Annotated in this window: 56 protein-coding genes and 3 pseudogenes (2 of these 59 cut by a window edge); 35 read left to right on the top strand and 24 right to left on the bottom strand. The window is 71.5% G+C overall.

Annotated elements, in window-relative coordinates; genetic code table 11:
* A pseudogene (locus ABIE45_RS00860) lies at positions 1-2692 on the top strand (DNA translocase FtsK); it begins 528 nt to the left of the window's first position.
* 135 nt (positions 2693-2827) lie between these two features.
* A complete protein-coding gene (locus ABIE45_RS00855) occupies positions 2828-3718 on the top strand; it encodes an outer-membrane lipoprotein carrier protein LolA (protein ID WP_192709838.1) in 891 nt (296 codons plus the stop codon).
* Between the two features lie 6 nt (positions 3719-3724).
* Here ABIE45_RS00855 and ABIE45_RS00850 read toward each other — a convergent pair whose 3' ends face one another.
* Positions 3725-4456 (bottom strand): lysophospholipid acyltransferase family protein, encoded by a 732-nt coding sequence (locus ABIE45_RS00850; protein ID WP_192709839.1) that lies wholly within the window; start codon positions 4454-4456, stop codon positions 3725-3727.
* 160 nt (positions 4457-4616) lie between these two features.
* On the opposite strand from ABIE45_RS00850, the gene xth reads away from it, so the two are divergent.
* Positions 4617-5426: an exodeoxyribonuclease III gene (gene xth, locus ABIE45_RS00845; RefSeq protein ID WP_192709840.1), complete on the top strand. Its 810-nt coding sequence runs from the start codon at positions 4617-4619 to the stop codon at positions 5424-5426.
* Between the two features lie 373 nt (positions 5427-5799).
* On the opposite strand, the gene ABIE45_RS00840 is transcribed toward xth, so the two are convergent.
* The 4 genes from ABIE45_RS00840 to ABIE45_RS00825 form a co-directional block, all read right to left on the bottom strand.
* On the bottom strand, positions 5800-6117 hold the full coding sequence (locus ABIE45_RS00840; protein WP_373622052.1) for a hypothetical protein: 318 nt from the start codon (positions 6115-6117) through the stop codon (positions 5800-5802).
* 82 nt (positions 6118-6199) lie between these two features.
* Positions 6200-6706: a peptide deformylase gene (locus ABIE45_RS00835; protein ID WP_192709842.1), complete on the bottom strand. Its 507-nt coding sequence runs from the start codon at positions 6704-6706 to the stop codon at positions 6200-6202.
* Between the two features lie 201 nt (positions 6707-6907).
* A complete protein-coding gene (locus tag ABIE45_RS00830) occupies positions 6908-7078 on the bottom strand; it encodes a hypothetical protein (protein WP_192709843.1) in 171 nt (56 codons plus the stop codon).
* 306 nt (positions 7079-7384) lie between these two features.
* A complete protein-coding gene (locus tag ABIE45_RS00825) occupies positions 7385-7717 on the bottom strand; it encodes a hypothetical protein (protein ID WP_192709844.1) in 333 nt (110 codons plus the stop codon).
* 63 nt (positions 7718-7780) lie between these two features.
* Here ABIE45_RS00825 and ABIE45_RS00820 point away from each other — a divergent pair, with 63 nt between their 5' ends.
* The gene (locus tag ABIE45_RS00820; RefSeq protein WP_192709845.1) at positions 7781-8161 is read left to right on the top strand and encodes a hypothetical protein; all 381 of its coding nucleotides are present in this window, start codon (positions 7781-7783) and stop codon (positions 8159-8161) included.
* Here the strand turns inward: ABIE45_RS00820 and ABIE45_RS00815 are convergent.
* Positions 8146-8454: a GCG_CRPN prefix-to-repeats domain-containing protein gene (locus tag ABIE45_RS00815; protein WP_192709846.1), complete on the bottom strand. Its 309-nt coding sequence runs from the start codon at positions 8452-8454 to the stop codon at positions 8146-8148. The genes ABIE45_RS00820 and ABIE45_RS00815 overlap by 16 nt on opposite strands.
* 271 nt (positions 8455-8725) lie before the next feature.
* On the opposite strand from ABIE45_RS00815, the gene ABIE45_RS00810 reads away from it, so the two are divergent.
* On the top strand, positions 8726-9001 hold the full coding sequence (locus tag ABIE45_RS00810) for a GNAT family N-acetyltransferase (RefSeq protein WP_192709847.1): 276 nt from the start codon (positions 8726-8728) through the stop codon (positions 8999-9001).
* 759 nt (positions 9002-9760) lie between these two features.
* Entirely contained in the window at positions 9761-10630 is an 870-nt protein-coding gene (locus ABIE45_RS00805; RefSeq protein WP_192709848.1) for a hypothetical protein, read from the top strand.
* 251 nt (positions 10631-10881) lie between these two features.
* Here the strand turns inward: ABIE45_RS00805 and atzF are convergent, their stop codons facing one another.
* The 5 genes from atzF to ABIE45_RS00780 are packed head-to-tail and all read right to left on the bottom strand — an operon-like array spanning position 10882 to position 16202.
* Positions 10882-12687 carry an allophanate hydrolase gene (gene atzF, locus ABIE45_RS00800; RefSeq protein WP_373622051.1) on the bottom strand — a complete coding sequence of 602 codons (1806 nt, stop codon included), beginning with the start codon at positions 12685-12687 and terminating at the stop codon, positions 10882-10884.
* A 21-nt stretch (positions 12688-12708) separates the two neighbouring features.
* Complete coding sequence (locus ABIE45_RS00795; RefSeq protein WP_192709955.1) at positions 12709-13623, bottom strand: polysaccharide deacetylase family protein; 915 nt, start codon at positions 13621-13623, stop codon at positions 12709-12711.
* Positions 13623-14405 (bottom strand): ABC transporter ATP-binding protein, encoded by a 783-nt coding sequence (locus tag ABIE45_RS00790; RefSeq protein ID WP_192709850.1) that lies wholly within the window; start codon positions 14403-14405, stop codon positions 13623-13625. The genes ABIE45_RS00795 and ABIE45_RS00790 overlap by 1 nt, the downstream gene beginning before the upstream one ends.
* Entirely contained in the window at positions 14398-15228 is an 831-nt protein-coding gene (locus ABIE45_RS00785) for an ABC transporter permease (protein WP_210331918.1), read from the bottom strand. The genes ABIE45_RS00790 and ABIE45_RS00785 overlap by 8 nt, the downstream gene beginning before the upstream one ends.
* A gap of 23 nt (positions 15229-15251) precedes the next feature.
* A complete protein-coding gene (locus tag ABIE45_RS00780) occupies positions 15252-16202 on the bottom strand; it encodes an NrtA/SsuA/CpmA family ABC transporter substrate-binding protein (protein ID WP_192709852.1) in 951 nt (316 codons plus the stop codon).
* Positions 16203-16320: 118 nt separating this feature from the next.
* Here ABIE45_RS00780 and ABIE45_RS00775 point away from each other — a divergent pair, with 118 nt between their 5' ends.
* A complete protein-coding gene (locus ABIE45_RS00775) occupies positions 16321-17217 on the top strand; it encodes a LysR family transcriptional regulator (protein WP_192709853.1) in 897 nt (298 codons plus the stop codon).
* A gap of 113 nt (positions 17218-17330) precedes the next feature.
* Here ABIE45_RS00775 and ABIE45_RS00770 read toward each other — a convergent pair whose 3' ends face one another.
* Together ABIE45_RS00770 and ABIE45_RS00765 are read right to left on the bottom strand one after the other, a co-directional pair.
* Positions 17331-18008: a Fe2+-dependent dioxygenase gene (locus ABIE45_RS00770; protein WP_192709854.1), complete on the bottom strand. Its 678-nt coding sequence runs from the start codon at positions 18006-18008 to the stop codon at positions 17331-17333.
* Positions 18009-18026: 18 nt separating this feature from the next.
* Positions 18027-19247, bottom strand: a complete 1221-nt coding sequence (locus tag ABIE45_RS00765; protein ID WP_192709855.1) for a PepSY-associated TM helix domain-containing protein — start codon at positions 19245-19247, stop codon at positions 18027-18029.
* A 221-nt stretch (positions 19248-19468) separates the two neighbouring features.
* On the opposite strand from ABIE45_RS00765, the gene ABIE45_RS00760 reads away from it, so the two are divergent.
* The 4 genes from ABIE45_RS00760 (at position 19469) to ABIE45_RS00745 (ending at position 24930) form a co-directional block, all read left to right on the top strand.
* Positions 19469-21817, top strand: coding sequence for a TonB-dependent siderophore receptor (locus tag ABIE45_RS00760; protein ID WP_192709856.1), 2349 nt, complete (start codon positions 19469-19471; stop codon positions 21815-21817).
* Between the two features lie 306 nt (positions 21818-22123).
* The gene (locus ABIE45_RS00755; protein WP_373622049.1) at positions 22124-22873 is read left to right on the top strand and encodes a YfdX family protein; all 750 of its coding nucleotides are present in this window, start codon (positions 22124-22126) and stop codon (positions 22871-22873) included.
* A gap of 142 nt (positions 22874-23015) precedes the next feature.
* The gene (locus ABIE45_RS00750) at positions 23016-23657 is read left to right on the top strand and encodes a helix-turn-helix domain-containing protein (protein ID WP_192709858.1); all 642 of its coding nucleotides are present in this window, start codon (positions 23016-23018) and stop codon (positions 23655-23657) included.
* Positions 23623-24930 (top strand): terminase large subunit domain-containing protein, encoded by a 1308-nt coding sequence (locus ABIE45_RS00745; protein ID WP_192709859.1) that lies wholly within the window; start codon positions 23623-23625, stop codon positions 24928-24930. Before ABIE45_RS00750 ends, ABIE45_RS00745 begins: the two co-directional genes overlap by 35 nt.
* Positions 24931-25598: 668 nt before the next feature.
* On the opposite strand, the gene ABIE45_RS00740 is transcribed toward ABIE45_RS00745, so the two are convergent.
* Complete coding sequence (locus tag ABIE45_RS00740) at positions 25599-26489, bottom strand: hypothetical protein (RefSeq protein WP_192709860.1); 891 nt, start codon at positions 26487-26489, stop codon at positions 25599-25601.
* Positions 26490-26519: 30 nt separating this feature from the next.
* Here ABIE45_RS00740 and ABIE45_RS00735 point away from each other — a divergent pair, with 30 nt between their 5' ends.
* Entirely contained in the window at positions 26520-27716 is a 1197-nt protein-coding gene (locus tag ABIE45_RS00735; protein ID WP_192709861.1) for a phage portal protein, read from the top strand.
* Positions 27717-27901: 185 nt separating this feature from the next.
* Here ABIE45_RS00735 and ABIE45_RS00730 read toward each other — a convergent pair whose 3' ends face one another.
* Entirely contained in the window at positions 27902-28201 is a 300-nt protein-coding gene (locus ABIE45_RS00730; RefSeq protein ID WP_192709862.1) for a GIY-YIG nuclease family protein, read from the bottom strand.
* Between the two features lie 165 nt (positions 28202-28366).
* On the opposite strand from ABIE45_RS00730, the gene ABIE45_RS00725 reads away from it, so the two are divergent.
* The gene (locus ABIE45_RS00725) at positions 28367-28873 is read left to right on the top strand and encodes an HK97 family phage prohead protease (RefSeq protein WP_192709863.1); all 507 of its coding nucleotides are present in this window, start codon (positions 28367-28369) and stop codon (positions 28871-28873) included.
* A gap of 15 nt (positions 28874-28888) precedes the next feature.
* On the top strand, positions 28889-30181 hold the full coding sequence (locus ABIE45_RS00720; protein WP_192709864.1) for a phage major capsid protein: 1293 nt from the start codon (positions 28889-28891) through the stop codon (positions 30179-30181).
* Positions 30182-30248: 67 nt separating this feature from the next.
* Here the strand turns inward: ABIE45_RS00720 and ABIE45_RS00715 are convergent, their stop codons facing one another.
* Positions 30249-30998 (bottom strand): hypothetical protein, encoded by a 750-nt coding sequence (locus tag ABIE45_RS00715; protein ID WP_192709865.1) that lies wholly within the window; start codon positions 30996-30998, stop codon positions 30249-30251.
* A gap of 693 nt (positions 30999-31691) precedes the next feature.
* On the opposite strand from ABIE45_RS00715, the gene ABIE45_RS00710 reads away from it, so the two are divergent.
* A complete protein-coding gene (locus ABIE45_RS00710; protein WP_192709866.1) occupies positions 31692-33326 on the top strand; it encodes a porin in 1635 nt (544 codons plus the stop codon).
* Between the two features lie 141 nt (positions 33327-33467).
* On the opposite strand, the gene dps is transcribed toward ABIE45_RS00710, so the two are convergent.
* The 3 genes from dps to ABIE45_RS00695 all read right to left on the bottom strand — a co-directional run bounded on the left by dps (position 33468) and on the right by ABIE45_RS00695 (position 36096).
* Positions 33468-34013: a DNA starvation/stationary phase protection protein Dps gene (dps, locus tag ABIE45_RS00705; protein WP_091775184.1), complete on the bottom strand. Its 546-nt coding sequence runs from the start codon at positions 34011-34013 to the stop codon at positions 33468-33470.
* 271 nt (positions 34014-34284) lie between these two features.
* Entirely contained in the window at positions 34285-35208 is a 924-nt protein-coding gene (locus tag ABIE45_RS00700) for a trypsin-like serine protease (protein ID WP_192709867.1), read from the bottom strand.
* Positions 35209-35325: 117 nt separating this feature from the next.
* On the bottom strand, positions 35326-36096 hold the full coding sequence (locus ABIE45_RS00695; RefSeq protein WP_192709868.1) for a trypsin-like serine protease: 771 nt from the start codon (positions 36094-36096) through the stop codon (positions 35326-35328).
* Positions 36097-36122: 26 nt separating this feature from the next.
* Between ABIE45_RS00695 and ABIE45_RS00690 the strand changes: the two genes are divergently transcribed.
* The 7 genes and pseudogenes from ABIE45_RS00690 to ABIE45_RS00660 all read left to right on the top strand — a co-directional run bounded on the left by ABIE45_RS00690 (position 36123) and on the right by ABIE45_RS00660 (position 39251).
* On the top strand, positions 36123-36683 hold the full coding sequence (locus tag ABIE45_RS00690; protein WP_192709869.1) for a hypothetical protein: 561 nt from the start codon (positions 36123-36125) through the stop codon (positions 36681-36683).
* Between the two features lie 23 nt (positions 36684-36706).
* Positions 36707-37054, top strand: coding sequence for a head-tail adaptor protein (locus ABIE45_RS00685; RefSeq protein WP_192709870.1), 348 nt, complete (start codon positions 36707-36709; stop codon positions 37052-37054).
* Positions 37051-37467 carry a DUF3168 domain-containing protein gene (locus ABIE45_RS00680; protein WP_192709871.1) on the top strand — a complete coding sequence of 139 codons (417 nt, stop codon included), beginning with the start codon at positions 37051-37053 and terminating at the stop codon, positions 37465-37467. Before ABIE45_RS00685 ends, ABIE45_RS00680 begins: the two co-directional genes overlap by 4 nt.
* Positions 37468-37479: 12 nt before the next feature.
* A pseudogene (locus tag ABIE45_RS00675) lies at positions 37480-37890 on the top strand (phage major tail protein, TP901-1 family).
* Between the two features lie 15 nt (positions 37891-37905).
* A complete protein-coding gene (locus tag ABIE45_RS00670) occupies positions 37906-38250 on the top strand; it encodes a gene transfer agent family protein (protein WP_192709872.1) in 345 nt (114 codons plus the stop codon).
* Positions 38247-38477: a rcc01693 family protein gene (locus ABIE45_RS00665; protein ID WP_192709873.1), complete on the top strand. Its 231-nt coding sequence runs from the start codon at positions 38247-38249 to the stop codon at positions 38475-38477. Before ABIE45_RS00670 ends, ABIE45_RS00665 begins: the two co-directional genes overlap by 4 nt.
* 200 nt (positions 38478-38677) lie before the next feature.
* Positions 38678-39251: pseudogene (locus ABIE45_RS00660) on the top strand (phage tail tape measure protein).
* Between the two features lie 3 nt (positions 39252-39254).
* Here ABIE45_RS00660 and ABIE45_RS00655 read toward each other — a convergent pair.
* Together ABIE45_RS00655 and ABIE45_RS00650 are read right to left on the bottom strand one after the other, a co-directional pair.
* The gene (locus ABIE45_RS00655) at positions 39255-40166 is read right to left on the bottom strand and encodes a TauD/TfdA family dioxygenase (RefSeq protein ID WP_192709875.1); all 912 of its coding nucleotides are present in this window, start codon (positions 40164-40166) and stop codon (positions 39255-39257) included.
* Between the two features lie 76 nt (positions 40167-40242).
* Positions 40243-40581, bottom strand: a complete 339-nt coding sequence (locus ABIE45_RS00650; RefSeq protein ID WP_192709876.1) for a hypothetical protein — start codon at positions 40579-40581, stop codon at positions 40243-40245.
* Between ABIE45_RS00650 and ABIE45_RS00645 the strand changes: the two genes are divergently transcribed.
* From ABIE45_RS00645 to ABIE45_RS00635, 3 genes are all read left to right on the top strand, one after another.
* Positions 40564-41205, top strand: a complete 642-nt coding sequence (locus tag ABIE45_RS00645) for a DUF2460 domain-containing protein (RefSeq protein WP_192709877.1) — start codon at positions 40564-40566, stop codon at positions 41203-41205. The two genes, ABIE45_RS00650 and ABIE45_RS00645, sit on opposite strands and share 18 nt — an antisense overlap.
* 285 nt (positions 41206-41490) lie before the next feature.
* The gene (locus ABIE45_RS00640) at positions 41491-42366 is read left to right on the top strand and encodes a DUF2163 domain-containing protein (RefSeq protein ID WP_192709878.1); all 876 of its coding nucleotides are present in this window, start codon (positions 41491-41493) and stop codon (positions 42364-42366) included.
* On the top strand, positions 42363-42899 hold the full coding sequence (locus tag ABIE45_RS00635; protein ID WP_192709879.1) for an NlpC/P60 family protein: 537 nt from the start codon (positions 42363-42365) through the stop codon (positions 42897-42899). Before ABIE45_RS00640 ends, ABIE45_RS00635 begins: the two co-directional genes overlap by 4 nt.
* Here ABIE45_RS00635 and ABIE45_RS00630 read toward each other — a convergent pair.
* Positions 42830-43114, bottom strand: coding sequence for an addiction module antidote protein (locus ABIE45_RS00630; RefSeq protein WP_192709880.1), 285 nt, complete (start codon positions 43112-43114; stop codon positions 42830-42832). The two genes, ABIE45_RS00635 and ABIE45_RS00630, sit on opposite strands and share 70 nt — an antisense overlap.
* Positions 43114-43416 (bottom strand): type II toxin-antitoxin system RelE/ParE family toxin, encoded by a 303-nt coding sequence (locus ABIE45_RS00625; protein WP_192709881.1) that lies wholly within the window; start codon positions 43414-43416, stop codon positions 43114-43116. The genes ABIE45_RS00630 and ABIE45_RS00625 overlap by 1 nt, the downstream gene beginning before the upstream one ends.
* A 75-nt stretch (positions 43417-43491) precedes the next feature.
* Here ABIE45_RS00625 and ABIE45_RS00620 point away from each other — a divergent pair, with 75 nt between their 5' ends.
* A complete protein-coding gene (locus ABIE45_RS00620; RefSeq protein ID WP_192709882.1) occupies positions 43492-47385 on the top strand; it encodes a glycoside hydrolase/phage tail family protein in 3894 nt (1297 codons plus the stop codon).
* 17 nt (positions 47386-47402) lie between these two features.
* A complete protein-coding gene (locus ABIE45_RS00615; protein ID WP_192709883.1) occupies positions 47403-48383 on the top strand; it encodes a DUF2793 domain-containing protein in 981 nt (326 codons plus the stop codon).
* A 138-nt stretch (positions 48384-48521) separates the two neighbouring features.
* Here ABIE45_RS00615 and ABIE45_RS00610 read toward each other — a convergent pair whose 3' ends face one another.
* Positions 48522-49076 (bottom strand): GDSL-type esterase/lipase family protein, encoded by a 555-nt coding sequence (locus ABIE45_RS00610; RefSeq protein ID WP_373622045.1) that lies wholly within the window; start codon positions 49074-49076, stop codon positions 48522-48524.
* A gap of 78 nt (positions 49077-49154) precedes the next feature.
* On the opposite strand from ABIE45_RS00610, the gene ABIE45_RS00605 reads away from it, so the two are divergent.
* From ABIE45_RS00605 to ABIE45_RS00570, 8 genes are all read left to right on the top strand, one after another.
* Positions 49155-49670 carry a phage tail tip lysozyme gene (locus ABIE45_RS00605; protein ID WP_192709884.1) on the top strand — a complete coding sequence of 172 codons (516 nt, stop codon included), beginning with the start codon at positions 49155-49157 and terminating at the stop codon, positions 49668-49670.
* Between the two features lie 60 nt (positions 49671-49730).
* Positions 49731-50276 (top strand): hypothetical protein, encoded by a 546-nt coding sequence (locus ABIE45_RS00600; protein WP_192709885.1) that lies wholly within the window; start codon positions 49731-49733, stop codon positions 50274-50276.
* Between the two features lie 74 nt (positions 50277-50350).
* Positions 50351-50734 carry a hypothetical protein gene (locus ABIE45_RS00595; protein ID WP_192709886.1) on the top strand — a complete coding sequence of 128 codons (384 nt, stop codon included), beginning with the start codon at positions 50351-50353 and terminating at the stop codon, positions 50732-50734.
* A 1-nt stretch (position 50735) separates the two neighbouring features.
* The gene (locus tag ABIE45_RS00590; RefSeq protein ID WP_192709887.1) at positions 50736-51026 is read left to right on the top strand and encodes a hypothetical protein; all 291 of its coding nucleotides are present in this window, start codon (positions 50736-50738) and stop codon (positions 51024-51026) included.
* Positions 51027-51159: 133 nt separating this feature from the next.
* Complete coding sequence (locus tag ABIE45_RS00585) at positions 51160-51531, top strand: PepSY domain-containing protein (protein ID WP_192709957.1); 372 nt, start codon at positions 51160-51162, stop codon at positions 51529-51531.
* Between the two features lie 35 nt (positions 51532-51566).
* Complete coding sequence (locus ABIE45_RS00580) at positions 51567-52244, top strand: response regulator transcription factor (protein WP_192709888.1); 678 nt, start codon at positions 51567-51569, stop codon at positions 52242-52244.
* Between the two features lie 5 nt (positions 52245-52249).
* Positions 52250-53401, top strand: coding sequence for a 2-methylaconitate cis-trans isomerase PrpF family protein (locus tag ABIE45_RS00575; RefSeq protein WP_373622833.1), 1152 nt, complete (start codon positions 52250-52252; stop codon positions 53399-53401).
* Between the two features lie 15 nt (positions 53402-53416).
* On the top strand, positions 53417-54831 hold the 5' portion of the coding sequence (locus ABIE45_RS00570) for a sensor histidine kinase (protein WP_192709889.1). The gene runs 4 nt beyond the window's last position; 1415 of the gene's 1419 nt are visible here — the first part of the coding sequence; it begins with the start codon at positions 53417-53419; its stop codon lies beyond the right edge, outside the window.

Raw genomic sequence — 54831 nt, 5'->3', positions numbered from 1 at the left:
CACATCGAGCGCGCACGACTTGCCGCCGAGGAGGCCGAGCGCCTGTCCGCCGCACCGGCCCTGCCCGAAGCCGCCGCGCTGGACGCGGAGGCGGTGCCCCTGTGGCGCCAGCCTTTCGTCGCGCCGCCGGGCGTCCGCTTCTTCCGCACGCCGGACCGCCGCCCGGTCCGGCCCGCTGTCGAGCTCGCCGCGTCGACGGCGGTGATCGCCCCCGTGACGGCCGCGCCGGTCGTCGCGGCGGCGATCGAGGAGGTCGTCCCGGCCCGCGACTGGTCCGACCTTCCGGACTGGTCCGAAGTTCAGCCCTGGTTCGAGGGCGGCGACTGGTCGTCCGTGGACGCCTGGTCGGCCCTGGAGGCGCCGCCCGCCGCAACCGTGCCGGCGTCCGAGGGCGTCGTCGCGCCGGCGGCGTCCGACGAGCGCTTCGTGTCGATGCCCCTCGACGTCTCGCACCTGCGTTCCCTGCCGCCGCGGCCGGTCTACGTGCTCGACCGGCTCGTGCGGTTCGACCAGCCGCCGCGGCCCGCCGACGGGCAGGATAACGGCGTCGAATCCGGCCAGCGGACCGACGAGGCCGCGGCGATCCGGAGCGCCTTCCTGCCGTCCGCCGCCCCGGCGGCGTCCGGTCTGTCGCTGGTCTTCGGCCCCGGCATCGCGGCCGAGCCGGAGGCCCCGCGCCGCGCCCCGGTCCTGAGCGCCATGGCGGCTCGGGCGGCGATCCGCGCGGCCGGCCAGCCGAGCCCGCTCCCGCCGGCGCCCCCGGCCCAGCCCGAAGCCGTCCCGGCGCCGACGGCGGCCGCCTCGGTCACCGAGCGTGCCGAAGCCGAGCGCGTGGTGATCCCGATGACTCCGCGCCCGGTCCTGCTCCGGGGCAAGCTGGCGCCGCAGCCCGAGCCGGTTCCGGCCGAGGCTGAGGTCGAGGCCGAGCCCGTCGCGGTCGAGCCCGTCGCGGTCGAGCCGGTCGCTGCCCTGCCGGTCCCAGCGCCGGTCGCGGTGCCGATGGTGGCGCCCCGGGCACACCTGATCCCGGCCGGCCGCCATCTCGAGATCGCCCCGATCGAGAACGCCGACTACGAGCTGCCGTCCCTCGACCTGCTCGCCCTGCCAGCGCCGGGCGGCAGCGAGGAGGTCGATGCCGACGTGCTGGAGCAGAACGCCCTCAACCTGCAGCAGACGGTCCAGGATTTCGGCGTGCGCGGCGACATCCTGGCGGTGCGGCCCGGTCCGGTCGTCACCCTCTACGAGCTCGAGCCCGCGCCGGGCACCAAGTCCAGCCGCGTGATCGGCCTGTCGGATGACATCGCCCGCTCCATGTCGGCGGTCTCGGCCCGCGTCGCGGTCGTCCCCGGCCGCAACGTCATCGGCATCGAATTGCCGAACGAGACCCGCGAGACGGTGTACCTGCGCGAGCTGCTTTCGTCGGCCGATTTCGCCGAGAGCAAGCACAAGCTGGCTCTGTGTCTGGGCAAGAACATCGGCGGCGAGCCGATCATCGCCGACCTCGCGCGCATGCCGCACCTCTTGGTCGCCGGCACCACCGGCTCGGGCAAGTCGGTGGCGATCAACACCATGATCCTCAGCCTGCTCTACCGGCTCAAGCCGGAAGAGTGCCGCCTGATCATGGTCGATCCCAAGATGCTGGAGCTGTCGGTCTACGACGGCATCCCGCACCTGCTCTCCCCCGTCGTCATCGACCCGAAGAAGGCTGTGATCGCCCTCAAATGGGCCGTGCGCGAGATGGAGGAGCGCTACAAGAAGATGTCGAAGATCGCGGTCCGCAACATCGACGGCTACAACGCCCGCATGAAGGAGGCCCGCGAGAAGGGCGAGACCATCACGCGCACGATCCAGACCGGCTTCGACCGCCACACCGGCGAGGCGGTCTACGAGGACGAGGCGATGGACCTGGCGCCGCTGCCGTACATCGTGATCGTGGTCGACGAGATGGCCGACCTGATGATGGTGGCCGGCAAGGACATCGAGGGCGCGATCCAGCGGCTGGCGCAGATGGCGCGCGCGGCCGGCATCCACCTGATCATGGCCACCCAGCGCCCGTCGGTGGACGTGATCACCGGCACGATCAAGGCGAACTTCCCGACCCGGATCAGCTTCCAGGTGACCAGCAAGATCGATAGCCGCACGATCCTGGGCGAGATGGGCGCCGAGCAGCTTCTGGGCCAGGGCGACATGCTGTTCATGGCCGGCGGCGGGCGCACGACGCGCGTGCACGGGCCGTTCTGCTCGGACAGCGAGGTCGAGAGCGTGGTCGCCCACCTCAAGCGCCAGGGCCGGCCCAGCTACCTCGACGCCGTCACCGCCGACGATTCGCCCGAGGAGCCCGCCAAGGAGGGCGGCCGGGGCCGCGGGCAAGGCGGCCGCGGCCGACAAGGCCGAACGCTCCGACGAGCCCGAGGAGGAGGCGCCCGTCTTCGACATCGGCGCCTTCGCGGCGGCGGCCGGCGGCGACTCGGACGATCTCTACAAGCAGGCGATCGAGGTAGTTCTGCGCGACCAGAAGGCCTCGACCAGCTACATCCAGCGCCGGCTGCAGATCGGCTACAACCGCGCCGCCTCGATCATGGAGCGGATGGAGATCGAGGGGATCGTCGGCCCGGCCAACCATGCCGGCAAGCGCGAAATCCTGGTCGCCGGCGCGCCGCACATGTCGAGCGGGATGTACGACGACGAGTGAGACGCTGTCCGGGCCGCCTCCCACGGGGGGCGGCCCGGACGTCGCATCTTCGCCACAGGGCGGGTTTCTAAGCCCTGTGTCCCGCCCCTTGTTCGCCGCCGGAGCCCGCCTTTGGGCCCCCAGGAGACTCTGCCGATGATCGGCCGCCGCATCCGCACAGCCGGCACCCTGATCGCCGCCGCGCTGTGGCTCGCGACCGCCAGCCCGGCCGACGCGCAGGTCGGCGCCTTCATCGACAGCCTGTTCGGCCACAAGGAGGAGCCCGCACCGCAGCCGGAGGCCGCCCCGGCGGCGCCCGCGCCGGCCAAGAAGCCCGCGCCCAAGGCCAAGGAAGCGAGCAAGGAATCGAAGCCCGTCAAGTCGGGCAAGGGCGGCGACAAAGCCGACCATAAGGCGCCCGAGCCCAAGGTCGCGGCGGTCGGCGCGCCGAGCGCGATCGTCACCGGCGACTCGGCGGATCCCGCCACGCTGCTGGCCCAGGCCAACGCCTATTTCAACGGCATCAACACCCTCACGGGCAACTTCATGCAGATCGGCGCCGACGGGCGGCGGATCGGCGGCAAGCTGACGCTGGCCAAGCCCGGCCGCCTGCGCTTCGACTACGATCAGCCCTCGCCCCTGGAGGTCGTCGCCGACGGCACCTCGGTGGCGGTCCGTGACCGCAAGCTCAACACCCAGGACCTCTACTTCATCACTCAGACGCCGCTGAAATTCCTGCTGCGCGAAAAGATCGATCTCGCCCGCGACCTCACCGTCACCGACGTGGCCAACGATCCGGGCGGCGTGCGCATCAGCCTGGAGGACCGTGCGACCCTCGGCGGCACCTCGAAGATCCAGCTGTTCTTCGACGCCGACGTGAAGACCCTGTCGCAGTGGCGGATCACCGATCCGCAGGGCTACCTCACCACGGTGACGCTCTCGAACCTGCAGAAGGGCAAGAGCGTCGACGGAAGCCTGTTCTTCATCAATTACGGCCGCGCCGAGGACAAGGCGATGCAGCAGCAGATCCAGCAGACGCAGCCGTGACGGGCATCAAGCGCCGGTCGCGCTGAGCCCGGTCTCCCGCCACCGGTCCAGCTCCCGGTCGATGGCTTCCTCGGTGCCGCGCAGGAACTCTGCGGCCGGCAGGCCCGGGGCGACGGCGGCGAGGTAGCTCACCACCACCGTGCCGGACCGGGTCGCCGTCCCGCCGGGCCAGAACAGGCCGGAATTGAGCGCTACCGGCACCACCGGCAGCCCCAGCCGGCCGTAGAGCAACTCGACGCCGCGCTTGAAGCGCAGGGGCGCGCCGATCCCGCCGCGGGTGCCCTCTGGGAAGATCAGCACCGAGCGCCCGGCCGCGACCGCCGCCCGGCCGCCATCGATCATGGTGCGCAGCGCCTGGGTACCGTTGGTGCGGTCGATGACGATCATCGGCGAGCGCCGCAGGAACCAGCCGACCACCGGGATCGCCAGAAGCTCCTGCTTGGCGACGATCGCCACGTCCGGCACCAGGACCAGGAAGGCCAGCGTCTCCCAGGTTGACTGGTGGTTGGCGACGATCAGGCAGGGCTCGGCCGGCAGGTGCTGGCGGCCTTCCTCGACGTAGCGCAGCCCGACGATCCGCCGCAGCCCGCCCAGGATCCCGCGCGCCCAGAGCCGCGTCGCCCGCCGGATCGGCCGCTGCGGCGAGCCGGACAGGAGGAAGATCGCCAGCGGTGCGAGGAACAGGGTCGTCCACGCCGCCCAGTAGACGGCAAACAGGAGCGAGCGGGCATGTGCCATGGCAGGGCCTCGACGAGGGGCCCGGGTCAGGGCAGGGCCCGGGCATAGCGCCTGCCGGCCCGGCACGCACGGCCTTTTGCCTCACAGACGGTGAACGGACTGTCGCGGGCCGCGAAATCGGCTATCGGAGCGCAACGCCGTCCGAACCCCAGCGCCGCCCGTGCAACTCACCGTCACCACCTGGAACATCAACTCGGTGCGCCTGCGCATCGACCTGGTGCTGCGCTTCCTCGCCGAGCACAAGCCGGACGTGCTCTGCCTGCAGGAGACCAAGTGCCCGGACGACGCCTTCCCGCTGAAGGCCCTGCGCGGCTCCGGCTACGAGCACGTGATGTTCGCCGGCCAGAAGGGCTACAACGGCGTCGCGATCCTCTCGCGCTTCCCCCTGCACACCCGCAGCGTGATGGGCTTCTGCGAGCGGGCGGACGCCCGCCACATCTCGGCGGTGCTCGGGCCGGAGGCGGGGGCGGCCTCGGGTATCGTGCTGCACGATTTCTACGTGCCGGCCGGCGGCGACGTGCCGGACCGCGACCTCAATCCGAAATTCGCCCACAAGCTCGACTTCCTGACCGAACTGCGCGCCTGGGGCGGCAAGCGCGTCTCCGGACCGGCGATCCTGATGGGCGACCTCAACGTCGCGCCGCTGGAGCACGATGTCTGGTCGCACAAGCAGCTCCTCGACGTGGTGAGCCACACGCCGGCAGAGACCGAGGCGCTCGAGGTCCTGCGCGGGGAGGCGGGCTGGATCGACACGGCGCGCCACCTCACGCCGGAGCCGGAGAAGATCTACACGTGGTGGAGCTACCGCTCCCCCGACTGGGCGGCCGCCAACAAGGGGCGGCGCCTCGACCATCTCTGGGTTTCGCCGGACTTGGCCGGGACGGTCCGCAAGGTTGAGGTGCTGCGCGAGGCCCGCGCCTGGGAGCGCCCGTCCGACCACGCGCCGGTGACCCTGACGCTGGATCTCTGATCCTGCGCCGCACGCGGAACCGCGCTGCATCCGGAGCATTGCCCGCTCACGAACCCGCGACGCGAGCCAGCCCCGATGCGCAAGATCCTGATCGCCTTCCTTCTGCCGAAGGTCGTGTCCTACCTGCGCCGCCGCTACGGCAACCCGCACCCGGCGCGCAACCGCGCCTTCTGAGCGGGCAGCCCAGCAGAGCGTCAAGCGCGGCCGGGGCCCGGGTCCCGGCCGCGCCGTGCGGACGATCGGTGCCCCAGCTGGATGTTGGTCCGCCGGGAAGTCGCCAGCGCCCGCCCGACAGTCTGGGCCAGGTTGTCGTACCGGCAGGTCGGCCCGCAAACGCAGCCCGCTTCTCCCGCATCCGCGCCCCGTGGCCCGCTCAGACCGCCGGGCCGGTCTCGGCTTCGGGAAACTGCAGTGCTTTCGGAACGGGATTGATCGCGATGTCGGTCTCACTGAAAGGCGGCGCCCGCCCCAAATCGACATGGTCGCCGAGGACCCGGCGCGCCGACAGGATCTTCTGAAACGCCTGCCGGTCGGCGCCCGCGTTGCGCGCCAGATCTTCCAGCCGGCGGAGCTTCTCGATCGTCAGGGCCGTCGCCGCTTCGGCCGAGGCAGGCCCGTTGACGGCCAAGTGCTGGACGAGCCAAGCCGTATGATCATCGAGGTCGATGATATCTGTGCCCATGGCGGCCATCCCATCCAACGTCATCATCGTTCCGGGCGTATGCCGAGACTGAGCATCGATCATTAACCTACCGAAGCAATCGGCCTGGATTTCAGGGCGACGCCGCGGATTTCAGCTTCCCGAACCGTTTGAGGAGACGCTCCCGCTTCAGCCGCGACAGGCGATCAATCCAGAACACGCCGTCGAGCTGATCGATCTCGTGCTGGATGACCGCGGCCAGGAAGCCGTCCGCTTCCTCCTCGTGGTCCGCTCCGTCGAGGTCTTTGTAGCCGAACCGGATGCGCGCGGGCCGGGTGATCCGCTCGCGGACGCCCGGCATGCTGACGCTGCCCTCCTCGTAGGTCGCCATGTCGGCGGATGCCCAGGCGAGGGCGGGGTTGACGTAGACATGCGGAGCTTGCTCCGGCGACATCCGGATCACCATGACCCGCGCGGACACGCCGATATGCGGGGCCGTCAAGCCGATGGCGCTCGCGTTCACGAGCGCGTCCCGGACATCGTCGGCCAGAACCTTCAGGCCCGGCCCGAACTCATCGACCGGGGTGGCCGGACTCGAGAGACGTGGATCCGGAAACAGGACCAGCGCGCGCGCCGACATGACGGGTCCCACTCCTGCGAGGCTCAAGAATCTGCGAGGCTCAAGAATCTCACCACCCTCTATCGAAGCCTGGCGGCGTGGTGAACAGGGCTGTCCACGCATCCAGTGGCGCTGAGTCCGACGTGCTGGTCGGCCAGGGCGGGCTCCTGGCGATACGGAGGCGGCAGGCTAGGGCAGCCGACGGACGGTCAGGCCGGTCCGTCAGAGGCCGTCCCCGGTCGCGCGACGGCTCTCATCCCGGCATCGGCTTGGCGTGACGGAGACTTCGGAGGCCATCGGCTCAGCAAGCGGGCCGAAGCTCAGGAAGACCTCGTAGGCCATCTCGGCCAAGGCGTGGCCGATCCACGCCGTCGTATCCCAGATCTCGTTCATGGCGCGGTGTCCTCAGCGGGCTCGAACCCGTGACGCCCGGAAGGCCGTGGCAACACGGTCTCCCGGACGCGCGGCGTCAGGCGAAATGCGCGGGCAGGCTCAGGGCCTGCGCATAGGTCATCAGCGCGATCGCGCCGCCGATCAGCGTGGCAGCAAGGGTGATGCGGTTCGTCCAAGTCATCGTAGGCTCCATCGGGTTCGCGACTGTGTTCGCGTGATGAACCCGATGTATGCCTAAGCTTTCAGGCCCGACGTGTTCTGGGACACCCACGACACGACGGGACATCCGGACGGGCCGGCCGGTCGCTAGATCGTCTCGTAGGCGAACAGAATCGCGATGACCGACAGGCTGATCAGCCCAAGGACGAAGCCGATGTCGGCGCAGCGCTCCAGGCGGATCGCGAGGCCGCTCTCGGCAGCCAGGCGGATCGACAGGTAGGAGGAGATCGCGCTGGCCAGAAACAGGATGGCCGTCAGGGCGGCCGCCTCGTCGACGTGGCTCGGACCGATGCGGCCCTCGACGATCTTCACCAATCCGATCAACGTGGTGCAGACGCCGACCATGGTCCCGGCATTGGGCAGGATGTGGCGCGACAGGCCTTCCTCGCCGGAACGCTGTCTCCCTGGGTTCCTGGTCATGCGCCCCCGCGGCTGTCCACCGGCCGGTTATCGGCTCATCTTGGCCGCCTGAGGAGTCCTGCCATGAAGCGCCCGCTGACCACCGGTTTCGTCGCGCCGCCGCCAAGCGGGTCGCGGCCAACCGCGCCCGAAGACCCGCCCGTGCCGACCTGGCGGGAGGTTGCACCGATCGTGGCGGCTCTGGTCGCTGTCCTGGAGGCGATCGAGACCGGCCCGAAGGCCGGCCCGGCGATGAAGGCCCATCGCTCCGCCATGCGCCGCCAGGGCGAGGCCGCCGCAGCTCTGGGCGGTCCCGAGGCGATAGCAGCGGTGCTGCAGCAGGTCGCCGCCACCGATCCCCAACGCGCCGAACGCCGCCTCGCGTTCATCCGCGAGGCCTGGACGGGGCTGTCAGGCTGGCCGCCTGACGCCCCGCCCGACGGCCATGATCACCAACCCCCGTAGAAGCGGCGCGGGCCGTCGTAGCCGCCGGGGCCACGCTCGTAGCCACCGTATCCGTAGCCCGGCCGGCCACCATAGGGGCCACGCGGCCCGCCGTAGCCCCAGCCGCGATCGTTCGGCCGGCAATGGCCCCACGGGTTCTGGTGGAAGCCGGGACCGCAGCCGCCGGCCACGCGTTCGATGAGACCGCCGCCGTCCGGTGGGCCGTATCCGAACGGCGCCGCCTGTGCCGCCGTGGCTGTGGCGAACCCCGCCGCCAGCACCGCGGCCATCCCGAGCAACCTGGAGCGCTTCATGACACGATCTCCTGAGAACCCTGACCCCGGACTTGCCGGGCCGGATGACAGGAAGATGCCGCCGCGACCGTGAACCGGGTCCGGTCGGGCTGTTCATCATTCCGACGGGGCGGCGCGGCGCCCGACATGCGGGCCGCGGCGCGGAGTGGGGAGCGGCATCAAGAGGGCGCGGCCAAGGGACTTCGGGCCGCGGCTCGACGTTCCCGTGCCGAGGCGCGTTGAAAGGATCGTCCCGGTGGCGTCAGGACCGGGGCCGGATCGGGAGATGCGGATGACGGATGCGGTGCACGACAACGGCGACCGGAGCCGCTTCGAGCTGGCGGTCGGCGGCGAGGTCGTCTTCGCCACGTATCGCCGCGAGGCCGGGCAACTCGTCATCAGCTACGTTTACGCACCGCCCGCCCTGCGCGGCACCGGGGCGGCCGACCGGCTCATGGCGGGCGTCGCGGCGCGCGCCCGGGCCGGCGGCGAACGGATCGTGCCCCTCTGCGGCTACGCGCGGGCGTGGCTGCGCCGGCACCCCGCGGATCACGATCTGCTCGCGTGAGGAGCGGTCGGGATCGGCTTCCGATCCCGATCGGAGCCGAGGACGGGTGCCGCCGTCTTTGCGAGCGGAGCGAAGCAGTCCAGTCGGCGTCGCGCTTCGGGGCGTCGCGCTGCCCTCGGGCGCTTCATCTCTGCGCGTGATGACGGAGCGGGCTGGATCCCCGCAAGGCTTCAACATCGCACCTGATCAGATGCGGTCGCGTGCCCCGGGTAAATCCGACGCTTGTTACCCGCTCACGAGGTCGGCTCGGGGTGGATTTCTCCCTGCCCGCTTCCGAGCGGCAAAGGCATGAGAGCGAACGTCGTCGCTCACCCGCTTGCAACCCTACCCGGGCCCTGGCTGCGTCCGCTTCTAGCAGGTCCGGAGGGGTCTGAAGTCTCGCCGGATCGCTCCGCATAGGTATGCCGTTCTGTGATGGAAGGGCCCGGCGCGGGCTTACGCAATCTAGACCCGCGTCCGCGGAGCCGCGAAGGTCTCACAAGACGAGACTGCCGAGGCCGTCCGATATTTCGCGCACAAGACAAGGGCCGCCGTATCTTGCGATTCTTGGCTATCCGGAGAACGACAGGATCGCCCCAGAGCTGGCATTGTCGGTTCGGGTCCTTACTTGACAGCGTGCGGTTTTGTTCAATACAAGGAGGCGAATCTGTGTGGTGTCTTTGTTGTTTTTCGGTATTGACCTGAAATGGCTGAATGTCAGCTCAAATAAAAAAGTCTCAGCGGCTTGAGCCGTATTGTGATGTTTTGGGGTGAGGCAGAATGGTTGAGCCGACAGAGAGATCAATTAGCGTCGGACGGCCCGAAATAGACAGATCGGGCTTGTCATCTCTCATTTTAGACTCGGCGATACGATTTATTTCATTTCGGCTAGAGGCCCTGCCCGAGGACTGCGAAGCTTGGCTCTCCCAGTTCTGGGAAGAGGCAAACGAGTCCAGGCTGAAAATACCGGCTTATTTAGCCCTGCATCCGCGATTAACCTTGATGGCCGCAAGGTGTACTGCGCGTTTGCCGCGCTTGAGTGCCCGGTTGAGCGATGGAGCCGAAGGTAAGCTCATTGAAAATGCATTGAATACCGTTTGTTTGGCAAAGGTTTTCAAATTATCGGATCTTGGAGCCTGCGTTCTAGAAATTCCTGCTCGGCCGCAGGATTACAGTCTCGGGTCATCCAAGCAGACCCTCAGGCGCAAAGTTAAGGCCGCAGAGAAGCTGGGCATTTATTGTCGGCCGGTGCATGATAAAGATGAGCAAATCGCCCTGATCGCGACGCTCGATCGCGCGATTGCCGTCAAATCCAATCCGCTCTATCGGGAGCATGACAGCGATCATTCGTACTTGATCGGCAACGGATTATGGACCGTCGCTTTTGCACAGGACGGCGAGCCGCTTGTGATCGCCGTCACGCCGCGGGACGGAGAATGGGCCCTTCTTCAGGCCTTCGTCTCGCTCGGTGAAACCCAGCATCGTTCCGATGCGCGCTATCTCCTCACCAAAGTGGTCGTCGAGCGACTGGCCGTCGAGGGTGTCCGGCACCTGGTTGACACCCGTAGTCCTTCTCAACTGCCCAATGGGCTGCGCCATTTCCAGCGCATGCTCGGATTCCGCATCAAGCGTATACGTATGCGACAGTAGATCTGACGTGCATCTCTTTTCATGGCTGCGCACGTCGCTCGGGATCGGATCCGCGAGCTCGTCTACGCACCAAGAGGTTTGGCTGCAGAGGACCACGTTCCCGCGTCAACGCGAAGACGGCTCACCACTCTGAGCGGACCTTGAGCGACGGCCGACTTACGGCCGCTTCGGGCAGTCCTGGCGACCGTGCCTCTGCCCGTCCTTGGTCGCAGGCAGCCCCTCGCCGCGGGACCAAGCGTCAGATTTGACCCCTAGGCCGCCGCACGGCTGGCCGTATAGCCGCGCCAGCCGCCGAAGCGTGTGATGTCGGCCGCATCGACGATGCCGGCGGCCTCGACCAAGAATCCCTTGGGCGCCGTCCCGTCGGCGAGCCGCAGGGTGCCGATGCCGAGCGGCGCCGGGATCCCGGCTACGAAGGCCCCGAAGGCGGCGGGCGGCAGCGCCCACACCTCCGTCTCGATCGCGCCGCCCTCACCGGCGGCCACCCGGAGCAGGCCCGGGCGCTGGGGCGGCCCGCCGGGCAGGGCGTAAAGGCGATAGTCCGGCCCGGTCGGCACCGTCCGCAGGTACCGGGCGCCGCGTTCCGTCAGCTCGCGGTTCAGGGGCAGGCCGGACAGGTGCGCGCCGACCACCGCCAGCTCGATCTCGCCGGGCAAGGCCCGCGCCGGGCCGGGTTCCGCCGCGGGCACGGGCGTCGAGCCCGCACCGATCCGGGTCGCCGCACGAGCGTGCAGACGTGCGCCCAGGGCCGCGAGCAGCCCGTCCGATCCCCGCGGCGCCAGCAGGGTGATGCCCGCGGGGAAGCCGTCGGCCCGGGGCCGACCCGGGACCGCGAGGGCGCACCAGTCGAGCAGGTTGACGAAGTTGGTGTAGGTCCCGAGCTCGCTGTTCGGCCCGATCGGGTCGGCCGCCACGGCCGCGCAGGTCTGCGGGCGCGGATAGGTCGGCACGGCGAGGACGTCGACTCGGTCCCAGACCGCATCGGCGGCTTGCCGCAGCGCCGCGAGGCTGTAGAGGCCCGCGAAGGCGTCCGCGGCGCTGTAGCGCGCGGCGGCTCCGATCACGACCCGCGTCGTCGGGTGCAGGATGCCGGGGCGGGTTTCCATCACCGATCGGATCGCCGCGTAGCGTTCGGCGACCCACGGTCCGTCGTAGAGCAGGGCCGCAACGGCGAACATCGGGCCGAAATCGACCGGCGCCGCCGCGTCGGCGAGCGCTTCGAGATCGGCGCGCGTCGCCGCGAAGGCTTCCTCCGAGAGGCGGTCGCCGCCGAAGCGCAGGCTTGCGGCATCCGGGAGCCCCAGGCGCAGGCCGGGCGGGAGGCCGGCGGGCGTCGCGGCCACGGGAAGAGCCCGCGACCAGGGGTCGGCGCCGTCGAAGGCCAGCATGACCCGGAACGCCGCGTCGGCGTCGGCTACGGTTCCGGCGAAGACTGAGAGCGTGTCGAGGGTGCGGCAGGCCGGCAGCATGCCGCGGCTGGAGATCGCCCCGAGGGACGGCTTCAGCCCGACGACGTTGTTGAGCGCGGCCGGGACCCGGCCCGAGCCGGCGGTGTCGGTCCCCAGGGCGAACGACACGATTCCGTGGGCCACCGCCACGGCCGAGCCGCTGCTGGACCCGCCGGGCACGTAGGCCGGATCGATCGCGTTGCGCGGGACTGGGTAGGGGGTGCGCAGGCCGACGAGCCCGGTGGCGAACTGGTCGAGATTGGTCTTGCCGACCAGGATCGCCCCGGCCGCGCGGAGCCGCGCCACCGCGGGCGCGGTCTCGGCGGGGGTGTCGGCGAAGTCCGGGCAGGCGGCGGTGGTCGGCAGGCCGGCCACGTCGATGTTGTCCTTGACGGCGAAGGGGATGCCCCAGAGCGGCAGCGCCGCGGGGTCGAAGGGCGGCAGCGCCGCCGCGGCGTCCAGAGCCTCGGCCTCCGGCACCAGCGCGAGGAAGATGCCGGGATCGTCGACCGCGGCGATCCGGCGATAGGCCTCGGCCACGACGGCGCGCGGGTCGAGGCCGTCGGCGTAGGCCGCGTGCAGGAGCGGGATCGTCGGAAAGGGGGGCACGGTCACTCCTCGCAACGCTGCTCAGGATTCGTCGCCGGTGGCGCGATACCAGTCGAGGATCTCGCCCCCCTGCATGACCGCCACGTCGTGGCGCGCCAGGATGGCGTCGAGCAGCCGCTCCAGCAGGCCGATCCGGTGCGGCACGCCGGTGATGTACGGATGGATCGCGAAGCCCATCACCTTGGCGCCCCCGAGCGGGCCGGGGCCCGCGGCCTCGGCGGCGATGCGGTCGAGGTTGGCGAGCGCCCGATCGACGAACTCGTCGGCGCGATGGTGCTGGATGGCGAGCAGCGGGATGTCGTTCAGCTCCACCGAGTAGGGCAGCGCCACGAGCGGCCCGGTGCGCGTCGCGACCCGGCAGGGGCGGTCGTCGACCACGAAGTCGCCGACGTATTCGAGGCCGGCCGCGTGAAGGTGGTCGGGGGTGTCGAGGGTCTCGGTGAGGCCCGGCCCGAGCCAGCCGCGCGGCGGGCGCCCGGTCACCGCGGTGATGGCCGCGACGGTGCGGGCGATCATCCCGGGCTGATCCTCGACCCTGTGGGTCGGGACCTGGTGGAAGCCGTGGGCCATGAACTCCCAGCCGGCCGCGTGGGCGGTTTCGGCTATGCGCGGATAGGCCGTGCAGACCGAGCCGTTGATCGACAGGGTCGGGCGGAGGCCGCGGCGCTCGAACGCCTCGAGGAAGCGCCAGAAGCCGACCCGCATGCCGTACTCGTGCCACGCCCAGTTCGGGATGTCCGGCAGCAGGCTCGCGGCGGTCGGCGGCACCAGGATCTGGCGTGGCATCGGGTGGTCGATCAGCCAGTGCTCGACATTGACCACCGGCCAGACGGCGACGTGCTTGCCGCCGGGCAGCGCCAGGCGCGGCCGGTCCACGGCGGCGCGGTAGGCGAGGCGGTTCTCGGGCCGGCGGGGATCGTCGAAGGCGATGTCCATCATGCGGCGGCCCGCGGCGCGTGATGGCTGTGGAGCTGCGCGGCCAGCATCCGGCGCAGGTCGTTGAAGGCCGGGCTCGACACGTCGCGCCGCCGCGGCAGGTCGACCGCGTGCACCGACTCGATCCGCCCGGGGCCGGGCGACATCATCACGATGCGGTCGGCCAGGAAGATCGCCTCCTCGATCGCGTGGGTGACGAACAGGATCGTCAGCCCGGTGCGCGACCACAGGTCGAGCAGCTCATCCTGCAGCCGCTCGCGGGTCATGGCGTCGAGCGCCCCGAAGGGCTCGTCCATCAGCACCACCTCGGCCTCGTTGGCGAGCACCCGGGCGATGGCGACGCGCTGCTTCATCCCGCCCGAGAGCTGGTGTGGGTAGGCGTCGGCGAAGGCCTGGAGGCCGACGAGGGCGATGTAGCGCTCGGCGGTGTCGCGCACTTCAGCGGCGGGCCGCCCGCGCGCCTTCGGGCCGAAGCCGATATTGTTGCGCACGGTGAGCCACGGGAACAGGCCGTAATCCTGGAAGACCATGCCGCGGCTCGGCCCCGGCCCGGCGATCGGCTTGCCCCACATCAGGGCCTGCCCGGAACTCGGCGCCTCGAAGCCGGCGGCGACCCGCAGCAGCGTCGACTTCCCGCAGCCCGAGGCGCCGAGCAGGCAGACGAACTCGCCGCGGGTCACCGTGAGGTTCGCCTCGCGCAGGGCCTCGGTCCGGCGGCCGCCGGCCGCGTAGGTCTTGGAGACCGCCCGCATGTCGAGGATCGGGATCGTCGGCTCAGCCATGATTCGGGCTCCAGGCGAGCAGCCGGCGGCCGAGCTGCATGACCAGCCAATCGGAGACGAAGCCCGCGACCCCGATCACCGCCATGCCGCAGATCACGATTTCGGTGCGCGACAGCTGGCGCGCCTCCATGATGATCGCGCCGAGGCCGGTCTGGACGCCGGTCATCTCGCCGACCACGATCACCACCCAGGCGAAGCCGAGACCGAGCCGCAGGCCGGTGAAGATCGACGGCAGCGCCGCCGGCAGCACCACCCGGAGGAACTGCGCCGGACCGGTGCAGCCCAGCATGGCCGCCGCCTCGAACAGGCGGGGCTCCACCGAGCGAACGCCGAACACGGTGTTGACCAGGATCGGGTAGAACGCCCCGAGGAACACGAGGAAGAAGGCCGAGCGCGGCCCGAGGCCGAACAGGATCATCGCCAGCGGCAGCCAGGCAGTGACTGGAACCGGCCGCAAGACCTGCAGGACCGGATCGAGGAGCGCCCGGATCAGCGGCACGCGGCCGATCAGCAGGCCGAGCGGCAGGGCGGCCGCAGCCGCCAGCGCGAAGCCGCCGTAGACGCGGCTCAGCGAGGCCACGAGATGGGTCCAGAGGGTGCCGCTGAAGGCGTCGTCGTTGATACCGCCGACCGCGAGGTCCTGCAGCTCGGCCCAGACCTCCGCGGGCGGCGGGATCAGGCTGTAGGGCCGGCCCGCGGTGGTGACCTGCCAGACCGCGACGAGCGCCGCCGGCACCACGCAGGCGAGCACCAGCCGGCGCAGGCTGGCGAACCCGGCACCGGCCCGGTCGGCCGCGCGGGCGGGTGCCACCGTCGCCCGCAGGGGGCCGACCTCGATCCTGGTGCTCACGCCCGCCCCATCGCGTCGACAAAGCGGGTGTCGATGAAGCCGGGCTCGGGCAGGCGCTTGATCTGCTTGAGCGTCAGCATGTGCTGCGCGTAGGCCTGCGCCTGCCGGACCTCGTCCGGTCCGAGACGCCAGGTCAGCTCGACATTCGGCGCCGAGAGCTCGAGCGCCTCGCGCTTCTGTCCGAGCTTAGCCACCGCCATGGCGATCATCGCGTCGCGGTCGCGGGCCGCGAAATCCGTGGCCTTGCGGTGGATCTCCAACATGGTCCGGACCAGGTCCGGCCGCTCGGCCAGCGTGTCGCGATGGGCGCCGAACACCATGTTCAGGGCGCCCATCTCGGTGCCGTAGGGATACTCGACGAGCTGGCCGACGCCCGAGGCGAGGCTGACGCCCGGCCCCGGCTCGGCGCCGACATAGGCGTCGACGTCGCCGCGGGCGAGCGCGATGTGCATCTCCGAGAAGGAGACCCGGACGGGGGTGATATCCTTCACGGACAGGCCGTCCATGCGCATCCGCTCCAGGACGAAGACTTCCTGGGTGCTGCCGGGCCAGATCGCGACCCGCTTGCCGCGCAGGTCCTTGATGGTCCGGATCTCGGAATCCTTCTTGGCGATCACCGCCATCCCGCGATTGCAGGTCGACGCGATCACCACGACCGGTTCGCCGGCCGCGGCACCCAGCGTCGCGGCGGCGATTCCGAAGGTGCCGAAATCCACCGACTTGGTGACGACGGCGTTCTTGCACTCGGTCGGGCTCTCGAACGGCACCACCTCCACGGTCACGCCCGCGGGGGTAAAGCGCTCGTAGAAGCTCGGCGCGATCGAGTGGATCAGCTTGAGCGAGCCCATCCGGATCGTCACGGGCGCGCCCTGGGCGCGGGCGCGGGACAGGGGTCCGACGACGAGGCCGGCCCCGAGACCGGCCAGGAGGGTGCGGCGGCGGATCATCGAACGGCTTCTGCAGGGTCGCGACAGCCTTGACGCTAGGCACGCCCCCTGTTGCAAGGAAGTGCTATTTTCTGAGCGAGCCGTTGCTTTCCCAGCAACGGCAGCGGAGGATGCGTCGGTGAAGCATCTGCGCACCGTTACTTACGTCGCCGAAATCGCCCGCGCCGGCTCGATCCGGCGCGCCGCGGAGCGGCTCAACCTGACGCCGTCGGCCCTGACGCGGCAGATCCAGGATCTCGAATACGAGCTCGGCACGCCGATCTTCGAGCGCCTGCCGCAGGGGATGCGGCTCAACGCGGCCGGCGAACTCTTCGCCCGGCACATCCGCGACCAAGTGGCGGATCTCGATCGGGTGCGCTCGCAGATCGCCGACCTGTCCGGGGTGCGGCGGGGCCACGTGGCCCTGGCGTGCAGCCAGGCCTTCGTCACACAGGTCGTACCGGAGGAGGTCGAGGCCTACCGCGCCCGTTTTTCCCAGGTCGGCTTCACCGTGCAGGTTCGCGACCACGCGCAGGCGGTGACCGCGCTGGCGGCCTTCGAGGCGGATCTCGCCCTGATCCTGCAGCCGCCCCCCTCGGCGGAGCTGCACCTCCTCTATTCCGGCCACCAGACCCTGTGCGCCCTGATGCGCAGCGGCCACCCGCTGGCGGCGGAAGCGGGGCCGGTGCGGCTGCGCGACTGCCTCGCCCATGCCCTGGCGCTGCCGGACCGCTCGCTCGCCATCCGTCACCACATCGAGCAGGCGCTCGCCCGGCGGGGCGTCGAACTCCGGCCGGCCGTCGAGTCGGGCTCGCTGGAATTCCTGCGCAACCTGACCCTGCGGGAGGACGTAGTCAGCCTCCAGGTTCCCAGCGGCATCCCGGAGGATCCGCGCCTGCACAGCCGCCCGATCGATACGCGCGACCTCACGCCGATGACGCTCGTCTTGGCGCAGCTGCGCGGACGGTCGCTGTCGGTGGCCGCGGCCAAGTTCGCCGATCAGCTCGTCGTTCGGCTCAATCGAAACTCCGCCTGACAAACAACGATCATCAGACCATCACCAGGTTTTGCCGAGAAGCAGCGTACGACTGATTGGATCGCTGTTACTGCTTTTGTGGTGGAACGACCGGATCGTGCCGGCCGCGCCGATCAGGTCTCAGCCCATTGCCGAAGCAGGTTGTGGTAGGTTCCCGTCAGGGTGACGAGCGCGTCATGTCCCGGAACGTCGCGGGTCAGATGCCGGATCGAGGTGTCGAGGTCGAACAGCAGGGCCCGGCGGGTCCTGTCGCGGATCAGGCTCTGGATCCAGAAGAACGACGCCACACGCGAGCCGCGGGTGATCGGCGTGACGTTGTGCAGACTGTCCGCAGGGTAGATCACCAGGTCGCCGGCCGGCAGCTTGACGGCATGGCTGCCGTAAGTGTCCTCCACCGTCAGCTCGCCGCCGTCGTACTCGTCCGGTCCGCTGAGAAACAGCGTCGCCGAGATATCCGTGCGGATGCGCTGGCCGTCCAGGGACTGGCGGATGGCGTTGTCGATGTGGGCGCCGAACGTCATGCCGGAATCGTACCGGTTGAACAGCGGCGGGAAGACCGTGTGCGGCAGGGCGGCCGAGAGGAACAGCGGACTGCGCTTGAGCGCGAGCATCACCATGCCGCCAAGTTCCTGGGCCTCGGGCGCGTCCTCCGGCAATTGTAGGTTCATCTTGACCTGCGCCGATTGGAACCCGGCGGTCACCCGCCCGTCGGTCCAGGCCGCCTGGTCCATGATGGTTCGGCACCGGGCAACCTGATCCGCATTCAGGACCTGCGGGATGTGTACGAGCATAGAACGTGCTCCCTTCGCCTAGGCGTTCTCGGCTGAGATCAGGCGCCGGTCGGGAAACGCTGTCGCGTCGTTCCGCAGCGCCGCCCGGTTGCGGCGCTTCCGCAGCCACATCAGCACGCCGGTGATCGCCAGCAGCGTGGGCAGCGCCCCGCAGAGACCGGCCAGCGCCGCCCAGACCGGGCCATGCGCGCGGCCCTGGTGCACGCGCCGCATCCAGGCGCCGATCGCGTCGCCGCGGCGTTGCGCCGGCTCCAGCGTCGTCTGTCCCGTCGCATCATCGATGCTGACCGCGTGCCGGGTTCCATCGGCGGCCTGAACCTCCAGGCGCCACGCCTTCGTGACGGCGCTGGGCACAGCAAGCAGGCGGGGCGTCTCCGGTGCAGCCGCGTCCGTCCCGAGCGCGACGGCCCCTTCCGCCGTGAGCATCGGCTGCGGCATGAGGGGATCGCCGCCGGGACGCCGGAGGGGCGGTCGCGGCGCGTCGAACGCGTTCAGGACGGCGCTGGCCTGCGGCGGGAAGGCGAGCACGATCCCGGTGAGCGCCATCAATCCCAGAGGGATGGAGATCCAGAAGCCCGCGAAGTGGTGCAGGTTGATGCTCGTCGCCGGGCCGCGCCGCCAAGCCAGGGCGCGCGCGAAGCCTCCATTGCGCGGGAACCAGAGGATCAGCCCGGTCACCGACAGCAGGAGCAGCGCCACGCCGGTCCAGCCGACGATGTCGCGGCCGGAATATTCAGGCACCATCAGGTTCTCGTGGAAGACGTGGATCTGCCCGATTAGCGAATTGCGCAGGTCCTTGACCCCCAGCACCGCGGCCGTCGCCGGGTCGAGATAGACGAGGCGGCTGAGCGGGCGCCGGTTGCCGCCCGGCTCCCCGGGCCGGCCGCTCCGGTTCGCCGCGCCGCCACCCCCGGGTCCACGCCCGTCCAATGCCGGCGCGGGTTGGAGTCGGACCACCACCGTGACCGGGCCGCCCTCTTCGTGCGGCCAGCGCAGCACGGCCGCCTGGCCGCCCACGGCCTCGCTCGCGCTGCGCAGATAGGCGTCCGCGGGACGCGCGACCGCCGCACCGGTCGTCGCGTAAAGGCCGGGATTGAGAACCGCGTCGATCTCGTCGTCGAACACCAGGACGAGCCCGGTGAGCGAGATTGGGACGATCAGGAGCGTCAGGCCGATCCCGAGCCACAGGTGCACCTTCCGGAACACCGTACGCCAGGAAGGGAATCGTCCAAATGCCATCCGTCTCGCGTCCGCTCGGCCGTTGCCGGCCGCTCTTGGGTCAAGAACGGAACGAATGCAATCGCACTATTTTAGAATTATTCGAGTACATTCTTTCCTTTGAATTATTAAAATCTAAAAATAACAGATATACCACCAAGATGTACCGTTTTATGTTGCTGTATGCGTCTGGATTAAGATACGCGCCGGAAACGTAGCCGGAGCGGACGTCTAGAATTACTATGAAGAAGCAGGAACTGATCGCCGAGCTGTTCTCGGTTGGGCAAGATGGGGCCGGCTCCGCATTCGACAATGCACCCGGACCGCGTGCGCCGGGATTGGCGCGCCTGTCGCAGGCTGCGCTCGGCGCGGCGTCCCTGGCCTTCGTGTCAGCGCCCGCCGCGGGGCAGGAGACCCTGTCGGTCGTGATGGATCAGCTCGACGTCACGACGTCGGGGCCCGCCACGGGCTCACCCTACAATCCCCGGCAACTCCAGCTTCAGCGGTTGCCGACCCCGATCCTCGATACGCCCCAGAGCATCACGGTTGTCCCGCAGCAGCTCATCCAGGATCAGCGCGACTCGACGCTCGTGGAGACGCTGCGCAACGTGCCCGGCATCACGATGTTCGGCGGCGAGGGCGGCACGCAGGGCGACAACATCAACATCCGCGGCTACTCCGCCCGCAACGACTTCTATCGCGACGGCGTCCGCGATCCGGGCTGGTACACGCGCGACACGTTCAGCATCGAGAGCGTCGAGGTGCTGAAGGGGCCGTCCTCGTTCCTGTTCGGGCGCGGCTCGACCGGCGGCGTCGTCAACGTCACCAGCAAGCTGCCGTTCTTCGCCGCCGACAAGGTCCAGATCGACGCCTCGGGCTACAGCGCCCCGGGCGCGCGCGTCACCGGTGATATCAACTCGGTTCTGGGCGACTCGGCGGTCCGCCTCGCATTTGTCGCCAACGACACCGATGTCGCCGGCCGCGACCATATCAACACCACGCGCTTCGGCGTCGCGCCCTCGATCCGGGCCAACCTGACGCCGGACGATCAGGTGACGGTCAGCTACATCTACCAGAAGGATAACAACATCCCCGATTACGGCATCCCGGTGCTGCCGGGCGCCTATTTCGGGACGTATTACGGGCAGCCGGCGCCGGTCGCGAAGAACACCTATTTCGGCCGTCTCAGCCCGGGCTTCTCCGACACCGAGCGGGTGGACGCCCATATCGGCACTCTGCAGTACAAGCACACCTTCGATCAGGATTGGAGCATCACCAATACAACGCGTTATTCGCTGATCGACCGGTTCGTGCGCGTCCGCGGTGTCCAAGTCAACGCGACGAACCTGTACGGGCAGGCGACCGGCGGCGTGCCGCTGTCCGGCGCGGCGCTGTTCATGCGCCCGCTCGGCAATCTGTACGTGAACAACACGAATGACTTCCAGAACCACACCACCAACACGCTGTTCACGAACCAGACCGATCTCGTCGGCCACGCCGAGACGTTCGGCCTCCAGCACACGCTGCTGAGCGGGATCGAGCTGAGCCAGGAGACCCGCGATCAGTATCGGACCAACATCGCGGGCGGCTCGCGCGTCAATGTCGGGTTTCCCAACCCGTATCCGGCCAGTCCGGGCACGATCCCAGCGACCAGCACGGACACGTACGCCGTCGGCGACACGGTCGGCGTCTATGCGAGCGATCAGGTCAAGATCAACCGCTACCTCGAGATCCTGGGCGGCCTGCGCTACGACGATCTCACGGTCCGCCAGCACGCCGCGACCGTCCGGTCGGGAACCTACAACGAGACCGGGCCGCTGAACGCGACCACGCCGTACGATGTCGTCAACAAGGTGCAGTTCGTCAGCTGGCGAACCGGGGCCGTCGTTCATCCGGTCGACAACGCCAGCGTCTACTTCATGTACGGAACTTCGTTCGACCCGTCGAGCGAGTACCTGACGATTACCGGCGGACAGCAGAACCTCAATCCGACGACCAACGAAACCTACGAGGTCGGCGCGAAATACGATCTGTTCGACAGTCAGCTCAGCCTGACCGGCGCCGTGTTCCAGGTAACCCAGCAGAACGCCATCGAGGCGGTCGACCAGACCAACGGCATCTACGCGACGGTCGGCACCACCCGGGTCCAGGGATTCGAGCTCGGCATCGCCGGCAAGATCACCGACGCCTGGAGCGTCTTCGGCGGCTACACCTATCTCGACGGCCGGGTCCTGAAGAGCGCCCGGAACACGGCCGGCGCCTTCGTGACGACGCCGGGCAATGTTCTCGCCAACACGCCGCACAATACCTTCTCGCTGACCAGCACCTACGTCGTCCTGCCGGGCCTGACGGTCGGCGGCAGCGCGTATTACGTCGGCGAACGGTTCACCAGCGCGGCGAATACAGCATTGGTGCCCGGTTACTGGCGGCTCGACGCGCTGGCCGTCTACAAGTTGACCGAGAGCGCGGCCCTGCAGCTCAACGTCTACAACATCGCCAATACGAAGAATTTCGAGACGGTGTCGGGCTTCGGTTCGGCCACGCCGGGTCCGGGCCGCACCTTCGTGCTCACGGCCCGCCTGACCTTCTGAGGCGGGTTCCGCCTGAGCGCTTCGCGCACGGCGTCTCCTCCGTCAACGCGAGCGGAGCGAAGCGACCCAGGGTCGCGCGACGTCGCAAGTCGTGGCGCTCCTGGATCGCCTCGCTCCGCTCGCAAGGACGGGCGCCGCCGGCGATCCGGTCGGCCGCGGCGCACATGGACGATGTTTCATCGTCCGGACATGCGACCAAGACGGACCGGATCTATTATCTGAACATCGGATGAAGAGAGCGAATGTAGCGCAAATCATCGCATCCGACGTTCAGATGGAGATTGGACGATGACTTATCGGAAGTCTATGGCCGCGGCGCTCGTGCTCACCACCATCCTGGGCGGATCCGCCTTCGCGGCCGAGCAGGCCGCCCAGCCGAGGGCGGCGAACCAGACGGCGATCGACAAGGATGTCGGCAAGCTCTCGAAGGACGGGGCGCAGGGCTTCCGGGATCTCCAGCTCACCCGTCTGGCGATCTTCGAGGCCGATCCCGCCCAGGCCAAGGACATGATCGGCAAGGCGCAGGCGGCCTTCGCCAAGGCGAAGACCGACGACGCGGTGTTCACCAAGGCGGAGGCCGACCTCAAGACGCCAGCCGCCATGGCCGGCCAGAAGGCGACGGCGACCAAGAGCGAGGCCGCGCCGGCCTCCAAGACGGCGGTCGCCTGGGTGCCGGTCGACGCGCAGCTGGTCCTGGGCGACGACTTCGTGGCCACGCCCGAGAAGGCCTCGGCCGTGACCGAGGCCAACAAGAACCTCGCCAAGGGCGACCAGACGGGAGCGCTGGAGAAGCTCAAGCTCGCCCATGTCGACGTGAACTTCACCATGGCGGTGCTGCCGCTCGACAAGACCGTGGCCGATATCGACCAGGCGGCGACGCTGATCGGGCAGGGCAAGTATTACGAGGCCAACGCAATCCTGAAGACGGCCCAGGACGGAATCCGCTTCGACGTGATCGACGCGGTCGCCCTGCCGCAGAAGGCCACGGCCGCCACCGCCGACAAGACGGCGCCGCAGGCCACCGGGACGGCGGCGGCGGCCAAGAGCGGTCGGTGAACGACAGCGCGCTGGCCGGCCGGTGCCGGTCAGCGCACTGCCGAAATTCCTAAATATGACCTGAAATAGGAATTTGATCTTGACACCGTCGCGCTGCTCGGCTATCAAGCAGGCACGGTCGAGACGTGTGCGGAGACGGGCGATGCCGCTCACCGGTGCCCACCCCGCCGAGACCCGCGCGGCGGCCCTGCGCCTCCTGCGCGAGACCGATCTGTCCATCGCGGCGATCGCGGCCCGGGTCGGCGCGAGCGCCCGGACCGTCTGGCACTGGAACGTGCGGGCCGGCTGGCCCAGGCCGCCGCGGCGGCGCTGGATGCTGACGGCGCGCTGGCCGGCGGCGCGCCGGGCCGCATTGCTGCGCCTGATCGGCGCGTCGGGCGCCGATCCCGCCGACATCGCCGAGGTGCTGGGCCTCGACCGCCCCGGCCCGGAGGCTCTGGTCTGGGCCTTCGGACCGGCGCTGGCACCGGCCGTGCGCGCGCGCCTGGACCGGCCGCCGGCCGATCCGGCAATCCTGCGGGCGCAGCTATGCGGCCACATCGCCCGGCAGATCGCCACGTTCGATGCGGCTTTGAGCCGGGAGGCGCCGGCTTTGCGCGACTCGGCCCGGGTGCTGCGCGATCTCGGCGGGCTCAAGCGGCTGCTCGACACGGTCGGGGCGGATGGCGGGCGGAACGACGCGGGGGAGGGGAGCGATGACGGCACCGAACCCGACCTGCCCGCCCTGCGCGCGGAGATCGCGCGACGCTATGCTGGCTTTGTCGGCGGCCGGGCGTCTGCCTGACTTCCTCGAGACCCTGCCGCCGGCGCTGCTCCGGGCGCTCGCCGACGACTGGCTGCACCAGGCCCGGGCGGACCAGCTCCCGCCGGCCGAGTCGGAACCCTGGACCACCTGGGCGGTGATCGGCGGCCGCGGCAGCGGCAAGACCCGCACCGGGGCCGAATGGGTCGACGCGCTCACCCGCGGCGACCCGGCCTTCACGCCCGAGCCGGTCGGGCGCATCGCGCTGGTGGGTGAGACGCATCTCGACGTGCGCGACGTGATGGTGGAGGGGCCGTCGGGGCTCCTCGCCCTGCCGCGCCGCGGCCGGACGCGGCCGGTCTGGTCGCCGAGCCGGCGGCGGCTCGAATGGGAGAACGGCGCGGTTGCGCTCGCCTTCTCGGCAGAGGAGCCCGACGCGCTCCGCGGTCCGCAATTCGGCGCCGCCTGGTGCGACGAGGCCGCCAAGTGGCGCCAGCCGGAGGCGAGCTTCGACATGCTGCAATTCGGGCTGCGCCTCGGCGCCCGCCCGCGCAACCTCGTGACCACGACGCCGCGGCCGGTCCCGCTGATCCGCCGCCTGCTCGCCGATCCGCGCACCGTCGTGAGCCGGGCGCGCACGCAGGACAACGCGCGCAATCTCGCGCCGGACTTCCTGGAACGGGTGGTCGGCCGCTACGCCGGCACCCGCCTCGGCCGCCAGGAACTCGACGGCGAACTCATCGCCGACCGGGACGACGCCCTGTGGAACCGCGCCGCCCTGGAGGCGGCCCGGGTCGGGGCCGCACCGGATCTCGGCCGGATCGTCGTGGCGGTCGATCCGCCGGCCGCCTCGGGTGCGCGCTCGGATGCCTGCGGGATCGTGGCGGCCGGGCGCGCGGGGACCCACGCCTACGTGCTGGCCGATGCGAGCTTCGCCCGCGCCGGCCCGCAGGCCTGGGCGGGGGCGGCGCTGGCGCTGTATCATCGGCTCCGGGCCGACGCCCTGGTGGTCGAGGTCAACCAGGGCGGCGAGATGGCCGCCGCCGTGCTGGCCCAGTGCGATCCCGCCGTGCCGGTGACGCGGGTGCACGCCACGCGCGGCAAGTACCTGCGGGCCGAGCCGGTGTCGCTGCTCTACGCCCGCGGGCTGGTCCACCATGTCGGGGCGTTCCCGGCGCTGGAGGACGAGCTGTGCGATTTCGGCCCCGACGGGCTGTCGAGCGGGGCCTCGCCCGACCGGCTCGACGCCCTGGTCTGGGCGCTCACCCACCTGATGCTGGAGACGCGGGCGGAGCCGCGGATCCGGCGGCTTTGATCCGGGACGGTCGCGCGGCTTAAGCCGCCATCCCGGCGCCGCGCAGCGGAGCCCGGGATTCAGACCTGCCGAGGCGTCACGTTCGGGCACCGCCAGCGGTTCTGGGTTGCCCGCCTCCGGCGTGCCCCTCCGGGTCCGGGCTCCGCTGCGCGGCCCCGGAACGACCGTGGAAGCTTGAGCCCGACGGGGGCACTCACGCCTGGGATCAGCGCCGGCGCGGCCCTAAAACAATACGGCGCGCCTCGCGGAGGCGCGCCGGAAGTCGGTTCGTGGTCTCTGGAACGAACTGCATCCTGTATACACGGTTTTTCACGCCACGCTGTGGCGGACGGGTCACGGGATCACAATACTGGTATCATTTCCCCAGTTCGGCGGTATCGACGCGCAACAATGGCCGCGTGCTGTCATTGGCGGATGGGCCGGTCGCGCTGTCCCGGGGCGCTTCGCCCGTGATGACGGCGCGGCTTTGAGCAATCGATGCTGTCGGCCCGGCGCGGTGTCATCCGGTTTCCGTTCGAACGCTTCGGCCGAGGTGCCTCTCTCGTCATCGCGAGCGGGGCGAAGCCACCCAGGGCCGCGCGACGTCTGAGATCGGGGCGCCGACGGGATTGCTTCGCGCCGCGCGCAAGGACGGAATCGCCATCGGTTCGGCGGTCCGGGACGGCCCGTCACTCCGGCGCGGTCAGGCTCCGGAGGGCGGCGCGGATATCCGCCAGGGTTCCGACCAGGGCGTAGCAGGCGAAATCGTGGGCGCCCGCCGCGGCGTGCGCGACCGCGAAGGCGCAGCTCAGCCGGGTCGTGTCCGGACCGCGCCGGACCGCGAAGGCGGGACGCGGGGCGTCCACCTCCTGTTCGGGCGGGTTCGGGCTCCAGAACGCCAGGGCGTGCGAGCCCTCGGGCATCGCCAGGATCACGGGACGCCGCTGATCGCCGTCGGCGGGATCGAGCCGGCTGACCGTTCCCGTGCCGCGGTCGAAGCTCCACGCCTCGGAGAACTCCGCCGGCACGGCAGCGGCAAGTGCCTCGAAGCGTGCGGCGTCGGCGGGTTCGGGCAGGTCGAAGCGCGCCTGCACCTCGACGGCGTTGCCGAGACCCGGCAGGCCGAGGCCGACCCGCTTGTGCAGGATCACGGCCTTGGCCCCGGCCGGCATCCAGGCGAGGCGGGTCTCGGTCTCGGCCCAGCTCCGGCCGAACCGGAGGCCGGTCAGCCGTTGCGCGGCCGGCGCGCCGTCCTCCGGGCTGCCGGCCTCGCTCGCCGCGCGGCCGTCCGCGTCCGGGCCGACGGTGAGGCGCGCCTGCAGGGCGTCCTCCGCCTCCGTGTCGGCGATGAAGGTGACGCCGTCCCAGGTCAGGCTGTCGACCGCCCCGGCGACGCGGCGTGCGAGGCGTAGGCTGAGGTCCGACCGGCCGAAGGGCCGCGCCAGGACCAGGGTCCCGTTGGGCTCCGGCCAGACGGGCGCGTCCCCGGCCTCCGCCGCCGTGGTGACCAAGGCCGCGAGCGCCGCCGCGAGACGCCCGCACCGGGCCGCGCGGGCGCGCGAGGGGGACCAGGACTGCATCGCGAGACCATAGCGCAGGAACGGACCGGCATGTCGACTGTCCTCGAGAAGCTGGCGCGCCTCGCGCGCCGCGCCGCACCCGGCGGCCCCGTCCTGGCCACCAAGGCCGCCGCTTCCCCGGCCTTCGCGCTCTACGCCGAGGGCCGGGCCAGCTGGACGCCCCGCGACCCGGCGGCGCTCGCCCGGGTCGGCTACCAGGGCAACCCGGTGGTCCACCGGGCCGTCCGGCTGATCGCCGAGAGCGCCGCGAGCCTGCCGCTGATCGCCACCGGGCCCGGCGCGGCGCGCGCGGCCGACCTGCTGGCGCTCCTCGCCCGTCCGAACCCGCGGGAGAGCGGCACGCACCTACTCGAGACCGTCTATGCCGACCTGCTGCTGACCGGCACGGCCTATCTGGAGGCGGTCGCCCTCGACGGGCGGGTGGCGGCGCTCCAGGCCCTGCGGCCGGGTCGGATGCGGATGCTGCCGGGGCCGGACGGCTGGCCGGTCGCCTACGTCTACACCGCGGGCGGGCGCAGCCGCCGGTTCGACCTGCCGGCGCCCGGCACGCCGGCCGTGGCGTCGATCCTGGCGCTCGCCCTGTTCCATCCGGACGACGAGACCGGCGGCCTCGCGCCGATCGAGGCCGCGGCCACCGCCCTCGACATCCACAACGCCGCGAGCGCCTGGAACAAGGCGCTCCTCGACAATGCCGCCCGGCCGTCCGGGGCGCTGGTCTTCGCGGGGGCGAGCCTGTCGGAGCCGCAATTCGAGCGCCTCAAGGCGGAGCTGGAGGCGAACTACCAGGGCGCGGCCAATGCCGGCCGGCCGCTGCTGCTGGAGGGCGGCCTCGACTGGAAGCCCCTCGCGCTGTCGCCGCAGGACATGGATTTCGTCGCGGCCAAGAACGCGGCGGCGCGGGAGATCGCCCTGGCCTTCGGGGTGCCGCCGCTCCTGCTGGGGCTCCCCGGCGACAGCACCCACGCCAACTACGCCGAGGCCAACCGCGCCCTCTATCGTCAGACCCTGATCCCGCTGGCCGCCCGCACCGCGCGGGCGCTGGCCGGCTGGCTGGAACCGGATTTCGGCCCGGTGGACCTGGAGCCCGACCTCGACCGGATCGAGGCGCTCGCGGGCGAGCGGGAATCCCTCTGGCGCCGGGTCCAGGCCGCGGACTTCCTCACGGTCTCCGAGAAGCGCGAGGCGGTGGGCTACCCGCCGGAGCGGGCGGAAGGCGTTGGGGGCTGAGGGGAACCGCTAGACTATTGGTTCGCAGTCCGATGCTTTCACCCCGTCATTCCGGGGCGCCGCAGGCGAGCCCGGAATCCAGAGCCTCGACAGCGGCCGGAGGACACGGGACGACCGGTCCAATCCGGTTCCGTCGCGCGTCTGGATTCCGGGCTCCGCTGCGCGGCCCCGGAATGACGGGGCGGCTACAAGCCGGTCCAGCCGGTTAATGTCCCATAGAGATCCGACCAATCCGGGTTCATCGCCTCGATGAGCCGGATCTTCCAGTCGCGGCGCCACTTCTTGAGCGCCTTCTCCCGCTCGATCGCCTCGACGATGCGGTCATACGTCTCGTACCAGACGAGACGGGTCACCCCGTAGGTCGCGGTGAAGCCGGGGCTCAGCCGGCTGCGATGCTCGTGAACCCGCCGCGCGAGGTTGTTGGTCACGCCGAGATAGAGCGTGCCGTGCCGCCGGCTGGCGAGCAGGTACACGTGGTAGGCCATCGCGATCCGAGCCCGCGACTCAGGATGAGACGCCGCATCGTACGGCGTCACGCACGGCTCGTCGTTCCGGCCCAACGCCGTCGCGCCCCACGCGCCTGCGGCATCCGCGCGGGCCTCCGGCAAACCGCACCGCTCGCACGATCGCCACCCGCCGAGGATCCCGCCATGGACGGCCATTTCACCGGCTATGCCAGCCTCTTCGGCGTGCCCGATCTGGGCCACGACGTGGTGGTGCCGGGCGCCTTCGCGGCGAGCCTCGCCCGGCGCGGGCCGGCGGGCGTGCGGCTGCTGTTCCAGCACGACCCGGCCGAGCCGATCGGCCGCTGGCTCACCCTGCGCGAGGATGCCCGCGGCCTCCGGGCCGAGGGCCAGCTCAACCTCGCCGTGCAGCGCGCCCGGGAGATCGACGCGCTGATGCGCCAGGGCGGCCTCGACGGGCTGTCGATCGGCTTCCGCACGCTGCTCGCCCGGCCCGGTGCGGGCGGGGCGCGCCGGCTCCATCAGGTCGATCTCTGGGAGATCTCCCTGGTGACCTTTCCGCTCCAGCCGGGGGCCCGGGCGAGCCCGGATCCCGGCGCGGATCCCCTCGTGGCGGAGATCCGCGGCCTCGCCCGTCGGATCGCCCCGTCCCGCCTGCCGGGTCCGGCACTCCGGCCCCGACGCCCCTCCTGACGACGAGGTTGACCCATGGATGCCACCACCCTGACGGCCCGCGCCGGCCTCGAGACAAAAGGCGGCCTGCCCGACCTGGAGAACAAGGCCGCCCGGCCCGAGGCCGGGCCGATGCGCTCGGCGCTGGACGAGCTCGCCACCGCCTTCGCGGCGTTCAAGGAGACGAACGAGGTGCGCCTCGGCGCGATCGAGGGCCGGCTCGGCGCCGACGTGCTCACCGAGGAGAAGCTCGCCCGTATCGACGCGGCGCTGGACGCGGCCCGCACCCGCCTCGACCGGATCAGCCTGGAGCAGGCCCGGCCGCCGCTCGGCGCGCCGCGACCGCGCCGGGACGCCTCCGCCCACGAGCACAAGGCGGCCTTCGACCTCTACGTGCGGGCCGGCGAGAGCGCCGGGCTCAAGCGCCTGGAATCCAAGGCCCTGTCGGCCGGCTCTGGGCCGGACGGCGGCTACCTCGTGCCGGACACGATCGAGCGCACCGTGCTGACGCGCCTCGCCCAGGTGTCGCCGATCCGGTCGATCGCCAGCGTGCAGCAGATCTCGGGCGCCCAGTACAAGCGCGCGGTCTCGGTGGGGGCGCCGGTCACCGGCTGGGCGGCGGAGACGGCGCCGCGGCCCGAGACCGCCGCGCCGGCGCTCTCGGAGATCGCGTTCCCCGCCATGGAGCTCTACGCGATGCCGGCCGCCACGCAGACGCTCCTGGACGATGCGGTGGTCGATCTCGACGCGTGGCTCTCGGCCGAGGTGGAGACCGCCTTCGCCGAGCAGGAGGGCGTCGCCTTCGTCACCGGCAACGGCGCCAGCCGCCCGCGCGGCGTCCTGAGCTACGACACGGTCGCCAACGCCGCCTGGGCGCCGGGCAAGCTCGGGTTCGTGGCCACCGGTGCGGCGGGCGCCTTCCCGTCGACCAGCCCGGCGGACGTGCTGTTCGACCTCGTCTACGGCCTGCGCGCGGGCTACCGCCAGAATGCCGGCTTCGTCATGAACCGGCGCACCCAGAGCGCGATCCGGAAGTTCAAGGATGCGGAGGGCAACTACCTCTGGCAGCCGCCGCTCGCCGCCGGCCGGGCCGCGACGCTGATCGGCTTCCCGGTCACGGAGGCCGAGGCGATGCCGGATCTCGGCAAGGACAGCCTGTCGGTGGCCTTCGGGGACTTCCGACGCGGCTACCTCGTGGTGGACCGCACCGGCATGCGCGTGCTGCGGGACCCGTACTCGGCCAAGCCCTACGTGCTGTTCTACACCACCAAGCGCGTCGGCGGCGGGGTGCAGGATTTCGACGCCATCAAGCTGTTGAAGTTCGGCTGAGCCGGTCCGTCGTCTTCGCGGAGGCTGCCGGAGCGGCCGGCTCGTCGCCACACGCTCGGGGACGGCGCTAGCCGGCGCGATCCTTCACGGTCTCGTACGCGAACGGGGCGGCGAAATAGGCGCCCCTTGCGTCCAGGGGCCAGGAGGCGCTCACCGAGCGCCTGACCGGCGCCGACATCGAGAGCGGCTGGCTGAGCTTGAGGGGGCCGCCGACGGCATGCGGCGGTCCTGCGACCTCGCTCTGCGTCGGACCGGCCTGCCCCGACCGGCTGGCTCCGGACAGTTTCCGGGCCTGCTCCTGGGCACGCTCCAGGTTGGTGCGGGCGGCAACCAGACGCTCGCTGGCCTCCCGCCGGATCCGGACGGACGTGCCCGGCTGGGCCGACCGCACATCCACGGCTTCCCAATAGGCGGTCGCGGCGAGCAGCTCGGCCTGCGCCTCCTTCAGGGTCGGCACCGGCGGCGCCGGCAGCTCCGGCATCTCGCTGAGCCGCCCCTCCAGCACGGCGCGCGCGACCGTGATCTCGAATCGCCGGTCCACGCCGAACCGGGCCATCCGCTCCAGATGCGGCTCGATCATCTCCAGAAGCGGGATCGTCGGAACGACGAGTTCGTGGACGTCGCCGGCCCAACCCTGATCGCACTTTTCCCCGTTGACAGCCCAGAAGACGCCGCGGGCCGTGTAGATCCGGCCGGCCTTGATCTCGCGAAGACGCACGAAGAAGTAGCGCTCACCGTAGATCGGATCCCGTGAGCACACACAGGCCAGGCTGCCGGGAGACGCGGTCTGGTAGTAGGTCTCGAAATCCGTTTCCACTGGACGCTCGCGATCTCATGAACGGCATGACGCGGATCCGCGGCAGCGGACACGCGGTGATCGAGAGGCGTCGATGCGCGAGGCCGCGCGCCGCCGCCGACCGCGCCTGGGGCATGTCGCCTGTCGGCCCGGTTGTTCTTCAGACAAGCAGTGAAATTCGATTTCTCTGCCTCACGGCAAAGATCTCGTCGGGGTCAATACCTGGAGCGAGCTTGAGGTGCTGTCGGATGGATCGTGTCACCGATCCCTCCGTCCGATCCGTCCGCCCGCGGCGATGCTCCGCCGCGACGCCTTCGGATACGCGTTCAGACACAAGCTCGCTCAGCCATCTCCATCAATATACCGGTTTACTTGCACTATAACACGCCACTGTCAACGCAGTTCACATTATTTCTGTCAGAAACGAACTCAGATCTGTATTATTTCCGACAGAAAAATTAGCCTCAATGCTGTTTCAAGCAGAAAAGAAACTCGCGATTTTGTGGTCTTCGTACCACCGATCGGTCAGTTAGCCTGACGTGACCCATTTTCGGATTGATCAGCCACGGCATCTTCAGCAACCTTGATCACAGAAGGGTTCGGCCAAAACAGAACCCGTGGGTTGAGCGCATCAGCGCCGGCCGAACACATAATAATCATGCAGCTTTCGTGATGACGGCGCTGCGCGTGGGTCTCGCTGGCTTGGGGATTTCGATGAGGCTGTTGAAGGCATCACTTCTGTGTTCGGCCGCAGCATTTGCGGGGGCAAGTGCAGCGCAGGCCGCTGATCTGCCGGTCAAGAAGGCCGTCCCGATCGAGTACGTCCGCGTCTGCAACGCGTACGGTGCAGGATTTTTCTATATTCCCGGCACCGACACCTGCCTGCGCCTCTCGGGCCGCGCCCGCTTCGAGGGCGGCTATCAGCCGACCTACTCGCGCACGGGAACACGGAACTTCGGCGATACCGCCGGTTACCGGACCCTCGGGCGCTTCAACCTGGATGCGCGCACGCAGACCGCCTACGGCACACTCCGCGCCTTCGTGCGCCTCGATGTCGCCTCGCGCACCGGCGGCTCCTACGGCGGCGGCACCTCCGGCACCCAGCAGCGCTACGGCAACGCCTACGCGGCACTCGGCATCGACACCTTCGGCCGGGCGCAGCAATACGTGAACCTCGACAAGGCGTTCATCCAGTTCGCCGGCCTGACCGCCGGTCGCGCCTCTTCGTTCTTCGACTTCTACGCCCACGATTTCGAGTTCAACGGTTACTCGCTCGGCTCGGACACGTCCTCGACCAACCTGCTCGCCTACACGGCCACGATGGGGAACGGCCTGTCGGCGACGCTCTCCGTCGAAGACCCGACCTTCCGCCGGACCCCGGTCTTCTCGCCGCTCAGCAATACGGTCACGGCGGCGAACGGCTCAGTCACGAATTTCGGCCTGACCAACGTGCCGACCCCGATCTTCTACCGGACGGCGGCCGGCGCGCTCGCCACCAACACGGTCAACATCATCCAGGCCAACCGCATGCCCGACTTCGTCGGCGTGCTGCGCCTCGACCAAGCCTGGGGCTCGGCCCAGCTCTCGGCCGCCGTGCACGAGGTGAACATCCAGGATCCCACCGTCATCGCCGGCGGCGTGCCCGGCGCGGTGGTCACGCCCCACGCCAACAGCGTGTACGGCTGGGGCGTCCAGGGCGGCCTGAAGATCAACGCGCCGTTCATCGCGCCGGGCGACGCCCTCTATCTCCAGGGCGCCTACGCGAACGGCGCGCAGATGTATACCGGCTACTGCATGTATAGCGGCTGCGAGGCCCAGACCTCGGCGACGCTGCAGGGTCAGAAGTTCGACCAGTACTTCAATGACGCCGTGGTCAACCCGATCACCGGCCAACTCCAGACGTCCACGAGCTTCACCGCCACGGCGGCCTACCTGCACTACTGGTCGCCGGAATGGCGTTCGGCCTTCATCGGCAGCTACGGCGAGCAGAACTTCTCGTCGGCCATCCGCTACGGCCAGGGTCTGATCTTTCAGAACTTCGCGGGTATCAGCGGCTCCAACGCGATCGGCACGCCGGGCACCCGGTTCTTCCAGATCAGCCAGGCTCTGCGCGACACGTACCAGTTCTCGGTGGGTGGAAACCTGATCTGGTCGCCGGTCAAGGACCTCGATATCGGCGTGGAGGCTCTCTACACCCAGTTCGGCGTGAAGAACGGCCGCGTCATCGACAACGACAAGGATCCGACCGCCTACAGCCGCATCGCGGCGATCAATGCCGGCGGACCCGTGCGGACCATCACGTCGGACGGCGTCGAGCAGTTCCGCTTCCGCGTCCAGCGCGACTTCTGATCTCGAATCCGGACCGGTTTGTTCTCCAAAGCTTCCCGGTCCTGATGTCCCCGTGCAAGGGACTCCACTGCCCGGCCAATCGGCCGGGCTTTTTCTTGTCCGGTCGAGGCCCCGCCCGCGGACGGGCAGGGCGGATCGGCCTCAGCGCCCCGAATTGCCGTCGCGCAGGGTGCCGGTCGGCTCCTGCACGTGGGCCTCGAGGAACCACAGGTGCTTGTCCACGGCTCGGGAGATCTCGGTGAACAGGTCGGCCGTGTCCGGATCGCCCGCCTCGTCGGTCTCGTCGATGTTCTGCCGCACCGCGTTGGCGTAGGCGGCGTAGCTGTCGATCAGCGCGGCGATGTGGTCGGCGATGGCGTAGATGCCCGTCGGGTAGGCCGGGAGCTTCGTGCGCTCCGCGACCGCCTGGGTCGAGCCGAAGGCCGTGGCGCCGAGCTGCACCGCGCGCTCGGCGACGCTGTCGTTGAGTTCGTCGAGCTGGGTCCGGAACCCGTCGAGCATCTCGTGGACGCCGATGAACTGCGGACCCTTGAGGTTCCAATGGGCCTGCTTGATCGCCAGCGCCAGATCGATGCCGTCCGCCAGCCGGGCGTTGAGCGCTTCGATCGAGACCTTCTTGGCGTTGGAATCGGTGTTGTTGCGGGTCTTGTGCGTCCGCGGGGTGTTGCTGGTGCCGGTGTCGGCCATGTTCTCGCTCCGTGAGCCGGTGATTGTTCGGATGCGAAAGTGCCGATGCGGCCCCAGGTTCCCGCAGGCGCGACGGATCCACGGGATGGTGAGCGCTGCCGCACATGCGGAAGCCGCGGATTGCCGCCGCGGCGCGGGGGTGCCTCTCGGACGCCTCTCCAGGGCGGCGTACCGCTGCGGCGCACGCGAATCCGACCCGTATCGCCCGCTCGAGATGCGCGCGCATCTCGGGTGAGGGATGCAGGTAGGTCAGGCCGGATCTGCGACGGTTCTAACGGCGGCGGCCCGGGCGGGCCATCCAGTCGGAGCGGTTGCCGCGCGGCAATGCCTCGCCCACCTGGATCCGCGACAGCTCTGCCGACCGGGACGCGATCCAGCCGGCATGTTCGGCCACCGGGGTCACCGCGGTGAAGCCGCCGCAGGCGGTCCGGCGCGCGCCCTGCTGGAGGGCGCCGCTCGACCAGCTCACCACGCCGACGATCCGGTAGCCGCCGGGGCCGCCGGCCAGGATCGGGCCGCCGGAATCGCCGAGGCACGCCCCGGCACCCGAGGTCTCGGCCATCCGCCGCCGGTCCGTCACCACGGTCACGCGATTGGCGACCTGCAGCGAGCCGATCGACACGAGATGCGCCAGCCGCAGCACCCGTGCCGAGTTCCGCCGGTTCTCCGCCACGACGCCGAAGCCCGCGATATCGACGGGCGCGCCGTTATCGATCGAGGCGGCCCCGCGCGGATCGAGGGGCATGTAGTCGGCGCCCAGCGGTTGCTCGAGCTTGAGCAGCGCCAGGTCGACGCCGGGCTGGTCCTCCGGGGTCGTGCCGGGGACGAAATCGGGGTGCATGGTCGCGGCGATCACCGCGGTCCGGTGCTGGCGGAAGCCGCGGTCCACGCTGATCACCGTGTAGCCGGCCGGGCGCATCACGCAGTGGGCGGCGCTGAGCACGAGGTCGGGCGCGATCAGCGTGCCCGAGCAGATCTCGCCCTCCGTGCTCTCGATGCGCACCACGAAGCTGCGCGCCCCGTTCGGATCCCGCGTGGTCGTGCCGTTGATCACCGCCGCGGCGGGGGCCGGCATCAGGCCCGCGACGGTGCCGAGCAGCGCCGCGCCGAGCAGGCCGCCTCCCAAACGGCCCGCGAGGCCGCCGCACAGGACGCGCTCGCGGAGGCCGGCCTTGCGGATCGGGCGAGGGAACATCGGGCACTCCAGGGGGGCGCGGGTGAGGGACGCCGTCGAACGGGCGCGGCGCCCGGTGAGCCTAGAGCAAGGCAATGTCCCGGCCAAGCTGAGGTTCCCTGCCGGTGAGGCCGGGATCTAGTCCGTCCAGCGGGCGCTCCGGCTCCAGGCGCCGAGCCTTTCGTCGATCCAGCCGCGCTGCGGTCCCAGCAGGATGCCCTGCGTGAGGCCGCCGCAGCTGCCGCCGATCCAGGCGGAGAGCGCCAGTACCCCGCCGTCCGACGCCGCGATCGGGCCGCCGGAATCGCCCTGGCAGGCGCCGCCGGCGCCGCCCCGCAACCAGACCAGGATCCGGCTCGGCCCGTAGGGCTCGATCACCGGCAGGGCGACGCTGCGATAGGTGCCGGTCGAGCGCGGGTCGCCGGGTTTGGCGGCGCCGTAGCCCGACAGGGTCAGGCTGTCGCCGGCCCGCGGCATGGCCGCGCTCAGGGTCACGGGCGCGAAGCGGTCCGGCAGCGTAGTCGCCGTGCGCAGGAGCGCGAGGTCGATGGAGCGGCGCCGGGCCTTCGCGGCGCCGGCATCGTAGCCGGGATGCACCGCCCGCGCGGCGATCTCGACGAGGACGGGCGCGCCGGCCGCGTCGCGGAAATGGACCCGGTGCTCGCCGTCGGCGGCGCAATGGCCGGCGGTCAGCACCGTGTCGGGGGCGAGCACGATTCCGGTGCAGACGCCGCCCTTCGACGACAGGACCATCACGGCCCCGCCGGCCGGCGCCTCCGTGCCGCCGACGATGGCGCGCGCCGGCGCGGCCGCGAGCAGCAGGCAAGCCGCCAAGCAAGTGGCCAGGCAAGCGGCCAGGGGAGCCGTCGCGACGGCAAGGACCGCCGGGCGGCGCTTCGAAATCAGCATCGACCCACCATCGAGAGAGACGCGCGATGATCCCGTTACGCATCGACGCCGCCGCCGTCGAGCCGGTGAGCGTGGCCGACCTGCGCGCCTACCTGCGGTTCGAGTCCGACGATGACGGCGCCGAGGACGCGCTGCTCCAGGCCCTGATCACGGCGGTGCGGGCCAGCCTGGAGATCGAGACGCGCCGGATCCTCGTCCGGGGCCGCTACCGGATCGCGCTGTCCGCCTGGCCGTCCGACGGGCAGGTGCCGCTGCCGCTGAGCCCGCTGGTGGCGCTCCTGCGCGCCGGCTTCGCGGAGGCGGGGGGCGTCACCGACCTCGCCGCCGGGCTGGTGCGCCTCGGCCCCGACCCGGTCGAGGCGCCGGGCCTGCTGGTCGATCCGGCCGCGCCCGATCCCGCCGGGCGCACGATCCTGATCGAGGTCGCGGCCGGGTACGGGGGCGACGGACCGCCCCTGCCGGCGTCCCTGCGCCTCGCGATCCTGCGCCTCGCCGCCGCCCGCTACGAGCATCGCGGCGACGAGCCGGACGCCGCCCGCACCGACGCCGCCGACCTCGCGGCGCCCTTCCGCCGGATGCGGCTGTGATGGCCCGGACCGGAGCCGCACCGATGGCCGCCTCGCGCCCATCCCTCGGCGCCCGCCGTCGGCGCTTCGTGCTCGAGCGTCCCCTGGAGGAGCCCGACGGGTTCGGAGGTGTCCTGCGCCGCTACGTGGCCGGCCCGGTCCTGTGGGGCGCCCTGGCGCCGGCGGGCATGGTCGATCGCACCGCCGGCGGCCGGACCGACACGCGGCCCGTCTACCGCGTCACCCTGCGGGGCCGGCCCCGCCTCGACCCGACGATGCGGCTCGCGGCCGGCCCCCGCCGCTTCGCGATCCGCGCCGTCACCGAGCCGGATGCGCGGGGCCGCGATTGCGTCTGCCACGTCGAGGAACTGCCGCGGGAGAGCCTGCCGTGAGCGACCCGAGCCCGCTGCTGGCCCTGCGCGCCGGCCTGATCGCCCGCTTCTCCGCCGATCCCGGCCTTGCGGCCCTGCTCGGCGGCCACGTCCGGCTCTACGACGAGCCGCCGTGGGGCACGCCGCCGGTCTACGCCCTGTGGGAGGATTCCGCGATCGAGGACGATGCCGTGGACGGGGCCGAGCGCCACCGCCACAGCCACGCGATCGCGGTGATCGCGCAGCCCGGCTCGGTCCGCACCGCCCTGGACGCTGCCGCCCGCATGGCCGCGCTCCTGGCCGATGCGGCGATGCCGCTCGCCGGCTGCCGGCTCGTGACCCTGCGGGTCCGCGCCATCAGGGCCCGCCGCGACGCCCGGACCGGCGAGGCCCGGGCAAGCCTGGCGGTCGAGGCCGTCACCGAGATCCTGTGAGGGGAGGGGCCGATGGGCGCGCAGAAGGGCAAGGACCTGCTGATCCGGGCCGGGGACGGCGCGGGCGGCTTCGTGGCCGTGGCGGGCCTGCGCACCCGCCAGATCACGCTGAACGCCGAGACCGTGGACGTCACCAACGCCGATTCCGCCGGGCGCTGGCGGGAGCTGCTCGCCGGCGCCGGCGTGCGCCGGGCCGCGATCGCGGGCTCCGGGGTGTTTCGCGACCAGGCCTCGGACGCGCGTCTGCGGCTGATCTTCTTCTAGGGGGTGATCGAGACCTTCCAGATCGTGGTGCCGGCCTTCGGGCTCCTGGAGGGCCCGTTCCAGATCGCGAGCCTCGAATACCGCGGTGACCATGCCGGCGAGGTCACCTTCGACATGAGCCTCGATTCGGCGGGTGCGCTCGCCTTCGCGGCGGCCTGAGCCGAGGGGAGTCCCATGGTGAACCGGATCCGCGGCGCGGTGCCGCTCGATCTCGCGGGCGAGCGCTACACCCTCTGCCTCACCCTCGGGGCGCTGGCCGAGCTGGAATCCGCGCTCCAGGCCGGCGACCTCGCGGGGCTCGCCGCGCGCTTCGCGGGCGGGCGGGTCTCGGCGCGGGACCTGATCGCCCTGCTGGGGGTCGCCCTGCGGGGCGGCGGCCACGATCTCGACGACGCGGCGGTGGCCCGGCTGCCGCTGGCGGGCGGGCTCGACGCCGTCTCGGAAGCCCTCGGTGCTGTGCTGGCGGCGGCCTTCGGGGAGGCGCCGGGCCCGGCAAACCCTCCCCGGAGCCGTCCGTGACCGCGTCGCGGTCGGGGGCGGCTCGCGATCCTGCCGGCTTTCCGTGGGACGACGCCCTGGCGCTCGGCCTCGGGGTGCTGCGCTGGCGGCCGCAGGAATTCTGGGCGGCGACGCCGCGGGAGTTCGCCGCGGCCCTCGGCCGTCGCGCCGGTCCGGAGCCGCTGAGCCGCGCCGCCTTCGAGCGCCTGCTCGCCGCCTACCCCGATGCGGTGTCCGGTCCGACCTGACGATCGGGGCCATCGGACATGCACGAGCCTCCCGACCTCGACCTCATCCTGAGGTGCCCGCGACGCGGGCCTCGAAGGAGGGCTCCAGGGATCGCGCGGCTGGCTGGAGCCCGCCTTCGAGGCGGCTGCGCCGCACCTCAGGATGAGGGGAATGGGTGGGACAACCCGGATTTGAGCCTCCTTCACGACAGGGCACGTCGATGACCGAAACCGAATCCGACACGCCGGCTGCCGCACGGATCGCGCAGCTCGAAACCCTCGACCGGCTCGCGCAGAATTTCGGCCGCAGCCTGGACGCGGCGCTGACCCGGGGGGCCGCCTCGGGGCGCAGCCTCGACGGCGTGCTGACCACCATCGGCACCCGGCTCGCCGGCGCGGCGGCCCGGGGCGGCGGGCGGCTCGATCCAGTCGGGCCTCACGGGCTTGATCAACACCGTGCTGGGTGCGGGATCCGAGACCGGCTTCGCGCGGGGTGGCGTGTTCCGGGGCGGGCGGGTCCAGCCCTTCGCGGCGGGCGGGGTCGTGGCCGCGCCGACCTACTTCCCCATGGCGGGTGGCACCGGCCTCATGGGCGAGGCCGGACCCGAGGCGATCCTGCCGCTGGGGCGCGGCCCGGACGGCCGCCTCGGCGTCGCGACCGGAGGCGCCCCGGCCCGCCCGGTCTCGGTAACCGTCCACATCGCGACCCCCGATCCGGCGGCCTTCCGCCGCTCGGAGGCGCAGGTGACCGCGAGCCTCGCCCGAGCCGTGGCGCGGGGCCAGCGGGCGACGTGAGGATCACGCCGCCTTCCGGGTCTCCGAGTCCCGCGCGCGGCTGCGGCGGCCGTCGACGCTGACCGGGGCCACGCCCTGGATCGTCACGCGCCGGACCACCCGGGGCTCGTCGCCGTAATCGTCCACCGCGCGGTGGACGGTCGCCCGGTTGTCCCAGATCGCCACGTCGCCCGTCCGCCAGGACCAGCGCACCGTGTTCTCGGGCCGGGTCGCGTGGTCGTGGAAGATCGCCAGCAGGTGCTGCGAATCCGCCGTGGTCAGCCCGAGGATGCGCTGGATGAAATGCCCGACGATCAGGGAGCGCTCGCCGGTCTCCGGATGCACGTGGACCAGCGGGTGCTCGGTCTCGAACACGGTCTTGGTGAAGACTTCGTCGTAGCGCCGCCGCCCGGCCTCCGAGACGTTCACCCGCCCGCCGACATAGTCGTAGACGTTGGAGTGCAGCGCCCAGAGCTTGTCGGCGAGGTCGCGCAGGGGTTCGGGCAGGTCGGCATAGGCCGCCGCCGTGTTGGCCCAGAGCGTGTCGCCGCCATAGGCCGGGAGCGTCACCGCGCGCAGGATCGAGATCGCCGGGTAGGCCGGCACGAAGGTCACGTCGGTGTGCCAGGAACTCGCCCGCTCGCCGCGGCTGCCGTCGATGTCGAGGATGCCCGCCGTCCCCGCGAGCGACGGCACGGTCGGGTGCGGGACGAGGTCGCCGAGGCGCCGGCCGAACGCCTCCTGCCCGGCCTCGTCGAGAGTCTGGTCGCGGAAGAAGACGACCTTGTGGGTGGTCAGCGCCTGCCGGATCGCCGCCACGGTCCCGGTCTCGAGATCGCCCGAGAGGGCGACGCCGCGGATCTCCGCCCCGATGCGGCCGGCGACGCGGCGAATGTCGAGGGCGGATGCGTGCAGGGGCTGAGGATTGGCGCTCATCAAAGGATTTCCTGGCAGAACGGCGTCGCGTCGTGCGGATCGCGCGATGAACCGAGATGTGCAGGCCGAAAGGACTTCAGAGAACATCCGCTTCGGTGTGCCGATCTTCGATCAACCGCCGTCTTGTGTCGATGAACGGCCCTTTTTGATTTTCCGGCTCCTCTCGAAAGACTTTTTTCAGCTGCTGCGATCCGGCAGCGATGACGTTCCCCGACGTCGCCAGACCGAGCCGGGGCAGGGCACCGCGATCGTCCTTGCGAGCGGAGCGAAGCAATCCAGCGGGCGCCACGGTCGCCGATGTCGCGCTGCCCTGGGTCGCGTCGCTGCGCTCGCGATGACGGCGGTGGCGTGGATGACCGGCGCGGCCCTGTCGCCACCCGAACCGGAGAGGCCCGCCATGGCCGACGACTTCCACGAGGTGCTGTTCCCCCTCGACGTGTCCCTGCGCGCCGGCGGCGGCCCGCAGCGGCTGACCGAGATCGTGACCCTGGCTTCGGGCCGCGAGCACCGGAACGGCCGCTGGGCCGATTCCCGCCGCCGCTACGATGCCGGCTTCGGGATGCGCGGCCTCGACGCGCTGCACGCCGTGCTGGCCTTCTTCGAGGAGCGCCGCGGCCGTCTCTACGGGTTCCGCTTCCGCGACCGGATCGACGGCCGCTCCGGGCCGCCGGGCCGGCCGGTCGGCCCCTTCGACCAGCCGCTCGGCACGGGCGACGGGGTCACCGCCACCTTTCCGCTGGTGAAGACCTACGGCGCCGGCTTCGCGCCCTATCGCCGCCGGATCGCCAAGCCGGTGGCCGGCAGCGTCCGGGTGGCGGTCGGCGGCCGGGAGGTCGGGCCCGAGGCCTTCGCGTGCGATCCCGCCACCGGCCTCGTGACCTTCGCGGCCGGCCACGCCCCCGAGCCGGGCGCCGCCGTGACGGCGGGCTTCGCCTTCGACGTGCCGGTCCGCTTCGACACCGACGAGCTGACCATCGACCTCGCGGCTTTCACGGCGGGCGAGATCCCGAAGGTGCCGCTCGTCGAAATCGTGCCGTGAGATAGGGGGCGCGCTGAGAACCGCGTCGCCGCGCCAGATGTTCGGCACCGTCTTTCCGGGGCGCCGCAGGCGAGCCCGGACCCGGAGGGGCACACCGGAGGCGGGCAATCCAGACACGCGTCGTCGCAGGATCTGCCGCCGCGGCGGCTCTGGATCCCGGGCTCCGCTGCGCGGCCCCGGGATGACGGCGCGCGGTGGCCGAGGTCGTCAAGGCCGTCCTGCGCGAGCGCGACAAGTGGGACTGAGACATCTCCTTCATCCAACTCCAGGCCCTGAGGGGGCACCATGCGCGACATCCCGGAGGCTTTCGCGGCCCATCTCGCGGGGGGCGTGACCACCCTGTGCCGTTGCTGGTCCCTGCGGCGGCGGGACGGGACGACCCTCGGCTTCACCGACCACGACCGCGACCTCACCGTCGCGGGCCTCGTTCACGAGGCCCGGACCGGGCTGGAGGCCGCCGAGGCCAGCGCCGAGCTCGGCTTCGCCGTCTCGGGCGGCGACGTGGCCGGGGCGCTCAGCAGCCTCGGCCTCACCGAGGCCGACATCGCCGGCGGCCTCTACGACGGGGCTACCGTGGAGACCTGGCTGGTCGACTGGACCCATCCCGGGACGCAGCTGCTCCTCGACCTCGCCACGATCGGTGAGATTCGCCGGGAGGGCGACGCCTTCGTGGCGGAGCTGCGCGGCCTCACGCACCGGCTCGATGCCGAGCGCGGCCGGACCTACCGGGCCACCTGCGGCGCCGCGCTCGGCGACGCCCGCTGCCGGGTCGACCTCGCCCCGTGGCGCACCACCGGCCGGGTGACCGGTGTTCCGGAACCTGCAACGCTCTCGGTCGCGCTGGCCGGCGGCTTCGGGGACGGCCTGTTCACCGGCGGCCGGCTGACCTGGACCGCGGGGGCCAATGCCGGGTTCTCGGCTGATCTGCGTCTCCAGCTCGGCGCCCTGCTCGAACTCTGGAGCGCGCCGCCGCGGCCGGTCGCGGCCGGCGACGCCTTCACCGTGACGGCCGGGTGCGACAAGCGTCTCGCCACCTGCCGCGACCGGTTCGCCAACGCGGTCAACTTCCAGGGCTTCCCGCACATGCCCGGCAACGACGTGGTGATGCGGGCGGTGCCGGGCTCGGATCACGCCCTCGACGGCGGGAGCCTGTTCCGATGAGCGCGATGCGGCGGGATGTCGGCGCGGCGGCGCTCGGCGAGGCGCGCCTGTGGCTGGGCACGCCCTACCGGCATCAGGCTTCGCTCCGCGGTGTTGGCTGCGACTGCCTCGGGCTGCTGCGCGGGGTCTGGCGCGGGCTCTACGGCGCGGAGCCCGAGGCGGTGCCGCCCTACGGCGCCACCTGGGCGGAATCGGCTGCGCCCGGCGCCGACCCGCTCACCGCGGCGGCCGCGCGCCACCTCGTGCCGGTGGCCGGCCCCCTCGCGGAGGTGGTGCCGCGGGCGGGCGACGTGCTGCTCTTCGCCTTCCGCCGCCACCTGCCGGCCCGCCACTGCGCCATCGCCACCGGCGACGGCGCGATGATCCACGCCCATGACGGTGCGGTGGTCGCCGAGGTGGCGCTGACCGCGTGGTGGCGGCGGCACCTGACAGGGGTGTTCCGGTTCCCGGAGGCCGGAACCGCTTACGAGGAGGATGTGGATACGGTCAGCTTGACGCCGAGCACGTCCATGACCTTGCGGACCGTCTCGTAGCGGAGCTTCGAGCCTGGCATCAGAGCCTTGTACAGGCTTTCCCGTCCGACCCCCGCTTCGCGGGCGATCTGCGACATGCCGCGGGCCTTGGCGACATCGCCCAGGGCCGCAATGAAAAGCTCGGGATCCGGATCGTCGAGAGCCGCCGCGAGGTATTCGGCGATCGCCTGTTCGCTGTCGAGGAATTCCGAGGCATCGAAGGGTGTGAAACGCATCAGGCGATCCCATCAAGAGTCGCGGCCATAGACTTAGCCTTCTGAATATCTCGGGTCTGGCTGGACTTATCTCCGCCGCAGAGGAGCAGGTACGTAACCTCGCCACGTCGAACATAGTAGACGCGAAAACCGGGGCCATACGGGATCCGCATCTCGAACACGCCTGAGCCGACGGGTTTGACATCCCCGAAGTTGCCGAGCCCCGCAGCGCGGATTCGCGCCGCGATGCGTGCTCTGGTGCGGGCGTCCCTCAGGCCCGTGAGCCAGGTCCGGAAGGTGTCGGACAGCAGGATCGTCGTCACGTCCGCTTTGTATCCAATCGGATACGACGCCGCAACGCGTTCATACCGCACAACCATCAGATCCGGAGCCCTGCCATGGCGACGCTGATCCTGTCCTCGGCCGGCACGGCACTCGGCACCGCGCTGGGCGGCCCGATCGGGGGCATGCTCGGGCGGGCGCTCGGCTCCATGGCGGGCGCGGCGCTTGGCGGCGCGCTGTTCGGCTCCGGGCGGCACACCCGCTTCGTCGAAGGGCCGCGGCTCGCCGACGTGGCCGGGCTCACCTCCACCGAGGGCGACCCGATCCCCCGCGTCTACGGCCGGGCCCGGATCGGGGGTACCCTGATCTGGGCGACCCGCCCGCTGGAGGTCGCCAACACCACGGTGGCGCGCGCCGCCGCTCCGGCGAAGAGCCTGGGCGGCCAGAAGACCGTGACCACCCGCTACGCCTATTTCGCCAACCTCGCGGTCGGCCTGTGCGAGGGCGAGATCGCCTGCGTCCGCCGGATCTGGGCGGACGGCAAGGAGATCGACCAGGCCGGCCTGACCCTGCGGGTCCATACCGGCGGCCTGGACCAGGCGCCCGACCCGCTGATCGTCGCCAAGGAGGGATCTGAGGACGCCCCGGCCTATCGCGGCCTCGCCTACGTGGTGTTCGAGTCCCTGCCGCTGGCCGATTTCGGCAACCGCGTCCCGCAATTCGCCTTCGAGGTGATCCGCCCGGTCAACGGCCTGTGCGGCCGGATCCGCGCCGTCGACCTGATCCCCGGGGCGAGCGAGTTCGGCCTCGATCCGGACCGCGTCACCGTCGATCTCGGCCTCGGCCGGACCGAGGCCGCCAACCGCCACCAGCTTCAGCGCGCCACCGACGTGATCGCGTCCCTCGACGCGCTCCAGGCGCTCTGCCCGAACCTCCAGCGGGTCGCCGTGGTGGCGACGTGGTTCGGCTCGGACCTTCGGGCCGGGGCCTGCCGGGTGGTCCCGAAGGTGGAGGGCCGGCGGAAGCACGCGCTGCCGGCGGACTGGCGCGTCGCCGGGATCAGCCGCGCCGAGGCCGAGATCGTCTCGCTCCTGCCGGACGGCAGCCCGTCCTACGGCGGGACGCCCTCGGACGATGGGCTGACCCGGCTGGTGGCCGAGCTGGTCCGCCGCGGGCTGGAGGTGGTGCTCTACCCGTTCGTGATGATGGACGTGCCGGCCGGCAACGCGCTGCCCGATCCCCGCGTGCCCGGCGCGATCCAGCCGGCCTATCCCTGGCGCGGGCGCATCACCTGCGATCCGGCGCCCGGCCTGCCCGGAAGCCCGGACGGCACCGCTCGAGCCGACGCGCAGGTCGCGGCCTTCTTCGCGGGCGGCTACCGCGACGCGGTGCTGCATTACGCCGACCTCGCCGCGGGCTGGGCCGCGTCCGGCGTGCGGATCGCGGCCTTCATCATCGGCAGCGAGTATGTCGGCCTGACCCGGGTGCGCGGCGCCGCCGGCTACCCGGCCGTGCAGGCGTTCCGCGACCTCGCCGCCGCCGTGCGCGACCGCCTCGGGCCGGCGGTCGCCCTGGTCTACGGCGCCGACTGGACCGAGTACGGCGCCGATGTCCGCGACGGCGGCGCCACGATCCGGTTCCCCCTCGACGACCTGTTCGCAGATCCCGCCATCGCGGCGGTGGGAATCGACTGGTACCCGCCGGTCTCGGACTGGCGCGACGCGCCGGACCATGCCGACCTTTCGGTCGCGGGCGACATCACCGACCGCGCCTACCTCAAGGATCGGGGCGCCTCGGGCGAGGGATTCGACTGGTACTACGCCGACGCGGACGGACGCGCCGCGCAGGACCGCCGGCCGATCGAGGACGGCGCCTACGGCAAGGCCTGGATCTACCGGCCCAAGGATCTCGTGGCGTGGTGGTCGAACCGCCACGTCGAGCGCGACGGCGGCGTCGAGACCCGCGCCACCGCCTGGGTCCCGATGGGGAAGCCGATCTGGCTCACCGAGATCGGGGTGCCGGCGGTCGACAAGGGCACGAACGGGCCCAACGTCTTCCCCGACCCGAAATCCATCGAGAGCGCCGTCCCGCCGGAATCGCGGGGTCTGCGCGACGAGCTGATCCAGCTCCGCGGCGTCGCCGCGGTGATCGCGCGCTTCGACTCGGCGGTGCCGGGCTTCCGGGAGGCCGACAACCCGGTCTCGCCGGTCTATGGCGGCCGGATGGTCGACCCGGCGGCGCTCCATGTCTGGGCCTGGGACGCGCGGCCGTTCCCGGCCTTCCCGACCGTGCGCGGACCCTGGGCGGATGCCGGCAACTGGCGCATCGGCCACTGGATCACGGGGCGGATCGAGGGCTGCGACCTCGACCTGCTGGTCCGGCAGATCCTCGCCGAGTTCGGCTTCGACGCGCCGGTCTCCGTAGAGGCCGCCGCCTATCTCGACGGCTACGTCATCGACCGGCCGCTCACCGCCCGCGGCGCCCTGGAGACCCTGGCGCAGGTCTACGGCCTCGACGTCTCGGCGGTGGCCGGCACCCTGCGCCTCCGCGGGCCGCGCCGCGACCGGCCGGTGGTGCTCGCCGAGGCCGATCTGGTCCGGCTCTCCGAGGAGAAACCCGTACTCCGGCAGGTCCGGGCCGAGGAGAGCGCCCTGCCGCGCTCGGTGGAGCTCGGCATCACCGAATCCGAGAGCCCGGATTACCGCCGCGCCGCGGCGGCGGCCGTGCGGCCGGCGGGCGACCGGCGGCGCGAGACCCGGATCGAGGCCGCGATCGTCACCCGCCGCGAGACCGGCGACGCGCTTGCCGAGGCGCTGCTCGACCGGATCATCGCGGCCCGCGACAGCGCGGTGTTCACGCTGAGTCCGCGCCGGGTCGAGCTGGAGCCCGGCGACCTAGTGGCGGTCCCGGCGGACGTCCCGGGCGGCACGGTGCTGCGCAAGATCGACCGGATCGACGACGCACCCACCGGCCGCCGGATCGAGGCGAGCGGCGTGCCGCCGCGCGGCGGACCCGGGCGGGGGCTCGCCCGCAGCCCGGCTGTGCCGGCCGTCGCGCCGCCGGCCTTCCCGGGGCCGCCGCTGGCGCTCGCCCTCGACCTGCCGGTGGATCGGGGCACCCCCACGGTGCTGCAGTATCTCGCGGTGGCGGCCGAGCCCTGGCCGGGGGCGGCCGCTCTCTGGCGCGCGGACGGCGCGGGGCCGCTCGCGCTTCACGGCCGCGTCGACTATCCGGCCAGCCTGGGGCGCACCCGCGCGGCGCTCCCGGCCGGACCGCTCTGGCGCCTGCAACGCGGCGTGACGCTCGACGTCACCCTGCGCCGAGGCGGCGCGCTCGCCTCGGTGGGCACGGCCGGAATGCTCGCCGGCGGCAACCTGTTCGCGCTGATCGGCCCGGACGGTGCCGTCGAGCTGCTCGCCGCCGCGCAGGCCGTCCTCACCGGTCCCGACACCTACCGGCTGTCCGGCCTCCTGCGCGGGCTCGCGGGCAGCGAGGACGTCGCCTCCCGGATCACCCCGCCGGGCAGCCTGATCGTGCGCCTGGACGACGGCGCGGTGGTCCCCCTGGTGGAGCGGCTCGACGAAGCCGGACGGGGCTTCCGCTACCGGATTGGGCCGGCGGGGAGCGATCCGGGCGATCCGGCCTTCACGGACCTCGCCGCGACCGCCGGCCTCGCGGCACTGCGGCCGCTGCGGCCCGTCCACCTGCGGGCGCGCCGGGAGGCGCAGGGCGTGCGGCTGTCCTGGATCCGCCGGGCGCGCCGCGACGGCGATTCCTGGGAGCCGGCCGAGATCCCGCTGGACGAGCCGGAAGCCTACGCGGTGACGCTCTTCTCCGGGGACGCGGCCGTCCGGACGCTCCGGGCCGAGGCCCAGACCCTCCTCTACGCCGACGAGGCGGCGGATTTCGGCGGGCCGCAGACCAGCCTCGACCTGGCCGTGGCGCAGATCGGTGCCGTCGCCGGCCCCGGGCCCGCCCGTCGCGCCCGCATCCCCGTCCGCTCGGCCTGAATGCCCGGGAGTCTGCCATGTCCGACACCACGCCCCATCTCGGCCTGCCGTTGATCGCCGCGAGCCAGGCCCAGAAGCACGTCACCCACAACGAGGCGCTCGGCCTGATCGACGCGCTCGTGCAGCTCGCCTGCCTCGACAAGGACCTAACCGCGCCGCCGCCGAGCCCCGCGGAGGGCGACCGCTACCTCGTGGCCGCGGCCGATCCCGGCGGCGCCTGGGCGGGCCTCGGGGGCCAGGTGGTGCGCTTCGCCGACGGCGTGTGGATCGGGGCTGTGCCCCGCGCCGGCTGGATCGCCTACCTGATCGACGAGGCCGACCTCTACGTGTTCGACGGCGCCGCCTGGACGAGCTTCCGCCGGACGCTCGCGGCGGTCCAGAGCCTGGGCCGCCTCGGGATCAACACGGGTGCTGACGCCACCAACCGCTTCGCCGTCAAGGCGGACGCGGCGCTGCTGACCTGGGACGACGCGACGCCGGGCAGCGGCGACATGCGGATCTTCGTGAACAAGCGCGACGCCGCGCGCGACGCCGCCCTGGTGCTCGAAACCGGCTACGCGGCGCGCGCGCTGCTCGGGCTTCTGGGGAGCGACGACGTTTCCCTGAAGGTCTCGCCCGACGGAGCGGCCTTCGCCACCGCGCTCACCGCCTCGGCCAGGACCGGCGGGATCGATTTCGCCTCCACCGAGACCGCCCTGGCGGCCGCCGCCAGCACCGATATCGGCGGCACCGGCACGCGGCGGGTGCTCGTGACCGGCGCGGGGCGGATCACGCGCTTCGGCACCGCGGCCGACCGCGAGCGGTTCGTGCGCTTTGCGGGCGGCGCGACCCTGGTGCACCATCCCGAAGCCCTGGTTCTGCCGACCCGGGCCGACATCGTGACGGCCGCCGACGATACGTGCATCGCGCTCTCGGATTCCGCCGGCCGCTGGCGTGTGTGGCACTACCAGCGGGCCGACGGGACGCCGCTGGCGGCCGGCGCGCGGCCCGCCGCGTGAGCGGTTTCGCGCGCGCCGTCATCCCGGGGCCGCGCAGCGGAGCCCGGGATCCAGACGCGCCGACGCGCCAGGACCTGCACCCCGAGCGGGTCTGGGTTCCGGGCTCGCCTGCGGCGCCCCGTAACGACGGAGGGGTGCTCACCCGGGGACGAGCGCCCGGAGCATCGCGGGCTCGACCGCCGCGTAGCCCGCCCTGTTAAGGTGGATGCCGTCCTCGGTGAAGGCGCGGGCCAGCGCCCCCGAGGGGTCGGCGAGAGGCGTCTGATAGTCGATGAGGCGGGCCGCGCCCGCGTCGCACAGGGTGCGCAGCCACGCGTTCAGGACGCGGATGCGCGCCACCGGCCGGAGCTCGGGACGCCAGCCCCAGAAATCGCTCGGCATCACGGTGCCGATCCAGAGCGGCAGCCCGGCCTCGAAGGCCAGCCGGCCCATGGCCAGGATGTTCGCGGCGATCTCCCGGTCCGGGACCGGACCGCCGATCTCCGCGATGTCGTTGATCCCGCAGAGCAGGTGGATCCCGCGCGCGCCTTCGGCGTCCCGGAGGAACCGCGCCCGGATCTGCCCGCTCGTCTGGCCCGGGACGCCGCGGGCCACGAAGCCGTGACGCGCGAAGGTCTCGGCCCGCTCGACGCCCCAGGCGGCGGTGATCGAGTCGCCGATGAACACCAGCGGCCGGTCCTGTCGACTCCCCACGCGTCCTCCCTCGGCACCGCGCCCGCGCGGCCGCCATAGCCCGGCGTCGTGCCGGGCGCCATCGACCGGAGCACAGCCATGCCGACCACCGGAACGGCCCGGGCAGCGGGCGACGTCTTCGCGGCCGAATGCGGCCGCCTGGGCCCGCGCCTGATGCGCGATCTCGGCCTGACCGACCTGCAGGCGGCGGGGCTCCTGGGCAATCTCGGCCACGAGAGCGGCGGTTTCCGACAGCTGCAGGAGGTGGCGCCCGCGGTGGCGGGCTCCCGCGGCGGCTGGGGGCTCGCCCAGTGGACCGGTCCGCGACGCGTGGCCATGGAGGCGTGGTGCCGGGTGCGCGGTCTCGATCCGGCCGACCCGGAGGCCGGCTACGGCTATCTCTGCGCGGAGCTGCGCGGCACCGAGGCCGCCGCGCTCGAAGCCCTGCGGGCCGCCGCGAGCCTCGAAGCCGCCACCGCGGTGGTCTGCCGCCGCTTCGAGCGCCCCGGCATCGTCGCGCTGCCGAGCCGGCTCGCCTGGGCGCGCCGGGCGCTCGCCGCCCTGCGCGCCGCCGCCGGGCCGGTAGCCCCGGGGAAGCCGCCGAGCCGGCGCTGACCCTCCACCCGTTCCCGAGCCGGCCGGGTCCGCCGCGCGAACAACCCTCGGAGATCGACCATGACGCACCGCTTCCGTCTGGGGCTGGCTCTCGCCTGCGCGGCCCTGCCGTTCGCCGCCCTGCTGTCGCCGGCGTATGCCGCCGCCGCGCTGCCCGCCACCGGGGTGAGCCTGCCCTGGGGCGACTGGCTGACCGGCCTGCTCCAGCCGGTCTCGGCCGTCCTCGTGCCACTCGCGGCCGCGGCCGTGACCGCCGGCATCGCCCGGGTCGCGCCCTGGGCGGCCTCGGTGCTGACCCGCGACCGGGTCGAGGCGGCGATCCGCGCTGGGGCGGAGTTCGGCCAGAACGCCGTGGCCGGCGCCGCCAAGGGCCGGACCGTCAGCGTCGATCTCGGCTCCGCGGTGGTCGCAGCCGGAGCCCGGCACGTGCTCGCCACCGCGCCCGGCCACGTCGTCCGGTCGGCCGGCGGGGCGGAGGGCGTCGCGGCCCGGATCTTCCGGGCCCTGCCGCTCGATCCGCAGGCGAGTGCCGCGACCGTGCTCGCCCCGGCGCTGGCCGAGCTGCGCGAGCGCGACGGCCGGCCGGGTGCCGCACGGCAGGGCTGAGGCCGCGTCGCGGGGGCGGAACGATGACGCCGGGCGGTCCCGCCCGGCACCGGCCGGGAAAGGATACGCCTGCCATGACCGATCCCCGCCCCCCTGCGCACCGCGCCGCCAAGCCCGCTTCCGGGGCCCCTTCCAGGGCCGCCGCCGAATCCCGCGAGGACGAGGCCGACCCCGGCATCGCCCTCGGGGGCCGGGCGCGGGCGATCCGCTTTCCGCCCTTCTGGCACGTCTGGTTCGGCCGCCAGACCGAGCCGCGCCTCGCCGCGCTCGACGAGATGGTCGACGCGCATGTCGAGCGGCGGGCTTTGCGCCGCTATCTGACGCGGCTGAAGCACGCGACGGTTCTGGCCTTCCTCGGCGCCGCCGCGGCCGTGCACTGGTTCTCGGACCAGATTGCCTGGATCGCGGCGCGGATCCCCGCCCTGCGGTCACTCTGGATGCTCGTGGTGGGAGGGTGAGATGCACCTGTTGCGGTGGGATCAAATCCTCGACCGCCTCTGGCTGGCCGCCTCCGGGGCGGCGGCTCTGGCCCTCGCGCTCGATCTGGGTGCGCAGGTCGGGTCGCGCGGCTGGTCATCGGACGGCGCCGTCCTGACCGCGCTGGCCGGCCGCGCCCCTGACGCGGCCGGCCTCGAACCGACACGACCCGGGATGCCGGCAGCCCGCCGGGAGACCGTTTCCGTGACCCGTCCTGCATTGCTTGTGCGAACCGGCGCCGGCGGGGGAACCGAGCCGGGTTCCGGGCCGTAGTGCCGGCACGATGCCGCCCACCGCCCTATCGCGCAGAACAGGATCTTTCGGTCAGCCCGCCGCCTCCACCGCGAGGGAACAACAGCCACGTATTCAGGGCGCATTCAGTGCCCGCGGCCCACATCTCGTGCCAATGCGCTACACCATCGCCCTGGTTGCCATCAGCCTGACCGCCGCGGCCCTCGCCGCGGGCGGCCTCGGCTCCATGGCCGATGACGGGCCGGCCCCGCAGACGGGCGCCGTCTCCAGCCAGGCGCCGCTGCGGGTCGAGGCCTGCCTGTCGCCCGCCGACATGCGCGAGGAGGTCGGCGAGCGGCGGGTAATCCCGCCCGTGGCGGCGATCCGCGCGGCCCGCACGGTGATCCCCCGGGCCGAGATCCAGCGGGCGAGCCTGTGCCGTTACGAAGACACGCTCGTCTACATGCTCACCGCCTTGCGCCGGGACGGGCATTTCGTGCACGTGATTGTCGATGCGCGCACCGGCACTGTCGCGGGACAATATTGAGCGGGCGCCTAACCCGTCCTGGAATGGAGTGAGCCGTGCGTCTGCTCGTCGTGGAGGATGACAAGGACATCAACCGGCAGGTGGTCGCCGCGCTGGAGGAGGCCGGCTACGTCGCCGACAAGGCCTATGACGGCGAGGAGGGCGGCTATCTTGGCGAGAGCGAGCCCTACGACGCCATCATCCTCGACATGGGGCTGCCCAAGGCCGACGGCGTCAGCGTGCTCCAGAAGTGGCGCCGGGCCGGGGTGAAGACTCCGGTGATCATCCTCACCGCCCGGGACCGCTGGTCCGACAAGGTCGACGGGTTCGATGCCGGGGCTGACGACTACGTCACCAAGCCCTTCCACATGGAGGAGCTGATGGCGCGCGTCCGCGCGCTCCTGCGCCGGGCCGCCGGGCACGCCTCCAGCCAGATCGCCTGCGGGCCGGTGACCCTCGACACGCGCTCCGGCAAGGTGTTCGTCGACGGCGCCCAGGTGAAGCTGACGAGCCACGAATACCGGCTGCTCTCCTACCTGATGCACCATACCGGCCGGGTCGTCTCCCGGGCCGAGCTGACCGAGCACCTCTACGACCAGGATTTCGATCGCGACTCGAACACGATCGAGGTGTTCGTCGGGCGCCTGCGCAAGAAGCTCGCGGTCGACCTGATCCAGACCGTGCGAGGCCTCGGCTACCTCGTGGATCCCAACCAGCCGCCGGCGCGGGTGTGACGGCCGTGCCGGGGCCCGGCACCCTGCCGGCCGTGTTCATGCGCGGCGGCACCAGCAAGGCGCTGATGCTGCACCGCCGGGACGTGCCGGGTGACCTCGCCGCCTGGGAACCGGTCTTCCTCTCCGCCATGGACAGCCCCGACCCGTTCGGGCGGCAGCTCAACGGCATGGGCGGGGGCGTCTCGTCGGTCTCGAAGATCTGCGTGGTCGAGCGCTCCGCGCGGCCGGACGCCGACATCGACTACACCTTCGTGCAGGTGGTGGTCCGCGACGGCCGCATCGACCTCTCGGGCAATTGCGGCAACATGCTCTCGGCCGTGGGACCGTTCGCGGTCGACGAGGGGCTCGTCGACGTCCCGGACGGCCCGGTGCGGCTGCGGATCTACAACACCAACACCCGCAAGCTGATCGAGGCGCGCTTCGCCGTCCGGGGCGGCCGCGCGGTCTATGGCGGAGACCTTCCGATCCCCGGCGTGACCGGCACCGGCGCGCCGATCCGTCTGGACTTCGTCGATCCCGGCGGCGCCACGACCGGCCGGCTCCTGCCCACCGGCACCGTCCGTGAGCGTCTCGACGTGCCGGATCTCGGCGCGATCGAGGCCTCGCTGGTGGATGCCGCCAATGCCTGCGTGTTCGTCCGCGCCGCCGATCTCGGGCTCTCCGGCACCGAGCTGCCCGCCGCCCTGGAGGCTGTGCCGGGCCTGCTCGACCGGCTGGCGCGGATCCGCCGCGCCGGCTCCGTGGCGATGGGCATCGCGCCCGACCTCGAGGCGGCGGCGCGCATCGTCCACGTGCCCTTCGTCGGCCTCGTCGCGCCGCCGCGGGATTCCGGCAGCCTCTCCGGCGAGACGATCCGCGCCGCCGAAATCGACCTGACCGCCCGGGTAATCTCCAACGGCGTGCCTCATCAGGCCCTGCCGCTCACCGCCACCCTGTGCCTTGCGGTGGCCGCCCGGATCGAGGGCAGCCTCGTCCACGAGGCCGCGCGGCCCACCGACGCCGCCCTGCGGGTCGGCATGCCGTCGGGCATCCTCACCGCCGATGCCACCGTGACGCGGGATGGCGAAAGCTGGCGGGCGGAGCGCGGGTCGTTCTTCCGCACGGCGCGCCCGCTGATGCGGGGCGAGGTGTTCTACGATGCACCGCCGCCCGTCTGAGCGACCGACGCATCCATGATCGACCTTATCGGCCTCTTCTCCCTGCGCCGCCGCTCCATCGCGGTGCGGCTCGCCGTGTCGGCGTTCCTGGCGAGTTCGGCGATCCTGCTGATCGCGGCCTGGATCCTCACGACCCTCTATCGCGAGAACACCGAGCGGTCGTTCGACAGCCGGCTGCTCGTCTTCGCCAACAATCTCGCCACCGATCTCGTCTCGCCCAACGATCCCGAGAGCCGGACCTTCTCGCTCGGCGACCCGCGCTTCGACCTGCCCCTGTCCGGCTGGTACTGGCAGGTCGGCAAGCCCGATGCGAAGCCGCGGGACGTGCGCACCTCCCGCTCCCTCGTCGGCGTGCCGCTCCCGCCCGCAACGGATTCGGACGGCAAGGTCGGGGTCGGTCAGATCCGCCAGGGCTACGGCAAGGGGCAGGACGGGCGCCTCCTGCGCATCATGGAGCGCGACGTCGATCTCGGCGAGGAGGGCCGCTACACGGTCCGGGTCGCCGGCCCGGCCGACGAGATCGTCAACGACGTCGACCGGTTCCGCAATTCGCTGACCATCACCTTCGGCCTGCTCGGCCTGTCGCTGGCGATCACCACCCTGCTGCAGATCCGGTTCGGCCTGGCGCCGCTCAAGAAGATGCGCGCCGCGCTCGGCGCCGTGCGCCGCGGCGAGGCCGACCGCATCACCGGCACCTATCCGCGCGACATCGCCCCGCTCACCGGCGAGGTGAATCTGCTGATCGAGACCAACCGCGAGATCCTGGAGCGCGCCCGCACCCAGGTCGGCAATCTCGCCCATGCCCTGAAGACGCCGCTCTCGATCATCGTCAACGAGGTCGGCGCCTCCGATGCCCCGGAGGAACTCGCCCAGAAGATCCGCGAGCAGGCCGCGGTGATGCGCGATCAGGTCAACTACCATCTCGACCGGGCCCGCGCCGCCGCGCTCGCCGGCACGCTCGGCACCTCGACCGAAGTCGAGCCGGCCTTGGCCGGCCTCGTGCGCACCTTCGGCAAGATCTACCGCGACAAGGACATCGCCTACGACGTCCACGTGCCTCCGGGCCTCCGCTTCCGCGGCGAACGCCAGGATTTCGAGGAGATGGTCGGCAACCTCGTCGACAACGCCTCGAAATGGGCGCACGGCCGGGTCGCGATCCGGGCCGAGGCGGTATCCAAGGACGATTATCCCCATCTGGTCGTCGCCATCGAGGATGACGGCCCCGGCCTGCCGCCGGAGGCACGCCAGGCCGTGCTCGGCCGCGGCCGGCGGCTCGACGAATCCAAGCCCGGCTCGGGCCTCGGCCTGTCGATCGTGGCCGACCTCGCCGCGCTGTACCGGGGTCACTTCACGCTGGAGCAGGCGGCTCTGGGCGGCCTGCGGGCCGTGCTGGAGGTTCCGGGCGACGCGCCGGTGGGCGCGACGGCCCA

The sequence above is a fragment of the Methylobacterium sp. OAE515 genome (assembly GCF_041806315.1).
Lineage (GTDB): Bacteria > Pseudomonadota > Alphaproteobacteria > Rhizobiales > Beijerinckiaceae > Methylobacterium > Methylobacterium tardum.
Note: the sequence above shows the minus strand (reverse complement) of the source record. Positions and strands in the feature narration are given on the sequence as shown.

Coding starts and splice junctions, on each gene's coding strand:
- ABIE45_RS00855 (WP_192709838.1), top strand. CDS start 2,828: ATGATCGGCCGCCGCATCCGCACAGCCGGCACCCTGATCGCCGCCGCG.
- ABIE45_RS00850 (WP_192709839.1), bottom strand. CDS start 4,456: ATGGCACATGCCCGCTCGCTCCTGTTTGCCGTCTACTGGGCGGCGTGG.
- ABIE45_RS00840 (WP_373622052.1), bottom strand. CDS start 6,117: ATGGCCGCCATGGGCACAGATATCATCGACCTCGATGATCATACGGCT.
- ABIE45_RS00835 (WP_192709842.1), bottom strand. CDS start 6,706: ATGTCGGCGCGCGCGCTGGTCCTGTTTCCGGATCCACGTCTCTCGAGT.
- ABIE45_RS00830 (WP_192709843.1), bottom strand. CDS start 7,078: ATGAACGAGATCTGGGATACGACGGCGTGGATCGGCCACGCCTTGGCC.
- ABIE45_RS00825 (WP_192709844.1), bottom strand. CDS start 7,717: ATGACCAGGAACCCAGGGAGACAGCGTTCCGGCGAGGAAGGCCTGTCG.
- ABIE45_RS00820 (WP_192709845.1), top strand. CDS start 7,781: ATGAAGCGCCCGCTGACCACCGGTTTCGTCGCGCCGCCGCCAAGCGGG.
- ABIE45_RS00815 (WP_192709846.1), bottom strand. CDS start 8,454: ATGAAGCGCTCCAGGTTGCTCGGGATGGCCGCGGTGCTGGCGGCGGGG.
- ABIE45_RS00810 (WP_192709847.1), top strand. CDS start 8,726: ATGACGGATGCGGTGCACGACAACGGCGACCGGAGCCGCTTCGAGCTG.
- ABIE45_RS00805 (WP_192709848.1), top strand. CDS start 9,761: ATGGTTGAGCCGACAGAGAGATCAATTAGCGTCGGACGGCCCGAAATA.
- ABIE45_RS00795 (WP_192709955.1), bottom strand. CDS start 13,623: ATGGACATCGCCTTCGACGATCCCCGCCGGCCCGAGAACCGCCTCGCC.
- ABIE45_RS00790 (WP_192709850.1), bottom strand. CDS start 14,405: ATGGCTGAGCCGACGATCCCGATCCTCGACATGCGGGCGGTCTCCAAG.
- ABIE45_RS00780 (WP_192709852.1), bottom strand. CDS start 16,202: ATGATCCGCCGCCGCACCCTCCTGGCCGGTCTCGGGGCCGGCCTCGTC.
- ABIE45_RS00770 (WP_192709854.1), bottom strand. CDS start 18,008: ATGCTCGTACACATCCCGCAGGTCCTGAATGCGGATCAGGTTGCCCGG.
- ABIE45_RS00765 (WP_192709855.1), bottom strand. CDS start 19,247: ATGGCATTTGGACGATTCCCTTCCTGGCGTACGGTGTTCCGGAAGGTG.
- ABIE45_RS00760 (WP_192709856.1), top strand. CDS start 19,469: ATGAAGAAGCAGGAACTGATCGCCGAGCTGTTCTCGGTTGGGCAAGAT.
- ABIE45_RS00755 (WP_373622049.1), top strand. CDS start 22,124: ATGGCCGCGGCGCTCGTGCTCACCACCATCCTGGGCGGATCCGCCTTC.
- ABIE45_RS00750 (WP_192709858.1), top strand. CDS start 23,016: ATGCCGCTCACCGGTGCCCACCCCGCCGAGACCCGCGCGGCGGCCCTG.
- ABIE45_RS00745 (WP_192709859.1), top strand. CDS start 23,623: ATGCTGGCTTTGTCGGCGGCCGGGCGTCTGCCTGACTTCCTCGAGACC.
- ABIE45_RS00740 (WP_192709860.1), bottom strand. CDS start 26,489: ATGCAGTCCTGGTCCCCCTCGCGCGCCCGCGCGGCCCGGTGCGGGCGT.
- ABIE45_RS00735 (WP_192709861.1), top strand. CDS start 26,520: ATGTCGACTGTCCTCGAGAAGCTGGCGCGCCTCGCGCGCCGCGCCGCA.
- ABIE45_RS00730 (WP_192709862.1), bottom strand. CDS start 28,201: ATGGCCTACCACGTGTACCTGCTCGCCAGCCGGCGGCACGGCACGCTC.
- ABIE45_RS00725 (WP_192709863.1), top strand. CDS start 28,367: ATGGACGGCCATTTCACCGGCTATGCCAGCCTCTTCGGCGTGCCCGAT.
- ABIE45_RS00720 (WP_192709864.1), top strand. CDS start 28,889: ATGGATGCCACCACCCTGACGGCCCGCGCCGGCCTCGAGACAAAAGGC.
- ABIE45_RS00710 (WP_192709866.1), top strand. CDS start 31,692: ATGAGGCTGTTGAAGGCATCACTTCTGTGTTCGGCCGCAGCATTTGCG.
- dps (WP_091775184.1), bottom strand. CDS start 34,013: ATGGCCGACACCGGCACCAGCAACACCCCGCGGACGCACAAGACCCGC.
- ABIE45_RS00700 (WP_192709867.1), bottom strand. CDS start 35,208: ATGTTCCCTCGCCCGATCCGCAAGGCCGGCCTCCGCGAGCGCGTCCTG.
- ABIE45_RS00695 (WP_192709868.1), bottom strand. CDS start 36,096: ATGCTGATTTCGAAGCGCCGCCCGGCGGTCCTTGCCGTCGCGACGGCT.
- ABIE45_RS00690 (WP_192709869.1), top strand. CDS start 36,123: ATGATCCCGTTACGCATCGACGCCGCCGCCGTCGAGCCGGTGAGCGTG.
- ABIE45_RS00685 (WP_192709870.1), top strand. CDS start 36,707: ATGGCCGCCTCGCGCCCATCCCTCGGCGCCCGCCGTCGGCGCTTCGTG.
- ABIE45_RS00670 (WP_192709872.1), top strand. CDS start 37,906: ATGGTGAACCGGATCCGCGGCGCGGTGCCGCTCGATCTCGCGGGCGAG.
- ABIE45_RS00655 (WP_192709875.1), bottom strand. CDS start 40,166: ATGAGCGCCAATCCTCAGCCCCTGCACGCATCCGCCCTCGACATTCGC.
- ABIE45_RS00645 (WP_192709877.1), top strand. CDS start 40,564: ATGGCCGACGACTTCCACGAGGTGCTGTTCCCCCTCGACGTGTCCCTG.
- ABIE45_RS00640 (WP_192709878.1), top strand. CDS start 41,491: ATGCGCGACATCCCGGAGGCTTTCGCGGCCCATCTCGCGGGGGGCGTG.
- ABIE45_RS00635 (WP_192709879.1), top strand. CDS start 42,363: ATGAGCGCGATGCGGCGGGATGTCGGCGCGGCGGCGCTCGGCGAGGCG.
- ABIE45_RS00630 (WP_192709880.1), bottom strand. CDS start 43,114: ATGCGTTTCACACCCTTCGATGCCTCGGAATTCCTCGACAGCGAACAG.
- ABIE45_RS00620 (WP_192709882.1), top strand. CDS start 43,492: ATGGCGACGCTGATCCTGTCCTCGGCCGGCACGGCACTCGGCACCGCG.
- ABIE45_RS00615 (WP_192709883.1), top strand. CDS start 47,403: ATGTCCGACACCACGCCCCATCTCGGCCTGCCGTTGATCGCCGCGAGC.
- ABIE45_RS00605 (WP_192709884.1), top strand. CDS start 49,155: ATGCCGACCACCGGAACGGCCCGGGCAGCGGGCGACGTCTTCGCGGCC.
- ABIE45_RS00600 (WP_192709885.1), top strand. CDS start 49,731: ATGACGCACCGCTTCCGTCTGGGGCTGGCTCTCGCCTGCGCGGCCCTG.
- ABIE45_RS00595 (WP_192709886.1), top strand. CDS start 50,351: ATGACCGATCCCCGCCCCCCTGCGCACCGCGCCGCCAAGCCCGCTTCC.
- ABIE45_RS00590 (WP_192709887.1), top strand. CDS start 50,736: ATGCACCTGTTGCGGTGGGATCAAATCCTCGACCGCCTCTGGCTGGCC.
- ABIE45_RS00585 (WP_192709957.1), top strand. CDS start 51,160: ATGCGCTACACCATCGCCCTGGTTGCCATCAGCCTGACCGCCGCGGCC.